This window comes from Microvirga splendida, assembly GCF_016427565.1.
GTDB classification, from domain to species: domain Bacteria; phylum Pseudomonadota; class Alphaproteobacteria; order Rhizobiales; family Beijerinckiaceae; genus Microvirga; species Microvirga splendida.
In genome coordinates this window covers 57672-115342 of the sequence record NZ_JAELXT010000009.1, presented here as the reverse complement: position 1 = coordinate 115342, position 57671 = coordinate 57672, and the positions used below count along the sequence as shown (strand labels likewise).

At 64.2% G+C, this 57671-nt stretch carries 49 protein-coding genes (1 of these 49 only partly in view); 30 read left to right on the top strand and 19 right to left on the bottom strand.

The window, feature by feature from the left end; translation table 11 throughout:
• Positions 1-16 precede the first annotated feature (16 nt).
• The 4 genes from JAO75_RS11340 to uraH all read right to left on the bottom strand — a co-directional run bounded on the left by JAO75_RS11340 (position 17) and on the right by uraH (position 2777).
• Complete coding sequence (locus JAO75_RS11340) at positions 17-454, bottom strand: c-type cytochrome (RefSeq protein WP_199049251.1); 438 nt, start codon at positions 452-454, stop codon at positions 17-19.
• A gap of 137 nt (positions 455-591) precedes the next feature.
• Complete coding sequence (locus JAO75_RS11335) at positions 592-909, bottom strand: rhodanese-like domain-containing protein (protein WP_199049250.1); 318 nt, start codon at positions 907-909, stop codon at positions 592-594.
• Between the two features lie 72 nt (positions 910-981).
• Positions 982-2421: an allantoinase PuuE gene (puuE, locus tag JAO75_RS11330; RefSeq protein WP_199049249.1), complete on the bottom strand. Its 1440-nt coding sequence runs from the start codon at positions 2419-2421 to the stop codon at positions 982-984.
• Between the two features lie 2 nt (positions 2422-2423).
• Positions 2424-2777, bottom strand: coding sequence for a hydroxyisourate hydrolase (uraH, locus tag JAO75_RS11325; RefSeq protein WP_199049248.1), 354 nt, complete (start codon positions 2775-2777; stop codon positions 2424-2426).
• 208 nt (positions 2778-2985) lie between these two features.
• Between uraH and JAO75_RS11320 the strand changes: the two genes are divergently transcribed.
• From JAO75_RS11320 to ligD, 7 genes are all read left to right on the top strand, one after another.
• The gene (locus JAO75_RS11320; protein ID WP_199049247.1) at positions 2986-4212 is read left to right on the top strand and encodes a urate hydroxylase PuuD; all 1227 of its coding nucleotides are present in this window, start codon (positions 2986-2988) and stop codon (positions 4210-4212) included.
• Positions 4213-4258: 46 nt separating this feature from the next.
• On the top strand, positions 4259-4693 hold the full coding sequence (locus JAO75_RS11315; protein ID WP_199049246.1) for a heme-binding protein: 435 nt from the start codon (positions 4259-4261) through the stop codon (positions 4691-4693).
• A gap of 168 nt (positions 4694-4861) precedes the next feature.
• Positions 4862-6448 carry a peptide ABC transporter substrate-binding protein gene (locus tag JAO75_RS11310; protein ID WP_199049245.1) on the top strand — a complete coding sequence of 529 codons (1587 nt, stop codon included), beginning with the start codon at positions 4862-4864 and terminating at the stop codon, positions 6446-6448.
• 105 nt (positions 6449-6553) lie between these two features.
• Complete coding sequence (locus tag JAO75_RS11305) at positions 6554-7474, top strand: ABC transporter permease subunit (RefSeq protein ID WP_199049244.1); 921 nt, start codon at positions 6554-6556, stop codon at positions 7472-7474.
• Between the two features lie 41 nt (positions 7475-7515).
• The gene (locus JAO75_RS11300; RefSeq protein ID WP_246742462.1) at positions 7516-8619 is read left to right on the top strand and encodes an ABC transporter permease subunit; all 1104 of its coding nucleotides are present in this window, start codon (positions 7516-7518) and stop codon (positions 8617-8619) included.
• 1 nt (position 8620) lies between these two features.
• Positions 8621-10255: an ABC transporter ATP-binding protein gene (locus JAO75_RS11295; protein WP_199049242.1), complete on the top strand. Its 1635-nt coding sequence runs from the start codon at positions 8621-8623 to the stop codon at positions 10253-10255.
• A gap of 98 nt (positions 10256-10353) precedes the next feature.
• Complete coding sequence (gene ligD, locus JAO75_RS11290) at positions 10354-11946, top strand: non-homologous end-joining DNA ligase (protein ID WP_199049241.1); 1593 nt, start codon at positions 10354-10356, stop codon at positions 11944-11946.
• 3 nt (positions 11947-11949) lie between these two features.
• Here ligD and JAO75_RS11285 read toward each other — a convergent pair whose 3' ends face one another.
• A complete protein-coding gene (locus JAO75_RS11285) occupies positions 11950-12585 on the bottom strand; it encodes a glutathione S-transferase family protein (protein ID WP_199049240.1) in 636 nt (211 codons plus the stop codon).
• 252 nt (positions 12586-12837) lie between these two features.
• On the opposite strand from JAO75_RS11285, the gene JAO75_RS11280 reads away from it, so the two are divergent.
• From JAO75_RS11280 to greA, 10 genes are all read left to right on the top strand, one after another.
• On the top strand, positions 12838-13662 hold the full coding sequence (locus tag JAO75_RS11280; protein WP_199049239.1) for a polyphosphate kinase 2 family protein: 825 nt from the start codon (positions 12838-12840) through the stop codon (positions 13660-13662).
• A 95-nt stretch (positions 13663-13757) separates the two neighbouring features.
• Positions 13758-14594, top strand: a complete 837-nt coding sequence (locus tag JAO75_RS11275) for a universal stress protein (protein ID WP_199049238.1) — start codon at positions 13758-13760, stop codon at positions 14592-14594.
• Between the two features lie 18 nt (positions 14595-14612).
• Positions 14613-15527, top strand: a complete 915-nt coding sequence (locus JAO75_RS11270; protein WP_199049237.1) for an SMP-30/gluconolactonase/LRE family protein — start codon at positions 14613-14615, stop codon at positions 15525-15527.
• Positions 15528-15582: 55 nt separating this feature from the next.
• On the top strand, positions 15583-16518 hold the full coding sequence (locus tag JAO75_RS11265) for a DMT family transporter (RefSeq protein ID WP_199049236.1): 936 nt from the start codon (positions 15583-15585) through the stop codon (positions 16516-16518).
• A 107-nt stretch (positions 16519-16625) separates the two neighbouring features.
• A complete protein-coding gene (locus JAO75_RS11260) occupies positions 16626-17816 on the top strand; it encodes a substrate-binding domain-containing protein (protein WP_199049235.1) in 1191 nt (396 codons plus the stop codon).
• Positions 17817-17824: 8 nt separating this feature from the next.
• Positions 17825-18604, top strand: a complete 780-nt coding sequence (locus JAO75_RS11255) for an ATP-binding cassette domain-containing protein (protein ID WP_199049234.1) — start codon at positions 17825-17827, stop codon at positions 18602-18604.
• Positions 18597-19322 (top strand): ATP-binding cassette domain-containing protein, encoded by a 726-nt coding sequence (locus tag JAO75_RS11250; RefSeq protein ID WP_199049233.1) that lies wholly within the window; start codon positions 18597-18599, stop codon positions 19320-19322. The genes JAO75_RS11255 and JAO75_RS11250 overlap by 8 nt, the downstream gene beginning before the upstream one ends.
• Complete coding sequence (locus JAO75_RS11245; RefSeq protein WP_199049232.1) at positions 19319-20341, top strand: branched-chain amino acid ABC transporter permease; 1023 nt, start codon at positions 19319-19321, stop codon at positions 20339-20341. Before JAO75_RS11250 ends, JAO75_RS11245 begins: the two co-directional genes overlap by 4 nt.
• Positions 20338-21456, top strand: coding sequence for a branched-chain amino acid ABC transporter permease (locus JAO75_RS11240; RefSeq protein WP_246742461.1), 1119 nt, complete (start codon positions 20338-20340; stop codon positions 21454-21456). The genes JAO75_RS11245 and JAO75_RS11240 overlap by 4 nt, the downstream gene beginning before the upstream one ends.
• 61 nt (positions 21457-21517) lie before the next feature.
• Positions 21518-21994, top strand: coding sequence for a transcription elongation factor GreA (gene greA / locus JAO75_RS11235; protein ID WP_199049231.1), 477 nt, complete (start codon positions 21518-21520; stop codon positions 21992-21994).
• 8 nt (positions 21995-22002) lie between these two features.
• On the opposite strand, the gene JAO75_RS11230 is transcribed toward greA, so the two are convergent.
• The 8 genes from JAO75_RS11230 to JAO75_RS11195 all read right to left on the bottom strand — a co-directional run bounded on the left by JAO75_RS11230 (position 22003) and on the right by JAO75_RS11195 (position 31684).
• A complete protein-coding gene (locus JAO75_RS11230; protein ID WP_199049230.1) occupies positions 22003-23739 on the bottom strand; it encodes a mechanosensitive ion channel family protein in 1737 nt (578 codons plus the stop codon).
• Between the two features lie 88 nt (positions 23740-23827).
• Positions 23828-24277 carry a RidA family protein gene (locus JAO75_RS11225; RefSeq protein ID WP_199049229.1) on the bottom strand — a complete coding sequence of 150 codons (450 nt, stop codon included), beginning with the start codon at positions 24275-24277 and terminating at the stop codon, positions 23828-23830.
• 14 nt (positions 24278-24291) lie between these two features.
• The gene (locus JAO75_RS11220) at positions 24292-25476 is read right to left on the bottom strand and encodes an acyl-CoA dehydrogenase family protein (protein ID WP_199049228.1); all 1185 of its coding nucleotides are present in this window, start codon (positions 25474-25476) and stop codon (positions 24292-24294) included.
• Between the two features lies 1 nt (position 25477).
• A complete protein-coding gene (locus JAO75_RS11215; RefSeq protein WP_210340228.1) occupies positions 25478-26311 on the bottom strand; it encodes an enoyl-CoA hydratase family protein in 834 nt (277 codons plus the stop codon).
• On the bottom strand, positions 26311-26820 hold the full coding sequence (locus JAO75_RS11210) for a MarR family winged helix-turn-helix transcriptional regulator (RefSeq protein WP_199049226.1): 510 nt from the start codon (positions 26818-26820) through the stop codon (positions 26311-26313). The genes JAO75_RS11215 and JAO75_RS11210 overlap by 1 nt, the downstream gene beginning before the upstream one ends.
• Before the next feature lies 1 nt (position 26821).
• Positions 26822-27589 carry an SDR family NAD(P)-dependent oxidoreductase gene (locus JAO75_RS11205; protein WP_199049225.1) on the bottom strand — a complete coding sequence of 256 codons (768 nt, stop codon included), beginning with the start codon at positions 27587-27589 and terminating at the stop codon, positions 26822-26824.
• 1 nt (position 27590) lies between these two features.
• The gene (locus JAO75_RS11200) at positions 27591-29945 is read right to left on the bottom strand and encodes a bifunctional salicylyl-CoA 5-hydroxylase/oxidoreductase (RefSeq protein ID WP_199049224.1); all 2355 of its coding nucleotides are present in this window, start codon (positions 29943-29945) and stop codon (positions 27591-27593) included.
• A gap of 89 nt (positions 29946-30034) precedes the next feature.
• Positions 30035-31684, bottom strand: a complete 1650-nt coding sequence (locus JAO75_RS11195) for a benzoate-CoA ligase family protein (protein WP_199049223.1) — start codon at positions 31682-31684, stop codon at positions 30035-30037.
• Between the two features lie 374 nt (positions 31685-32058).
• Between JAO75_RS11195 and JAO75_RS11190 the strand changes: the two genes are divergently transcribed.
• From JAO75_RS11190 to JAO75_RS11165, 6 genes are all read left to right on the top strand, one after another.
• Positions 32059-33234, top strand: coding sequence for an ABC transporter substrate-binding protein (locus JAO75_RS11190; RefSeq protein ID WP_199049221.1), 1176 nt, complete (start codon positions 32059-32061; stop codon positions 33232-33234).
• 143 nt (positions 33235-33377) lie between these two features.
• On the top strand, positions 33378-34298 hold the full coding sequence (locus JAO75_RS11185; RefSeq protein ID WP_199049219.1) for a branched-chain amino acid ABC transporter permease: 921 nt from the start codon (positions 33378-33380) through the stop codon (positions 34296-34298).
• 9 nt (positions 34299-34307) lie between these two features.
• Positions 34308-35339, top strand: coding sequence for a branched-chain amino acid ABC transporter permease (locus JAO75_RS11180; protein WP_199049217.1), 1032 nt, complete (start codon positions 34308-34310; stop codon positions 35337-35339).
• Entirely contained in the window at positions 35332-36087 is a 756-nt protein-coding gene (locus JAO75_RS11175; protein WP_199049215.1) for an ABC transporter ATP-binding protein, read from the top strand. The genes JAO75_RS11180 and JAO75_RS11175 overlap by 8 nt, the downstream gene beginning before the upstream one ends.
• Positions 36087-36785, top strand: a complete 699-nt coding sequence (locus tag JAO75_RS11170; RefSeq protein ID WP_199049214.1) for an ABC transporter ATP-binding protein — start codon at positions 36087-36089, stop codon at positions 36783-36785. Before JAO75_RS11175 ends, JAO75_RS11170 begins: the two co-directional genes overlap by 1 nt.
• A gap of 11 nt (positions 36786-36796) precedes the next feature.
• On the top strand, positions 36797-37618 hold the full coding sequence (locus tag JAO75_RS11165; RefSeq protein ID WP_199049212.1) for an alpha/beta hydrolase: 822 nt from the start codon (positions 36797-36799) through the stop codon (positions 37616-37618).
• 21 nt (positions 37619-37639) lie between these two features.
• Here JAO75_RS11165 and JAO75_RS11160 read toward each other — a convergent pair whose 3' ends face one another.
• Complete coding sequence (locus tag JAO75_RS11160) at positions 37640-38179, bottom strand: transglutaminase-like cysteine peptidase (RefSeq protein WP_199049210.1); 540 nt, start codon at positions 38177-38179, stop codon at positions 37640-37642.
• Positions 38180-38282: 103 nt separating this feature from the next.
• Between JAO75_RS11160 and JAO75_RS11155 the strand changes: the two genes are divergently transcribed.
• On the top strand, positions 38283-38876 hold the full coding sequence (locus tag JAO75_RS11155; protein ID WP_246742459.1) for a histidine phosphatase family protein: 594 nt from the start codon (positions 38283-38285) through the stop codon (positions 38874-38876).
• Positions 38877-38879: 3 nt separating this feature from the next.
• On the opposite strand, the gene JAO75_RS11150 is transcribed toward JAO75_RS11155, so the two are convergent.
• Positions 38880-39107 (bottom strand): hypothetical protein, encoded by a 228-nt coding sequence (locus JAO75_RS11150; RefSeq protein WP_199049209.1) that lies wholly within the window; start codon positions 39105-39107, stop codon positions 38880-38882.
• 84 nt (positions 39108-39191) lie between these two features.
• Positions 39192-42524, bottom strand: a complete 3333-nt coding sequence (gene mfd, locus JAO75_RS11145) for a transcription-repair coupling factor (protein WP_199049207.1) — start codon at positions 42522-42524, stop codon at positions 39192-39194.
• Positions 42525-42883: 359 nt separating this feature from the next.
• On the opposite strand from mfd, the gene JAO75_RS11140 reads away from it, so the two are divergent.
• Positions 42884-44041 (top strand): L,D-transpeptidase family protein, encoded by a 1158-nt coding sequence (locus JAO75_RS11140; RefSeq protein ID WP_343234598.1) that lies wholly within the window; start codon positions 42884-42886, stop codon positions 44039-44041.
• Between the two features lie 28 nt (positions 44042-44069).
• Here the strand turns inward: JAO75_RS11140 and JAO75_RS11135 are convergent, their stop codons facing one another.
• Positions 44070-44444: a hypothetical protein gene (locus JAO75_RS11135; RefSeq protein WP_199049203.1), complete on the bottom strand. Its 375-nt coding sequence runs from the start codon at positions 44442-44444 to the stop codon at positions 44070-44072.
• Between the two features lie 82 nt (positions 44445-44526).
• A complete protein-coding gene (locus JAO75_RS11130; RefSeq protein WP_199049201.1) occupies positions 44527-44727 on the bottom strand; it encodes a hypothetical protein in 201 nt (66 codons plus the stop codon).
• A gap of 366 nt (positions 44728-45093) precedes the next feature.
• On the opposite strand from JAO75_RS11130, the gene JAO75_RS11125 reads away from it, so the two are divergent.
• Together JAO75_RS11125 and JAO75_RS25185 are read left to right on the top strand one after the other, a co-directional pair.
• Positions 45094-46515 carry a protein adenylyltransferase SelO gene (locus tag JAO75_RS11125; RefSeq protein ID WP_199049199.1) on the top strand — a complete coding sequence of 474 codons (1422 nt, stop codon included), beginning with the start codon at positions 45094-45096 and terminating at the stop codon, positions 46513-46515.
• A gap of 256 nt (positions 46516-46771) precedes the next feature.
• Positions 46772-47725: a hypothetical protein gene (locus JAO75_RS25185; protein WP_199049197.1), complete on the top strand. Its 954-nt coding sequence runs from the start codon at positions 46772-46774 to the stop codon at positions 47723-47725.
• A gap of 155 nt (positions 47726-47880) precedes the next feature.
• Here JAO75_RS25185 and glgA read toward each other — a convergent pair whose 3' ends face one another.
• The gene (glgA, locus tag JAO75_RS11115; protein ID WP_199049195.1) at positions 47881-49407 is read right to left on the bottom strand and encodes a glycogen synthase GlgA; all 1527 of its coding nucleotides are present in this window, start codon (positions 49405-49407) and stop codon (positions 47881-47883) included.
• Between the two features lie 252 nt (positions 49408-49659).
• Here glgA and treZ point away from each other — a divergent pair, with 252 nt between their 5' ends.
• From treZ to glgB, 3 genes are all read left to right on the top strand, one after another.
• Complete coding sequence (gene treZ / locus JAO75_RS11110) at positions 49660-51480, top strand: malto-oligosyltrehalose trehalohydrolase (protein ID WP_199049193.1); 1821 nt, start codon at positions 49660-49662, stop codon at positions 51478-51480.
• On the top strand, positions 51477-56333 hold the full coding sequence (locus JAO75_RS11105; RefSeq protein WP_199049191.1) for a malto-oligosyltrehalose synthase: 4857 nt from the start codon (positions 51477-51479) through the stop codon (positions 56331-56333). Before treZ ends, JAO75_RS11105 begins: the two co-directional genes overlap by 4 nt.
• A gap of 151 nt (positions 56334-56484) precedes the next feature.
• Positions 56485-57671, top strand: the 5' portion of a protein-coding gene (glgB, locus tag JAO75_RS11100; RefSeq protein WP_199049189.1) for a 1,4-alpha-glucan branching protein GlgB. The gene runs 1060 nt beyond the window's last position; only the first 1187 of its 2247 coding nucleotides appear in the window; its start codon is at positions 56485-56487; its stop codon lies off the right edge, out of view.

The window sequence follows — 57671 nt, the reverse complement described above, 5'->3', positions numbered from 1 at the left end:
TCCGAATATCGACCGATCAGGAGGTCTTCTTGCGGAACTCGTTATGGCAGGCGCCGCAGTTCTGGAGCACCTTCGGCATCTCCGCCTTGAAGGAGGCCTCGTCCTTGATAGCCGTCATGGCGGTCTGGGCGTCCTGGCTCAACTTGTTGCCGAGAGACTCGAACTTCGCCTTGTTCTCCCAGATCGCCGGCAGGGCCTCGGTCTTGGGCGCGTCTTTCGAGCTCTCAGGGAAGAGAGTGACGAATTTCTTGCCGTTCTCGGAGAACACCTTCAGGCCGGCCTGCACCTTGGCGAGGTCGAAAGGCTCCTGACCGCGCATCATGGCGCCGATGGGCCGGGTCTGCGCGCCCATCTCCTTCATCAGCGCCTGACGCTGCTCGACCACATTGCTCTGGGCAATGGCAGCGGTCACTCCGAGCGCCAGAAGGCTGGCGACAAACATTGTACGCTTCATCTATGTGTTTCCCTCATGGGCGCGACGGACTGCGCTCCTACGAACCACCGTCGGCGGGCCGACATTAGCGCATATCTGCTCAAGCTTGAGCACTACACTTTAGAACACATCTATGTGATCGTTCGGTGAAAGGAGCCCTACTCCACCGGTTCACCCGCGGCAGCCCAGTCCTTGAACCCGCCCTTGTAGTGCTCCCGGATATCGCGGCCTGCCGCCTGAGCGGACTCGATGGCCCGGACGGACCGGACGCCTGCCGCGCAGGAAAAGACGATTCGCTTGCCCTCCGGCAGGCTGGACGGGTCGAAGGACGAGAGCGGGTGGGAGACCGAGCCGGGGATGTGGCCCGCAGCGAATTCATGCGGCTCGCGCACGTCGACCAGCAGAAGGGATCCTTCGCGCAGGCCCCGCTTGATGGCCTCGCGATCGAGATCGATAACCTGCGGCGCCTGGCTCATGACAAATCTCCTGGGTTCGAATGCCTCATCGCGGCATCACGGTAAGGGTGCAACCTGATCGGCTTCGCGCGATCAGGCCAGGGTTGAGAACACATCCGCCAGCGAGGGCAGCCGGTCTTTCAGCCGGAGAAGGGCGATCAGCTCGATCTGCACGACGGCGGTGTCGAACTCCTGCTCCGGGTCATGCTCGAGCCGCTCTTCGAAGGCCGTGAGGATCTCGTCCTTGGAGCGCCCCTTCACGGCCATGATGAACGGGAAGCCGAATTTCTCCTTGTAGAGATCGTTGAGGGCCAGGAATCGGTCGCGCTCCTCCTCCGTCAGACTGGTCAGCCCAGCCGAGGACTGCTCGTTGCGCGAATCGGCCGTGAGATCGGCGAGCTTGAGGCGCCCGGCGAGATCGGGGTGGGCGTTGATCAGCGCCAGCTTCTGCCCATGACTTGCCCCCGAGAGCACATGCACCATGGCGGCATGAAGCCCCTCGGCCGTATCCTGCCCGGTGGTGAGGCCGGCGTCAAAAGCGCGCTCCGCGATCCAGGGCGAATGCTCGAAGATGTCGCCGAAGGCCTCCACGAAGAGCGCGCGGCTCATGGTGCTGGGCTTCAGGCCTGCCGGCCGGTGATGGCGGATCCAGTGGCGGGCGATGTCGATCCGCTTGGCGACCCAGACATCGTCATGGGAAGCCACGTAGTCCAGGAAGCGCGCGAGCGCCGCGGCCCGCCCTGGCCGGCCGACCAGACGGCAATGGAGCCCGACCGACAGCATCTTCGGCGCGGTCCCGCCCTCCGCATAGAGTGTATCGAACGAATCCTTCAGATAGGCGAAGAACTGGTCGCCCGCATTGAAGCCCTGCGGGGTGGCAAAGCGCATGTCGTTGGCGTCCAGCGTATAGGGCACGATGAGCTGCTGCCTGTCCCCGTGCTGCTCCCAATAGGGCAGCTCGTCGGCGTAGGAATCCGCGCTGTAGAGGAAGCCGCCCTCCTCCGCCACGAGGCGGTTGGTGTGCTCCGAGGTGCGGCCCGTGTACCAGCCGAGCGGGCGCTCGCCCGTGACCTCGGTGTGGATGCGGATCGCCTCCTTCATATGCGCCCGCTCCTCCTCAGAGGAGAAGTCGCGGTAGTCGATCCACTTGAGCCCGTGGCTTGCGATCTCCCACCCGGCCTCCTTCATGGCAGCGACCGCCTCCGGGTTGCGCATGAGGGCTGTGGCGACGCCGTAGACCGTCACCGGTATGCTGCGTTCGGTGAACATGCGCCACAGGCGCCAGAACCCGGCGCGGGAGCCGTATTCGTAGATCGACTCCATGCTCATATGGCGCTGGCCAGGCCAGGCCTGCGCGCCGACGATCTCCGACAGGAAGGCCTCGGAAGCCCGGTCGCCGTGCAGGATGCTGTTCTCGCCGCCCTCTTCGTAGTTGATCACGAACTGCACGCAGATGCGGGCTCCGTTCGGCCAGCGCGGATGCGGCGGGTTGCGGCCATAGCCGACGAGGTCGCGGGGATAGGAGGCGGGCATGATCAGCTTCCTCGATAGGTGGAATAGCTCCAGGGGGAGGCGAGGAGCGGAACGTGGTAATGCCCGTCGGGCTCGGCGATGGTGAAGCGGATCGGCACGACATCCAGGAACGGCGGATCGGCCATGGCTGTGCCGAGCGCCTTGAAATAGGCCCCGATCTCGAAGACGAGCTCGTAGGTTCCGGTGCGGAACGCTTCACCGATCATCAGCGGCGCGTCCGTGCGCCCATCCGCATTGGTGACGGTGCGCAGGACGGAGCGGCGTCCCTCGCCCTCGATGGCGAACAGCTCGATGGCGACGCCGCGCGCGGGCTTGCCGTTGACGGTATCCAGAACGTGGGTGGACAGGCGGCCCATGAAACCTCGCGGATGGAGCAAAGGGGCAGATCGAGCCTGGAATTCTTTCGGGCCCGCGCCTCCCGCGTCAAGCCGCATCCCTCGATCCCGTTGCGGAAAGGCAGGGTTTCCCGGACAGGGTTCCTGTTGAAAAAGCCGTTCGCACGGCCTATCGCAAACCCTACCGCCGCCCTAGGCTAAGCATTCCATCATTCGTTCAAGTGACTGCATGATCGACCCGCAAATCTCCGAATGGATCAGCCAGATCATCCGCTGGGTCCATGTGATCACGGCCATCGCCTGGATCGGCTCGTCCTTCTACTTCATCCATCTCGACCTCAGCCTGAAGAGGCGGGAGGGCTTGGCCCAGGGCGTCGGCGGCGAGGCCTGGCAGGTCCATGGCGGCGGCTTCTACAACATGCGCAAATATCTCGTTGCGCCGCCCGAACTGCCGAAGGAGCTGACCTGGTTCAAGTGGGAGAGCTATTCCACCTGGATCAGCGGCTTCTTTCTCATCGTCTGGGTTTATTATCTCCAGGCCGATCTCTACACCATCGACCCGGCCGTGCGCGCCCTCGCCCCCTGGCAGGCCGCCGCCATCGGCATCGGCGGCCTTGGCCTGAGCTGGCTGGTCTATGAGGGTTTGTGCCGTTCCCCGCTCGGCAGGAACGGGGTCCTGCTCGGCGTCGTGCTCTTCGTTTATATTCTCCTGGCAGCCTTCGCCTTCACCCAGGTCTTCAACGGCCGCGCCGCCTTCCTGCACACGGGCGCGATGATCGCCACCTGGATGTCGGCCAGCGTGTTCTTCGTCATCATCCCGAACCAGAAGAAGGTGGTGGCCGCCCTCCTGGCCGGGCAGACGCCCGACCCGAAGCTCGGCAAGGAGGCCAAGCTCCGGTCGACCCATAACAACTACCTGACGCTGCCTGTCATCTTCCTGATGCTGTCGAACCACTACCCCCTGGCGTGGTCGTCGACATATTCGGTCGGCATCGTCGGCCTGATCGTGATCGCGGGCGCGGTGATCCGGCATTTCTTCAACTCGCAGCATGCCGACAAGGGCTCGCCCTGGTGGACCTGGGGCGTCGCCGCGCTCTGCATCTGGGGGGCGATCTGGCTCTCGATCATCGGAAAGCCCGGCAACGCCAACATGGCCGAGGCTCCGGCGAATGCGACGCCCGAGGTGGTCACGGCCTCCTTCGACGAGGCCGTGCTCGCGATCCAGTCCCGCTGCTCCATGTGCCATGCGGCGGAGCCCGTCTGGGACGGCATCCCCGTGGCTCCGAAAGGGGTTCGCCTCGACACGCCCGAGGAAATCGAACGCCATCGGGAGATGATCCGGGTCCAGAGCGTGCTCACCCATGCCATGCCGCCCAACAACATCACCGAGATGACCCTGGACGAACGCAGGGCCGTGGCGTCCTGGCTGGCGGCCCGGGAGACCGCCACCCGCTGACGATCCGCGTATTGCGCACCCGTAACCCTATCGACGGAGAAACCGAGTGACCGAACTCACCCTGGAAGCGGCCCAGACCATTGCCACCACGGCCCTGAAGACGGCGCGGGAGAAATCCTTCAAGCCTCTCGCGGTGGTGGTCTACGATGCCCGCGGCGCGCTCAAGGCCCTCCTCTCGGAGGACGGCACCAGCATCAAGCGGGCCGAGATCGCCATGGGCAAGGCTTACGGCGCCCTGGCGCTGGGCGTCGGCTCCCGCGCCCTGCACAAGATGGCAACCGACCGCCCCTACTTCATCGCTTCGGCCACCCACGCAGTCGGAGGGCAACTCGTCCCGGTTCCCGGCGGGGTCCTGATCAAGGACGCGCAAGGCCGGGTCCTGGGATCCGTCGGCGTCTCCGGCGACACCTCCGACAACGACGAGATCGCCGCGGCGGCCGGCATCGAAGCGGTCGGCCTGGTCTTCGACACGGGCGCCTGAGCGGTCTCCACAGCCCCAACCCTTTGTTATCCCAGGAATTCCTTAATTTTTTGGATAGTACTGGACATAAACAGTTGATTGATCAACAAATAGGACAAGGTTACTGCCTTACCGGTTCTGACCGAAACATTCAAAAACCCTGGAATAACCAGAAAGGGAACACGTCCAATGTCATCTTGGCTGAAACGCACGACGATTGCGGCCTTTGCCACCGTTGCCTTCACGGGCATGGCGGCAGCTCAGGTCGTCTACAACCGCGGCAACGATGCCGATCCTGAGACGCTCGATCCGCACAAGACCTCCACGACCTATGAGTCCCACATCCTTCGCGACATGCTGGAAGGGCTCATGGCCTACAACGCAGCCGGCAAGGTTGTCCCGGGCGTCGCCGAGAAGCACGAGATCAGCGACGACGGCATGACCTACCGTTTTACCCTTCGCCCGAACGCGAAGTGGTCCAACGGCGATCCGCTGAAGGCCTCGGATTTCGTCTTCTCCCTGCGCCGCATCATGGATCCGGCGACGGGCGCGAAGTACGCCAACATCCTGTACCCGATCAAGAATGCGGAAAAGATCAACAAGGGCCAGGGCAAGGTTGAAGACCTGGGCGTGAAGGCGGTCGACGATCGCACCCTTGAGATCACCCTCGAGCAGCCGACCCCCTACTTCCTCGAGTTGCTGACCCACCAGACCGGCCTGCCGGTCCATGCGGCCAGCATCCAGAAGCATGGCGCGGACTTCGTGAAGCCCGGCAACTACGTTTCCAACGGCCCCTATGTGCTGAAGGACTTCGTGCCCAACTCCCAGATCACGCTGGAGAAGAACGCCAACTTCCACGACGCCCAGAACGTCAAGATCGACCGGGTCGTCTTCCAGCCGCAGAAGGATCTCGCAGCCACGGCCCGCCGTTTCGAGGCTGGTGAGCTTCTCTCGACGAGCGACTTCCCCGCCGACCAGGCGAAAGCGCTCCGCGAGCGTCTCGGCAACCAGGTTCGCACCTCGCCGCGTCTCGGCCTCTACTACATCGCTCTCAACACCACGAAGGAAAACCTGAAGGACCCGCGGGTCCGCCAGGCCCTGTCGATGGTGATCGACCGCGAACTGATCTCCGAGCAGGTCTGGGGCGGCGCGATGCTTCCAGCCTATTCCATCGTTCCTCCGGGCATCGGCAACTACAAGGAGCCGGCAACCGTCGACTTCAAGGACATGTCGCCGATCGAGCGCGAGGACAAGGCCAAGGAACTGCTCAAGCAGGCCGGCTACGGCCCGGGTAAGCCGCTGAAGGTGCAACTGCGCTACAACACCACGGACAACAACAAGAACACCGTCGTTCAGGTTGCCGACGACTGGAAGCGCATCGGCGTGGAGACCTCGTTCATCAACACGGACGGAAAGACCCACTTCGCGGTCCTGCGCGACACGAACGACTACGAGGCCGCCCGCGCAGGCTGGATCGCCGACTACTCCGACCCGCAGAACTTCCTGTTCATTCTGGAGTCCGACAACAAGGGCTTCAATTACGCGAAGTACAACAACCCCGAGTACGACGCGCTGATGGATAAGGCCGCCAAGGAGCAGAACCTCGACAAGCGGGCCGATATCCTGAAGCAGGCCGAGGCCATCGCCTTGAAGGACATGCCGTACATCCCGGTGCTGTTCTACGGCAACAACAACCTCGTCTCGAACAAGCTTCAGGGCTGGGTTGACAACCCGACGGGCTTCCACCCGACCCGCTACATGTCGATCAAGCAGTAAGCCACTTGCGTCAGCGTCCCGGGGATGCTCATCCCCGGGACTTTTTTCCATAGGCCATGGAGATCGGATCCTCACAGGGTCCGTATCGATTTTGCGAGATCCAGCGTGTTATCTTTCATTCTGCGCCGTTTCCTCTCAGCCATTCCGACGCTGTTCCTGGTCGTCACGATCTCGTTCTTCCTCATCCGCATCGCGCCAGGCGGGCCGTTCGACCTCGAGCAGCCTCTGGAAGCTACGGTGATGGAGAACCTCAAGCGCATCTACAATCTCGACAAGCCACTGATCGAGCAGTACGGCATCTATCTCTGGCATCTGGCTCAAGGCGACTTCGGACCGTCGTTCTACCTCCGGGATTTCACCATCGGCGACCTCTTCGCCAGGGGCCTGCCCGTCTCGATAACGCTAGGCTCGCTGGCTCTTCTGACGGCCGTTCTCCTCGGCGGAACCCTCGGCTCCATCGCCGCCCTGCGCCAAAACAGTTGGATCGACTATGTTGTCTCCAGCTTTGGAACCATGGGTCTGACGATCCCCAACTTCGTGATCGCCCCGGTGTTCCAGATCGTCTTCGGGCTCATGCTGGCTCTTCTGCCGGTCGGTGGCTGGAATGACGGCTCGGTCCGCAACATCATTCTCCCCGTCATCGTGCTGGCCCTTCCCCAATTGGCCGTGGTTGCGCGCATGATCCGCGCCTCGATGATCGAGGCCCTGCGCTCCAACCATATCAGGACCCTACGCTCCCTCGGTCTTCCGACCTCGGTCGTGGTCCTCCACGCCCTGCGCGGCGCTTCATTGCCCATTGTGTCCTATCTCGGCCCGGCCGCGGCCGCGCTGCTCACAGGCTCCGTCGTGGTGGAAACGATCTTCGCCCTGCCGGGCGTGGGACGCTACTTCGTCGAAGGCGCCCTCAACCGCGACTATACCCTTGTGATGGGAACCGTCGTCCTGGTCGCAGTCTTCGTCATGTTCTTCAACCTGCTGGTCGATATTCTTTACGCCATCATCGATCCACGCGTCCGCTACGAGTGAGTGTACCTATGGCTCAAGGCGCCGTCATACCCACAGATACCATGGTCGGATCCGTCAAGGGGCGTTCGCTCTGGGCGGATGCCCGGGCTCGCCTCTTTCGCAACAAGGCGGCTGTGGTCAGCATCGGCTGGCTCATCCTCATGGCGCTGGCCTGCATCATCGGCCCTGAAATCACGGGACACCGGTACGATCAGATCTATACGGAGTATTCCCGCATTCCTGCGAGCCTGACGGCTTATCCGAAGCCGGAGCAGATCACGCCGGCCGTGGAGCGCATCGGCTCACGCCTGAGAGCGAAGCCGGAAGGGATCGCCGTCGAGGGGGACACCCTGCGCGCGACCTTCGTGGGGCAGCGCCCCATCGACGAGCGTTCGCTGGCATTCTTCAGCCGCTCCGACATGTTCGGCGAGGCACAGGTGACGGAACGTGGCGAGGAAGGACGGCGTCTCACGGTCGAGGTTCCCATCGAACGCCGTCACTTCTACTTCGGCACCGACACGAATGGCCGGGACCTCCTGACGAGAACCCTGTTTGCGGGACGCATCTCGCTCTCCATCGGTCTCCTCGCCACGTTCGTGGCCCTCGTCATCGGCGTTCTGTACGGTGCAACCTCGGGCTATCTCGGCGGGCGGATCGATGTGGCCATGATGCGCTTCGTCGACATCCTCTATTCGCTGCCTTTCATCTTCTTCGTCATCATGCTGGTGGTGTTCTTCGGCCGAAACTTCATTCTGATGTTTATTGCAGTCGGCGCCGTCACTTGGCTCGATATGGCCCGCATCGTGCGCGGCCAAACGCTCTCGATCAAGCGTCAGGAATTCGTCCAAGCCGCCGAGGCGCTGGGCGTTGGAACCAAAGGAATCATCCGCCGCCACGTGATTCCCAACACGCTCGGCCCGGTGGTCGTCTACATGACGCTCCTGGTTCCGAAGGTGATCCTTCTGGAGAGCTTCCTGTCGTTCCTTGGCCTGGGCGTCCAGGAGCCCATGACGAGCTGGGGCGTTCTGATCGCCGACGGCGCACGCAACATCCAGGGTGCGGCTTTCATGCTGATTTTCCCCTCGATCTTCCTCGTCTCCACGCTATTCGCCCTCAACTTCATCGGCGATGGGCTGCGCGACGCCCTCGACCCGAAGGATCGCTGACATGACCGAACCCGTTCTCTCGGTTCGCAACCTTCACGTCCGCTTCCGCACCGGCGACGGCATTCTCCACGCGGTGAAAGGCATTGATCTGGACGTCAACCGCGGCGAGACCGTTGCCATCGTTGGCGAGTCCGGTTCCGGCAAGAGCCAGACCATGATGTCTGTCATGGGCCTTCTGGCCTCCAATGGTTGGGCGGAAGGTTCGGTGAAGTACCGCGGTGACGAGCTCGTTGGCCTCTCGCCCGACAAGCTCAACCGCTACCGTGGCTCGAAGCTCACCATGATCTTCCAGGAGCCGATGACTTCGCTCGATCCGCTCTACCGGATCGGCGACCAACTGGCCCTGCCGCTCACCACCCATGGCGGCCTCAGCAAGCGCGATGCGCGCAAGCGCGCCATTGAGCTGCTGGAGCTCGTCCAGATCCCGGACCCTTCCCGCCGCATCGACGCCTATCCGCATGAGATGTCCGGCGGCCAGCGCCAGCGGGTGATGATCGCCATGGCGCTCGCCAACAACCCGGACGTGCTCATCGCCGACGAGCCGACAACGGCCCTCGACGTGACGGTGCAGGCCCGCATCCTCGAGCTGCTGGCCGATCTCCAGAAGCGCCTCGGCATGTCCATCGTGTTCATCACGCACGATCTCGGAGTAGTTCGCCGCTTTGCCGATCGCACCTATGTGATGAGGCGCGGCGAGGTGGTGGAAAGCGGCCGCACGTCCGACCTGTTCGCAGCCCCGAAGCATCCCTACACCCGGATGCTGATCGACGCCGAACCGACCGGGCGCAAGGCGCCGGTCGCGGCCGATGCACCCGTCGTGCTGGATGCGCAGAACATTTCGGTTCAGTTCACGCTGGAGAAGAGCTTCTTCGGCAAGACGACCCATGTGCTGCGGGCCGTGGACAACGTGAGCCTCAGGGTTCGCGCCGGCGAGACGGTGGGCGTGGTGGGCGAGTCCGGATCGGGCAAGTCGACGCTGGGCCGCGCCATCTTGCGCCTTCAGTCGGCCTCCGGCATCGTCCGCTTTGAGGACCGCAACCTCATGCCGCTGGATCGCGCCGGCATGCGCCCCCTGCGACGCCACCTCCAGCTGGTTTTCCAGGACCCCTTCGGATCCCTCTCCCCGCGCATGACCGCGGGCGAGATCGTGACCGAGGGCCTCCTCGTCCACGAGCCGAGCATCTCCCGCAAGGAGCGTGACCGTCGCGCAGCACAAGCCTTCGAGGAGGTGCAGCTCGACCCAGCCGGGCGCAACCGCTTCCCGCACGAGTTCTCGGGCGGCCAGCGCCAGCGCATCGCCATTGCCCGCGCCATGATCCTGCATCCCAAGCTGGTGGTTCTCGACGAGCCGACCTCGGCCCTGGACCGCTCGGTTCAGAAGGAGATCGTCGAGCTCCTGCGCAACCTGCAGAAGGCCCATGGCCTCGCCTATGTATTCATCAGCCACGACCTCGCCGTCGTGCGGGCGCTCTCGGACGAGATCATGGTCATGAAGAGCGGCAAGGTGGTGGAGCGCGGCACGGCCGAGGAGATCTTCGACACGCCGAGCGAGGAATACACCCGCGACCTGATCGCCGCCGCCTTCCTCTCTAAAGGCGACACGGCCGAAACAGCAGTCCAGCACCTGGCCTCCTAAGGGTTGGAACCGGACAGCATGGCGCGGATTTGATCTTTGTTCGTCGCATGCTCGTGCGGTGAACCGGTATCCACTTCACCGGATCATGCTCAGGCGCCATGGCAAAGCTCGCAACTTACCGCGCCAAGCGCGACTTCACGAAAACCTCGGAGCCGGCAGGCAAGGCCTCCCGGCGCCGGGGCGCTTCCTTCGTGGTGCAGAAGCACGATGCCTCCCGCCTGCACTATGATTTTCGGCTTGAGCTCGACGGCGTGCTGAAGAGCTGGGCTTTGGCCAAGGGCCCCAGCCTCGTCAAGGGCGAGAAGCGACTGGCCGTCGAGGTCGAGGATCATCCGCTGGAATACGGCGACTTCGAAGGCACCATCCCCGAAGGCCAGTATGGCGGCGGTACCGTCCTGCTGTGGGATCGCGGGACGTGGGAGCCGGAGGGGGATCCTCACGAGGCTTACGAGAAAGGCCGCCTCACCTTCCGCCTCGATGGCGAGAAGCTCGAAGGCACCTGGCATCTCGTCCGCATGGCGAAGCGCCCACGCGAGCGCCAGCCGTCGTGGCTGCTGATCAAGGCCGATGATGCCTATGCGAGAGCCGAGGACGACCCGGACATCCTCGAGGAGGCGCCGCTCTCGGTAAAGACCGGGCGCTCGCTTGATGAGATCGCACCCGCGCGCGCTGCCAAGAGCCCTCCGAACAAAAGCTCCTCGAAGCCGAAATCCGCGTTGAAGAAGGCCACGCCGGCGAAGACCGCAAAACCCGGAAAGCGGGTTCCGAGCCCCAAGGCCGAAAAGTCCGAGGACATCGCGGTGGCAGGCGTCCGCCTCACCCACCCAGAGCGCGTGCTGTGGGAGGATCAGGGGCTCACCAAGCAGGAGCTGGCGGAGTTCTATCTCGACATCGGCGATTGGCTCCTGCCGCACCTCGCCAATCGTCCCCTCACCCTCATCCGCTGCCCGGGAGGCACGCAGAAGAAGTGCTTCGTCCAGCGCCATTCCTGGGCCGGCATGAGCGACTTCATTCATCGCACCATGATCCCGGACAACGGCGGCGAGCAGGAGGCCCTGACCGTCACCGATATCCAGGGCGTGATCGCCCTCGTGCAGTCGGGCGTCCTGGAGATGCATGTCTGGGGCGCGACCCTGGCCGATCTCGAACGCCCCGACCGGCTCGTCTTCGACCTCGACCCGGGCGAAGGCGTGGAATGGCCGCGCGCGATCGAAGGCGCTCTTGCGGTTCGGGAGCGCCTGAAGGCGCTGCAGCTGGAAAGCTTCGTCAAGACCACGGGCGGCAAGGGTCTGCACGTGGTGGTTCCCCTGAAGCCTAAGGCCTCGTGGAAGGAGGCCCTCGCCTTCACGCGCGGGCTCGCAGAGGCCATAGCCGCCGACGAGCCGGACCGTTACACCACCACGTCGGTGAAGCAGGAGCGCGAGGGCCGCATCTTCATCGACTACCTGCGCAACAACCGCGAGGCCTCGGCGGTCGCGCCCTACTCCACCCGCTCCCGCCCCGGTGCGCCCGTGGCCACGCCGTTGGCCTGGGACGAGCTTTCACCCGATCTCAGGCCCAACGGCTTCACGGTCGAGAACCTGGGCAAACGTCTCCTCTCGCTCAGGAGGGATCCTTGGGCGAATCTTGGAAAGATCGATCAGGTTCTGCCGGAAGCAAAATCTTCGAAGCGCGCTGCGCGCAGGAAATAGCGTTTAGAAGACCGGGGCCTTGATGCCTTCCGCCTCGAGCGCCTGCTGCACCGCCGGCCGGGCCAGGACGCGCTCCGCCAGGGCGTTCAGGTTCGGCACGTTGCGCGGCGGGCGCGGCATGCCGCGGCCCCAACGGATCAGCATGAATAGGAAGAGATCGGCGGCGGAGAACCGGTCCCCGAGAACCCATGTCCGGTCGCCGAGCTGCTCGGAGATCACGTCGAACATGCGGGTGAGGCGCTCATTGGCCGCCTGCTTCACCGCCGGCGCGGCAGCCTCGTCGCTCACATGCTCGTTCGGGTAGAACCAGGCGCGGTATTCCGCCTGCGGGGTATTCGTCAGGTGGATCATCCACTTGTAGAACTCGGCCCGCTCCGCGGTTCCGACGGCCGGCGCAAGACCCGCCTGCGGGAACTTGTCGGCGAGGTGCAGGGCAACGGCGGCCGTCTCGAACAGCACGAGATCGCCATCGACGAGAACCGGGATGCGGCCATTGGGGTTGAGCCTGAGATACTCGGCGCTCTTCTGAAAATTCTGCCCCCGGTCCACGAGGCGCAGTTCGAACTCGGCTCCAATCTCGCGCAGCATCATGTGCGGCAGAAGGCTGGCATTGCCGGGATAGTAGTAGAGAGCGAGCATCGGGAGCCCCTGGGTGGTTTTATTGCTCCACCTTGGTAGATGGGGCCGGGAAAGCCGTAAAGGGCATCCTTGAGCATCGGACCCAAAAGTGGACTTGCACTTTTGGGATCCATCCGATGCTCCGCTCCTAAAGATCGCATCGTGTGGACCGGAAAACCGGGTCCACTTTTCCGCACGATGCGATAGCGACGATCCCAATCTTCCTTTCGGACCGTCACGCCCTATCGTCCTCAAGACAAGCGGGAGATGACGATGACGGATCTGGCCACGACCCTGATCGAGAAGCTGCGGGTGGAACCCGGCGGGAAGGTCCGCCTTCGGGACCGCGATCCGCGCGACAAGTCGCTCTTCGGAGACGAGCAGGAGACGAAGGCCAGGACGGCCGCTCTCGCCAAGGACATCGATACGCTCCAGGACCGGCTCTATGCCGAGGGCTCGCGGGCGCTCCTCGTGATCCTCCAGGGCACGGATACCTCGGGCAAGGACGGCACGATCCGGGGCGTCTTCAATGCTACGGGGCCCTTGGGTGTCGCGGTCCATGCCTTCGGCCCGCCCACGAAGCTCGAACTGGAGCATGACTATTTCTGGCGCGTTCACGCCGTCTGCCCCCGGCGCGGCACCATCGGCATCTTCAACCGCTCCCATTACGAGGATGTCCTGATCGGGAAGGTCAGGAAGTTCGCGCCCGAGCCGGTGATCGAGCAGCGCTACGAGCAGATCAACGCCTTCGAGAAGATGCTGGTCGAGAACGGCACCACGATCCTCAAGTTCATGCTCCACATCTCGAAGGACGAGCAGAAGGAGCGCCTGCAGGCCCGCCTCGACGATCCCGCGAAGAACTGGAAGTTCAATGCCGGCGACCTGGACGACAGGGAGCATTGGGACGACTACCAGGAGGCCTACGAGACCATGCTTCACCGCTGCTCGACCCCATGGGCGCCCTGGCACGTCATCCCGGCCGACCGGAAATGGGTCCGCAACGCCGCCATCGCGAACATCGTCAAGGCAACCCTGGAAGACATGAACCCCCAATATCCGAAGGTCTCCTGGGATCCCAAGGGCTTCACGGTACGCTAGGGAACGCGCCGAAAGGCCCGGAATAGTTCATTCGCCCTTTGTCGAATGCCCTGCTGCTCTTGTCGACGGGGCGTTTAAGCGCGACAATAATCCTCATGAAAAGCATTCTTGTCCCGATTGAAGACCACGGCATCATCGAGCCCCAGCTGGAAGCGGCCCTGCAACTCGGACGGATGTTCGACGGCTACATCGAGGGGCTGGCGATCACCCCCGACTACCCGGTCGTGCTTCCGGTGGACATCGCCATCGGCGTGCCCTCCCCGATCACCCCGGAGAACCGCCTGGAAATGGCGCGCACCTGCCGCGAGCGCTTCGAGGCCTTCATGACCGCCAAGCAGATTTCACGATCTGCCGCCGGCGTCTCGGGCCTGAGTTCCGGCTGGCGTCAGGACGGCCTGATGGAAGACGCCTTCCTGGGAGCCTATGGACGGGTCTTCGACGTGATCGTCGTGGGACGCCCGGACGGATCGAACGGCCAGACCCGCCTCTCCACCGTGGAGGCCGCCCTGTTCGAGACCGGACGTCCGGTGCTGATCGCGCCGCCGACACCGCCGCGCAGCTTCGGCGAGACCGCCGTCATCGCCTGGAACCGGAGCACGGAAACGGCCCGGGCCGTGCTGGGATCCATGCCCCTGCTCCGGAAGGCCCGGCGCATCGTGGTCCTCGAACTGGAGGAATGGGGCGTTCCCGGGCCGTCAGGCTCGGAACTCGCCCGCCACCTGCGCATGCACGATCTCCCGGCAGAGGCCGTCACCACGCCCGACCCGTCGAACAGGCCCGGCGAGACGATCCTGAGGGAGGCCGAGGCCTTCGGCTGCGACCTGCTCGTGAAGGGCGCCTATACCCAGAGCCGCTTGCGGCAGATGTTCTTCGGCGGTGCCACCAGCCATATCCTGAGCAACGCGGCCATGCCGGTCCTGATGGCGCACTGACGGAAGCAGCAGGTTTTCATGTTCAGGGATGTCGCCGTCGTCCTCGACGATCGCTTCCAGCGCCTGCATATCGGATCGGCTCGGCTGGAAAAGCTGGCCGAGGGATGCCGCTGGGCGGAAGGACCGGCGTACTTTCCGGCCGGGCGCTACCTGATCTGGAGCGACGTGCCCAACGACCGCATGATGCGCTTCGACGAAACCTCCGGCGCCGTCAGCGTCTTTCGCCATCCATCCGGCTATTCCAACGGCAACACGGTGGACCGGCAGGGCCGCCTCGTGACCTGCGAGCACGGCAACCGGCGCGTGACCCGCACGGAGCATGACGGGTCGATCACGGTGGTGGCCAGCCACCACCAGGGCCAGCGCTTCAACAGCCCCAACGACGTGGTGGTGAAATCCGACGGGTCGATCTGGTTCACGGATCCGGCCTATGGAATCGATTCCGATTACGAGGGGCACAAGGCCGAGAGCGAGATCGGCGATTGCCACGTCTACCGTATCGACCCCGCGACGGGGGACGTGCGCATCGTGGCTGGCGATTTCGTCCGTCCGAACGGGCTGGCCTTCTCGCCCGACGAGCGGCGCCTCTATGTGGCCGATACCGGCGCCACGCATGTGAAGGACGGCCCGCGTCACATCCGCGTCTTCGACGTGGACGACAGCGGCAATCTTTCGGGTGGCGACGTCTTCGCCACCTGCACCCAGGGCCTGTTCGACGGCTTCCGGCTGGACGATGCGGGGCGGGTCTGGGCGAGCGCCGGCGACGGCGTGCATTGCTACGAGAGCGACGGCACCCTCATCGGCAAGATCCTGGTTCCGGAGGTGGTCGCCAACGTGGTGTTCGGCGGGCCGAAGCGCAACCGCCTCTACATCTGCGCCACAACCTCGCTCTACGCCATCATGCTGCCGGTGAACGGGGCGAAAACCTTCTGAAAGATGCCCCCGCGGCGCTTGTGAATTGCGGCCGCTTCGCCCATGAATGCGGCCCATGTCCCAGCCCGCTTCCTCCCCAGTCAACAAGGTCCGGTCAGGCGTCCTCGTCGGCATCGGCCTGATGCTGCTCGGCGTCTTCATGTTCGCCATGAACGACGTCATGGGAAAATGGCTCGTCGCCACCTATTCCGTCGGGCAGGTGCTGCTCCTGCGCAGCGTCGCGGCCCTGGCGGTCCTCCTGCCGGTCATGCTCCGGCAGAAGGTTCCGTTCGAAATCCCGCCGCAACCGGGACTGCACGCGCTGCGCGTCACCCTCTCGACCCTTGAGGTCGCCTGCTTCTACTGGGCCGTCACCTATCTGCCGCTCGCCGACGTGATGACCTACTACCTGGCCGGGCCGATTTATGTGGCGGCCTTCGCGGCGTTCTGGCTCGGGGAGAAGATCGACAAGCCGCGCATGCTCGCCATCGCCTGCGGCTTCGTCGGCGTGCTGATCGCCCTGCGCCCGTCGAGCGCCACCCTGTCCCTGCCCGCGCTCATAGCGCTTGCGGGAAGCCTGTTCTACTCGCTGCTCATGATCACGACCCGCAAGCTGCGGGAGACCCACGATGCCACCCTGGTGCTCGGCCAGATTCTCGGAACCCTGATCTTCGGGCTCATCGCTGCGCCGCTCGCCTGGGTCACGCCCACGCCACTGGATCTCGCAGGCCTCTTCCTGCTCGGCATCGTGTCCATGACCGCTCATATGTGCGTCAACCGTTCCCTGAAGATCGCCCCGGCCTCCGTGGTCGCCCCCTACCAATACACTCTCATCGTCTGGGCGATCGTGCTGGGCTACCTATTCTTCGGCGATGTGGTGGGGTTCTGGACGCTCGTTGGCGCGGCCGTGATCTGCGGCGCGGGGCTGGCTCTCCTTCTGCTCGAGCGCGAGGCCGCCCGCCGGGGACGCGAGGCGAAGGACATCGAGACGCCGGTGCTGCCGGAGGCCTGAGCCCTGCCTGTCGCATCATCCTTTCTGACTAAGGATGGCGCGCGGCCCGCGCTTGACATGCTGCACTGCAAAGCCATCAATGGCGCAATAACAGAATGGGGAGACCGATGCGCCTGGGACTTAAAATCGCTGCCGCTGCGGCAGGAATTGTCTTTGCATCTTCAGCTTTTGCTCAAGACATCAAAATCGCTCTGATCGCCGGCAAGACCGGCCCGCTCGAGGCCTACGCCAAGCAGACCGAGGCCGGCTTCATGATGGGCCTGGAGTACCTGACCAAGGGCACCATGGCCATCAACGGCCGCAAGATCAACGTCATCGTCAAGGACGACCAGCTCAAGGCCGACCTCGCCAAGACGCTGCTGGAGCAGGCCTACAACGACGACGATGTCGACCTCGCCGTCGGCACCACCTCGTCCGCCGCGGCGCTGGCCATGCTCCCGGTCGCCGAGGAGAACGGCAAGATCCTGATCGTGGAGCCTGCGGTCGCCGATGCGATCACCGGCGAGAAGTGGAACCGCTTCATCTTCCGCACCTCCCGCAACTCGACCCAGGACGCCTATGGCGCGGCGGCCGCCGTGCCTGAAAAAGGCGAGGTGTCCATCGCGACGCTCGCGCAGGATTACGCCTTCGGCAAGGACGGCGTTGCGGCCCTGAAGAACGCGCTCGCGGAAATCCGCCCGAACGCCAAGGTCGTGTTCGAGGAATATGCTCCGCAGAACGCCACCGACTTCACCGCGTCCGCGCAGCGCATCTTCGACGCGCTCAAGGACAAGCCGGGCAAGAAGATCATCAACATCATCTGGGCCGGCCAGCACCCGCTGCCGAAGATCGCCGACCTGAAGCCCGAGCGCTTCGGCATCGAGATCGCGCCCGGCGGCAACATCCTGCCCGCCATGCAGATCTACAAGAACTACCCCGGCATGGAAGGCGCGATCTACTACTACCATGCCTTCCCGAAGAACCCGATGAACGACTGGCTCGTGGCCGAGCACCAGAAGCGCTACAACTCGCCGCCGGACTTCTTCACCGCCGGCGGCTTCGCTGCGGCTTCCGCCGCTGTCACGGCCATCCAAAAGGCCGGCGGCACCGACACCGAGAAGCTGATTTCGGCCATGGAAGGCATGACCTTCGAGACGCCGAAGGGCCCGATGACCTTCCGCAAGGAAGACCACCAGGCCCTGCAGGACATGTATCACTTCAAGGTCAAGGCCAACGGCAAGGACGCGAACGACCTGCTCGATCTCGTCGCCACCATCCCGGCCGACAAGATGCCGATTCCGGTTCGGAACAAGCGTTAAAAAGACCAGTGACCCTATCGACAACAACGACGCCCGCGCTTGAAACGCGCGGGCTTACGATTCGCTTCGGCGGCCATGTGGCCGTCGACGACGTGTCGTGCCGCTTCACCCCCGGCACGCTCACGGCCATCGTCGGCCCAAACGGTGCCGGCAAGACCACCTATTTCAACCTGATCTCCGGACAGCTGCGGGCCTCATCGGGTCAGGTCATCGTCGGCGGCGAGGACATCACGGGCCTTGCTCCCTCCGCCCGCACGCAGCGCGGGCTCGGACGCGCGTTCCAGCTCACCAACCTGTTTCCGCAATTGAGCGCGCTGGAAAACGTGCGCCTTGCGGTGCAGAGCCGCGCCGACGCAGGCTGGTCCCTGTTCAAGGTTTGGAACACACGCCGCGACCTGATCGAGCAGGCCGAGGCCGTGCTGGAGCGGGTGCGCCTTGCGGACAAGCGTCACATCGCACCGAAGGCGCTCTCGCACGGCGACCAGCGCAAGCTTGAGGTCGCGCTTCTGATCGCCATGGAGCCCAAGGTCTTCATGTTCGACGAGCCGACCGCCGGCATGAGCGTGGACGAAGTTCCAACCATCCTCGAGCTCATTCACGACATCAAGCAGCGCGGCGATGCCACCGTGCTTCTCGTGGAGCACAAGATGGACGTGGTGCGCTCGCTCTCCGACCGCATCATCGTGCTGCACAACGGCGCCCTCGTGGCCGACGGCGATCCCGCCGAGGTCATCGCCTCGCCGGTGGTGCAGGAAGCCTATCTCGGCGTGGAGGTCGCCCGTGACTGAGCCTCTCCTGCAGCTCTCCGGCGTGCACACGCATATCGGCCCCTATCACATTCTTCACGGCGTGGACTTCGCCGTCCCGGCCGGCGAACTGACCATGCTGCTCGGCCGCAACGGCGCGGGCAAGACGACGACGCTTCGCACCATCATGGGCCTGTGGCAGGCTTCTTCCGGCCGCATTCGCTTCGACGGCAGCGACATCACAGCCCAGTCAACGCCAGACATCGCCCGCGCCGGCATCGCCTATGTGCCGGAATCCATGGGCATCTTCACCGATCTGACCGTGCGCGAAAACATCGTGCTCGCCGCCCGCAGCGGCCCCGTGGACAAGAACCGCCTCGACTGGATCCTGGGGCTGTTTCCCGCGCTCAAGCGTTTCTGGAACCTGCCCGCCGGCAATCTCTCGGGCGGGCAGAAGCAGATGCTGGCCATCGCCCGCGCCATCGCGGAGCCGCGCCGCCTGCTGCTCATCGACGAGCCGACCAAGGGTCTGGCTCCCGTGATGGTGCGCAGCATGATCGAGGCCTTCAAGGCCCTCAAAGCCTCGGGCGAGACGATCCTGCTCGTGGAACAGAATTTCTATGCCGCCTCGGCGCTCGGCGACAACGTGGTGGTCATGGATGACGGACGCATCGTGCATGCCGGTGCCATGAGCGACCTCGTGGCGGATGCGACCCTGCAGCAGCGCCTGCTCGGCCTCTCCCTGGATGCCCACCAATGAGTGACATGGCTGTCGAATCCACGGCTCCGGCCGAACTTCCCCGCGCCAAGACGGACTGGCTGCCGCTCCTGCTCGTCCCGGCTCTCGGCCTTCTGGCGCTGCCCTTCGTCGGCAGTCCTTCGACCTGGGTGACGCTCACAGTCGCGGGCCTGGCCATGGGCATGATGATCTTCCTCATGGCGTCCGGGCTCACCCTGGTGTTCGGCCTCATGGACATCATCAATTTCGGCCACGGGGTCTTCATCTCGCTCGGCGCCTACGCCACCCTTCTCGTGCTGGGCCCCCTGGCCGGTTGGGCGCTGGAGGATTCCATCGGGTTGAACCTGGCCCTCCTGGGATTGTGCATCCTGGTCGCCATGGGCGTCACGGCCCTGGCCGGCGCCGTCTTTGAGCGCGTCATCGTCCGCCCGGTCTATGGCAGCCACCTGAAGCAGATCCTGGTCACCATGGGCGGCCTCATCGTCACCGAGCAGCTGATCCACGCCATCTGGGGCGCGTCGCCGATCCCGATCCCGCTGCCGCAATCCCTGCGCGGCGCCTTCGTGTTCGGCGACATCGTCATGGAGCGTTACCGGGTCGTGGCGGTCGTCATCGGCCTTACGGTGTTCATCGGCATGCAGCTGCTGCTCAACCGCACCCGCATCGGTCTGCTCATCCGCGCCGGCGTCGAGAACCCGGAGATGGTCGAGGCCCTGGGCTACCGGATCCGGCGCCTCTTCGTGAGCGTGTTCATCGCGGGCTCGGCGCTCGCCGGCCTCGGGGGCGTCATGTGGGCGTTCTACCGCCAGACGCTCACGGCCGGCATGGGCATGGAGGTGATGGTGCTGGTGTTCATCGTCATCATCATCGGCGGCCTCGGCTCCGTCGGCGGCTGCTTCGTGGGCTCCATCCTTGTGGCGCTCGTGGCCAACTATGTCGGCTTCATCGAGCCCAAGCTGGCGCTGATCTCCAACATCCTCGTCATGGCCCTCGTCCTGATCTGGCGTCCCCAGGGCCTGTTTCCGGTAGCACGCCGATGAGCTCATCTCCCGCCCTGCCCCTCGCCTTCGACGAGACCCGCCGCCACGGCGGTCTCCTGAGCGGCCTGCTCTCGTCTGACCTGCCCCGGTCCCGGGCCCTGAGCTTCATCCTGCTCGCGATCTTCGTGCTTCTCGCCGCGACGCCGTTCCTGTTCTCGGGGAGCCAGCCGGTCGGCACGGCGGCGAAGATCTGCGTGTTCATCGTGCTGGTCGCGAGCTACGACCTGCTGCTCGGCTATTCCGGCATCGTCTCCTTCGCCCACACCATGTTCTTCGGCATCGGCGGCTACGGCATCGCCATCGCGCTCGAACGCGTGGGCCCCACCTGGAGTTCGGCCGCTATCGGGCTGGCGGCGGCCCTCGCCCTCTCGGCTGTGCTGGCGATTGCCATCGGCCTGCTGTCGCTGCGGGTGCGCGCCATCTTCTTCTCCATGATCACCCTGGCGGTCGCCTCCGCGGCGGCCGTTCTGGCCTCGCAGCTGTCCGACATCACCGGCGGCGAGGACGGGCTGTCGTTCCAGCTGCCGCCGGCGCTTCGTCCGGCCTTCCGGCTGTTCTCGGAGCAGGTCCTCGGCATCACGGTCAACGGGCGACTGCTGGCATACTATCTCGTCTTCTTCGTCTCGCTCGTGGTCTTCCTCCTGCTCCTGCGCATCGTGAACTCGCCCTTCGGCCGCGTGCTGCAGGCGATCCGCGAGAACGAGTTCCGGGCCGAGGCGCTGGGCTACCGCGTCGTCGCCTACCGGACGGCCGCCTCCGTCATCTCGGCCCTGGCGGCGACGATTGCGGGCGCGCTCATGGCCCTGTGGCTGCGCTACAACGGGCCGGACACCACCCTGTCCTTCTCGATCATGATCGACATCCTGCTCATGGTCGTGATCGGCGGGATGGGCACCATGTACGGCGCCGTGATCGGCGCGGCCGTGTTCGTGCTGGCCCAGAGCTACCTGCAGGTGCTGATGGGGGCCGGAAGCGCGGCGCTCGCGGGAATCCCGCTCCTGCCCAACCTGATCCATCCGGACCGCTGGCTCCTGTGGCTGGGCGCCCTGTTCATCATCAGCGTCTATGCCTTTCCCGGCGGCATCGTCGGTCGCCTGAGGCAAGGCAAAGCTTAAGAGTGAGCCGGGAAACTTAAGCCACGCTCGAACCGTTTCCCTTCCAGGCGGAGGAAGCGCCATGAGCCGTGCCTTTGTTCGTGAAGCCGAGGGAGGGGAAGCCTTCGAGGACCTCCCCGACCGGACCATCAGTCCTCACCATCTCGTCACGCCGGCGGGCCTGGCCCGCATGGATTCCGAGATCGAGTCGCTGGAGAAGCGCCTCGCGGAGGCGCAGCTCAGGGACGACAAGGCCGAAGTCGCCCGCCTGTCCCGCGACCTGCGCTACTGGTCGGCCCGCAGGGTTTCGGCGGAGGTTGTGCCCCCACCCACGGACACGTCCCATGTCCGCTTCGGTGCCGAAGTGACCTTCGAGCGTGAGGACGGGCGCCGGCAGACCTACCGCATCGTTGGTGAGGACGAGGCCGACCCGGCCAAGGGCAGCCTCTCCTACGTCTCGCCCCTCGCGCAGGCCCTGATGGGCAAGGAGGTGGGGGATACCGTCACCGTCGGCCAGGGGAAGGCGGAGATCGTCTCGATCAGCATCCGAGACCCCTGAGCCTCAGCTCATGCGGGATCCTTGAGCGGCACGACGTTGTCCGGGGCACTTGAGGCTGCCTCGGTGGCAGGCGCAGAGGCCAGCATCCTGTCGCGCAGCATGAGGTCGAGTTCCTGCTGGATCTCCAGGAAGTCGCCCCATTTCGACGTGGTGATCAGAGCGCAGATCTCGACCTTCGGCTTCTCCTCATGCCCCTCCCGCAATCGCGCCTGGACGGAGCCGGCCTCGATCTTCGGGTGCTCCGTCACGAGGGCGGCGATGGCCTCGATCTCGTGCCGGATCGCGGCCGTATCCGTGGCGTGCAGCGCTATGACCCGGTCGTAAGGCATCCGGTCCCGGTTGGTCAGGTTGATGATGTTCATGTTCACGAAGGTGGCGTTCGGGATCGTGATCAGGGTCCGGTCGAGCCCCCTGACCCGGGTCGAGCGGATCCCGATTTCCTCGACCCGGCCCTCGAGATTGCCGAACCGGCACAGGTCGCCCACCCGGACCGGCCGGTCGGCATAAAGGATCAAGCCGCCGATGAAGTTCTCCAGCGTGGGCTTGGCCGCCAGAGCAACCGCCAGGCCGCCGACCCCGAGGCCCGCCAGCAGACCGGCCAGGGGAATCCCGAGATGCGAGGCCCCGTAGATGAGAAGCGCAACGGCGACGGCAATGCCCGTGATGCGCACGGCAGCCCGCGCCAGATGGGCGTCGATGCTCTTGGTGGCGGACAGGTAGAGCCTTCCGGCCAGGGTGTTGGAGAAGACGAGGACGGCCCAGATCATGGCGACATAGGCGATCCCCTGAGCCATCTCCTCGGCAATGCCGTTGACCCAGCCCGTCAGGTTGATCTGGTTGTCGCCCATGTAGCGCACGAACAGGGCCGCCACCGCGACTGCGCCGGGCACGATCACACCCGCCAGCACCTGAACCGTTCCGCTTGGGGACGAGGCGGCATTGCGCGCCAGGGACCGCACGCCGAAGACGGCTCCAACAGCCAGGGCCATCACGAGCGCGAAGGCGATCCACTGCCAGACAGCCTGCCCCTCGATCTCGGTCCTGAAGGATGCCGGAAGGGCCTCGATCGCCCCGAACCATTTCGGCGGCAGCAGATAGCCAGGGGACTGGCTGTAGAATTCATAGAAATCGACCGGCGCGCCGCTCAGCTTCGGCTCGGCGCGGATCGCTTCGTAGAAGCCTTCGAGCCGCAGGACCGTTGCAGTCGAGAAAAGGTACTCCCCCGCCCTCGGACCATCCGCCACGCGCACGATTCGCAGGTCCGTTCCAGGCACATTCCAGCTTGCCGGCGGCTTTCCCGCGACTTCGTCGGCGCCCGGCACGGCACTCAAGTCCGGCAGCGGGAGCCGGTCGAGAACCTCCTTGAGGAGAATGACGGATTCGAGCCGCCGATGCTCCAGCTCGACCGGTGGGATGTCCCGCAGGTCGAGATTCTGGGAGGCCCTGGCCATCACGGCCTCGGCCTGTGCCACCTTCCTGGCGACGCTCTCGCTCCAGGACAGGCCTGGCTCCGATTTGCTCTCCCGATAGGCCTCCATGATCAGGGCCGTCGCCCGGGAAGCGTCGGCCCGGAAACCCTCCAGGGTGGCCCGTGGGCTCGATGTCTGTGCTGGCGACAGGAAGCCGGGGCCATCGAGGGCCTGAGGGGTTCCCAAAACCTGCAGGGCGATAAACAGGGCCAGCAGAACCGCGCCGGCCAGCGGCACAGCCATCTCGCGCAGTGCTCGACGGAGGGAAATCATCATGAGGCCTTCCCGGTCATGGGATCCAGGGCCCGCCATCCTAGTCCATCAGGCAGGACCTTCCAACCGACGGCCTGGAAGGCCAAGGCGGTCAGGTGGTTGCCCGCCGGGGAACGACGGCGGTCGCCTCGACTTCGATCCGGGCGGCCTTCTCCACGAGCCTCACGACTTGGACGAGCGCCATGGCCGGATAATGGGTGCCGAACACGTCTCGATAAGCGCGGCCGAGCTCGCGCAGATTGGCAAGATACTCCTCGATGTCGACCACATACCAGGTCAGCCGCACCAGGTGCCGGGGCTCGGCGCCTCCCTCGGCCAGGATGGCGCGGATGTTTTCAAAAATCTGGCGAGCCTGCGCGACGAAACCGTCGGCGAAAACTCCGTTCTCGTCCCAGCCGACGATGCCACCGGTGACCACAAGGCTGCCCTCGGCCATCATGCCGTTGGCATAGCCCTTCGGTGTGGGCCAGTGCTTCGGGTTGAGAACTTCGGGACCATCGTCGGCAACGGACAAGGGAGCCCCCCCAACAGCAGCTGTCATCGGCATCCTCCCTCTCAAAAGTTGGATCGTTGTGCGTGCATCTTCAGGAGCTCCCGCGCAATCACGATCTTCTGCACTTCCGTCGCCCCCTCGTAGATCCGCAAAGCTCTGATCTCACGATACAGTTCCTCGACCTTCACACCCTTGGTCACGCCGAGACCGCCGAAGATCTGCACGGCTTTGTCGATCACGCGCTGCGCCTCTTCCGTGGCATGCATCTTCGCCATGGCGGCCTCACGGGTGACGCGCTCGGCACCCTGGTCCTTGGTCCAGGCTGCGCGGTACACGAGGAGCGCAGCACTGTCGACGCCGGTCGCCATGTCGGCCAGGGCCGCCTGGGTCAACTGCAGATCGCCCAGGGGCGCTCCGAACAGATTGCGGGACGATGCATGCCGCAGCGCCTCGTCCAGGGCGCGGCGGGCCAGCCCGAGGGCCGCGGCTCCAACGGTCGAACGGAAGACGTCGAGGGTGGCCATGGCCACCTTGAAGCCCTCGCCCGGTCCGCCCACCCGCTGCGAGAGCGGCACCCGGCATCCCTCGAACCGGAGGGTCGCGAGAGGATGAGGCGCGATGACGTCGATCCGGTTCTCGATCGTCAGGCCTGGCGTCTGCGCCTCAACCACATAGGCAGACAGGCCCTTCGCGCCCGGAGCCTCCCCGGAGCGCGCGAACACCACATAGTGGTCTGCAATCCCGCCATTCGATATCCAGGTTTTGACGCCGTCGAGGCGCACATGATCCGGTCCGTCCGGCACAGCCGTCGTGCTCATGGCGGCCACATCCGAACCGGCCTCCGGTTCCGAGAGCGCGAAGGCTGCGATGGCTTCGCCGCGGGCAACCGGCGGCAGGTATCGTTCCTTCAAGGCCTCGGAGCCGAACAGGGTGATCGGACCCGTGCCGAGCCCCTGCATGGCGAAGGCAAAATCCGCCAGGCCATCCTGGTAGGCGAGTGTCTCGCGGGCGAGGCACAGGGTCCGGACATCGAAGGTCGGGGACAGGCCGCCATAGGTCTGCGGCACAACGGCCCTGAGCCATCCGGCTTCGCCGAGGCGGCGTACGAGATCGCGGCAGGATGCGTCTACGTCATGATGATCCACAACGGAGCGGACTTCCCGTGCAGCCCAGTCGCGCAGAGTTTGGGCGAACTGCCGGTGATGGGCCTCGAAGAAAGGCCAGGAGAGAAAGCTCGTGTCGGTCACGTCAATCTCCCTTGAAGACCGGCTTTTCCTTCGCGGCGAAAGCGCGATAGGCGCGGGCGAAATCCTCCGTGGTCATGCACAGGGCCTGCGCCACGGCCTCGGCCTCGATAGCCTCTTCCACCGACATGGCCCATTCCATGGCGAGCATGCGCTTGGTCATGGTGTTGGCATAGGTCGGTCCCGTGCCGATCGTCCGTGCCAGTTCGCTGGCTGCGCCCAGGAGTTCACCGGCATCGACAACACGACTGAAGAAGCCCCACCGCTCGCCCTCCTCCGCGCTCATGAAGCGGCCGGTGTAAAGCAGTTCCGAGGCCCGGCCCTGCCCGATGATGCGAGGCAGGATCGCACAGGCACCCATGTCGCAGCCGGCGAGGCCGACCTTGTTGAACAGGAACGCCACCTTTGCGCCCGGCGCCGCGAGACGGATATCGGAGGCCATTGCGACGATGGCGCCCGCGCCGGCGCAGATGCCCTCGACGGCCGCAATGATCGGTTGAGGCGCAGCCCGCATGGCCTTCACCAGTTCGCCGGTCATTCGCGTGAAGGCGGTGAGGCCCTTCGTGTCCATCTCGACCAGCGGGCCGATGATCTCGAAGACATCGCCACCGGACGAGAAGTTTCCGCCCGCGCCGGTCACGACGATGGCTTTGACCTCCTCGTCCCTTGCACAGGCATGGAAGAAATCCGTCAGCTCACGATAGCTCTCGAAGGTGAGCGGGTTCTTCTTCTCCGGGCGGTTGAGCGTGACCGTCGCAACGGGTCCGTCGACAGTGAGACGAAAATGGCGCGGCTCAAATGTTCTGAGCGGCAGGGTCACGGAATTGGCAACCTGCATCACTGGCTTTCTCCTTGAATCGCGCGCCGTGCCGACAGCTTGGTTTTTCCGAGAAGCCGCATGAGTTCGCTCCGATCCTTCTCCGTCAGATCTCCGAACAGCTCGGCAATCCAGTGCTCATGCTCGGCCGCCATGGTGCGAAACTCGGCACGGCCGCTCTCCGTCAGGCTGATCACCGATGATCTGCGATCCGTTGGAGACGCAGAGCGTATGATGTGGCCGGAGGCAACGAGCCGGTCGACAAGACCCGTCAGATTTCCGTTCGAGACCATCATGCGCTTCGAAAGATCGGACAGGGTCATCCCGCTCGGCGCCTTGTCGAGTTGCGCCATCAGGTCGAAACGCGGCAGCGTGACGTCGAACCGCTCGCGCAGGCGGCCGCGCACCTCGCCTTCGATGAGCGTGGTGCAGGTGAGAAGGCGCAGCCAGAGGCGCAGCTCCTCCCGGTGATCCTCCGGCATCTCGACGGCCTTGGTTTCGGCGTCGAGCGGAATTGCCTGATCGTCCATCTCAGATTTCCCCTCCGGCCACCACAATGGCCTGCCCCGTGACGGACCGCGCCTCCTCGCTGCAGAGCCAGAGCACCGCAGCCGCCACTTCCGCGGGGTCGATCAATCGGCCCTGCGGGTTGTGCTTCACGAGTTCGCCCAGCGCTTCGTCACGGGTCCTGCCGGTCTTCGCCATGATCTTCTCGAGGCTCTCTGCCACGAGATCCGTATCCGTAAAACCCGGACAGACGGCGTTCACGGTCACGCCGGTTCTGGCGGTCTCGAGCGCCAGCGCGCGAACGAAGCCGACGACCGCGTGCTTGGCGGCACAATAGGCGCTCACATAGGGATAGCCTTTCAGGCCTGCCGTCGAGGCCACGGCGACGATGCGCCCAAAGCCTCGCTCGGTCATGGAGCCCAGCACCGCCTGAGTGACGTTCGTAACGCCAAGCAGGTTCACGTCCAGCATCTGCCGAAAAACATCCGGACCCGATTTCAGGAAGGGCGCAGAAACTGCGCCGCCGGCATTGGCGATCATAAGATCGATTGGACCGTAGCGTGAGACGGTTTCCTGCACGGCGGCCTGAACCCGCTGCGGGTCGGAAACGTCCGCCACGGCGGCGGCATGGGCATCGCCCTGCATGATGGCTTGATCGAGCGTTCCGGGGCTGCGCCCGACGATGGTCACGGTCGCTCCTGCCCTGACGAGGGACGATGCGATCGCTCGGCCGATCCCGCGGCCGCCGCCCGTGACCAGTGCATGCCGGCCTTTGAGAGTTGTCATGGTCATCTCATTCCGCCGCGAGAGGCTTCTCACCGGCCTCCATCTTCGACTCGGCTCGGGTCTTCGGCTTGGCCTTGATCTTCAGATCCTCCAGGTCCTGCCGATCACGCACGGAGTTGCGGAAGATCTGATCCCGTCCGGCGTAGTACTGCGGCGGGCAATGGATGTCGGCGGCTCCATACCAGGCCGCAGCCTTCAGGGTGAAGAACGGGTCGACGAGGTGCGGCCGGCCGAGAGCAACCAGATCGGCGCGGCCTGCGGCGAGGATCGTGTTCATCTGATCGGCCGTCGTGATGTTGCCGACGCACAGGGTGGCGACACGCGCCTCGTTGCGCACCTGATCGGAGAACGGCGTCTGGAACATGCGCCCGTAAATCGGCCGTGCCTCGCGCACGGTCTGTCCGGTCGAGACATCGACGAGATCGACCCCATGCTCGGCAAAGGCACGGGCGACCTCGACCGCGTCCTCGCCCGTGACACCGCCCTCGGCCCAGTCGGTGGCGGATATACGCACCGACATGGGCTTGTGCGATGGCCAGACCTCGCGCATGGCGTCGAACACCTCCAGCGGATAGCGCAATCTGTTCTCGAGCGAGCCGCCATACTCGTCCGTGCGCCGGTTCGTAAGCGGCGAGATGAAGCTCGCCAGCAGGTATCCGTGAGCGCAGTGGAGTTCGAGCATGTCGAATCCGGCGCGCTCGCCCCGAATGGCAGCCTCGACGAACTGCGCCTTGATGGCGTCGAGTTCCGCCCGCGTCACCTCGCGCGGCACCTGACTGTCCGGGAAGTAGGGAATGGGCGATGCGGAGCAGATGTCCCAGGCGCCCTCCTCCAGGGGCCGGTCGATGCCCTCCCACATGAGCTTGGTGGCGCCCTTGCGGCCTGCATGCCCGAGCTGCAGGCAGATCTTCGACGCCGAATTCGCGTGAACGAAATCGACGATGCGTTTCCAGGCGGCCTCCTGCTCGTCGTTCCACAAGCCGGTGCAGCCGAGCGTGATGCGCGACTCCGGCGAGACGCACGTCATCTCCGTGAATACGAGGCCCGCGCCGCCCGTGGCGCGGGAGCCGTAGTGGACGAGATGGAAGTCGTTCGGCACGCCGTCCTTCGCCGAATACATATCCATCGGCGACACCACCACCCGGTTGGCGACATTCATCTCCCGCAGCCGGAACGGCTGGAACATGGGAACCGTGGGGCTCTCGACCGCAACGTCGAAGCCCTGCCGACGGACCTGTCTCGCAAAGGTCCGATCAACGGCCGCGACGAAATCGGGCGCCCGCAGGCGCAGGTTGTCATAGGTGATCGCCTTGGCGCGGGTCATGACGCCGAAGGCGAACTGCACCGGATCGAAATCCCAGAAGCGGGCTACATGCTCGAACCAGACCAGCGACACGTCGGCTGCATGCTGGGTTTTCTCGACTTCCTCGCGCCGTCCCGTCTCATAGAGCGCCAAGGCACCCTCGACGCTGGGATCGCGGCGAAGGGCTTCATAGAGGGCGATGGCATCCTCCATGGCGAGCTTGGTGCCCGAACCGATGGAGAAATGCGCCGAGGCCTTGGCGTCGCCGAGCAGCACCTTGTTGCCCATGACCCAGCGCTTGTTGCGGATCATCGGGAAGTTGCGCCAGATCGAACGATTGGTGAGGATGCGGTGCCCGCCGAGGAACCAGCCGAAGATCTGCTCCATGAGGGCGGCGGACTCCGCCTCGCTCTTGTCCTTCAGCCCGGCCCGCTCGAAGGTCTCGGGATCCGTCTCGAACACCCAGGTCGAGCGGTTCGCCTCATACTGATAGGCATGGGCGATGAAGGGCCCCCACTCGGTCTCCTGGAAGATGAAGGTGAAGGCATCGAGCGGTTTGGTCGAACCCATCCAGGTGAACTTGTTGGGCCTCAGGTCGACTTCGGGCTGGAAGTGATCCGCGTAGCGCTCCCGGAAACGGCTGTTGATGCCGTCGGCCACTACGACGAGGTCCGCATCGGCGAACAGGCTCTCGTCATCGACATCCGCTTCGTAGCGCAGGGTGACGCCGAGTTCCTCCGCCCGGTCCTGCAGGATCAGGAGCAGCGTGCGGCGCGAACATCCGCAGAAGCCGTTGCCCCCGATCCGGTGCTCGGTTCCCCGGAAATGGATGGCGATGTCGTCCCAATAGGCGAACTCGCGGACGATCCGCTGATAGCTCGGCAGGTCGTACTTCTCGAAATTGTCGAGGGTCGCATCGGAGAAAACGACCCCGAAGCCGAACGTCTCGTCGGCCCGGTTGCGCTCATAGACCGTGATGTCGGCCTCCGGCCTGAGCTTCTTCAGCAGAATTGCGAAATAGAGCCCCGCAGGGCCGCCGCCGATGATCGCCGTCTTCATGGGGTTCTATCCGAGTTGCGGATTTATTTTAAGCTTAAAACAATTGGCGAGCAACCTGAAAGCCGGTCGCCAAGCTTCCGACCTCGTCGTCATGCACTCATCGCCTCCTGCGGATTCGGTGCATCCTGGGCAATGCGGCGCAATTCGAAACGCTGGAGCTTGCCGGTCTGGGTCCGGGGCAACGCCTCCACGAACTCGATCAGGCGCGGATATTTATACGGGGCGATTTCCTGCTTCACGTGGTCCTGCAGCGCCTTCGTCAGCTCGGCGCTTGGGACATGGTCCGGACGAAGAACCACGTAAGCCTTGACCACCGTGCCACGGCCATCGTCCGGTGCCCCGACGACGCCGCATTCGGCCACAGCCGGATGGGTGAGGAGCGCCGCCTCGACCTCGGGTCCCGCGATGTTGTAGCCCGCGGAGATGATCATGTCGTCGGAGCGCGCCTGGTACCAGTAATAGCCGTCCTCATCCATGAGATAGGTGTCGCCGGTGACGTTCCAGCCGTCCTGAACGTATTTGCCCTGCCGCTCGTCGGCGAGATAGCGACATCCGGTCGGCCCGCGGACGGCCAGACGGCCGACGCTGCCGGGCGGCAGGTCGCGGCCTTCTTCGTCGATGACCTTCGCCTCGTATCCGGGAACGGGCTTGCCGGTCGCACCGGGGCGGATCTCCTCCTCCCTGGCAGCGATGAAGATGTGCAGCATCTCCGTCGCGCCGATCCCATCCATCAGCCGGATGGTCGTTGCATCCCTCCAGGCCTCGAAGGTGCCCTTCGGCAGGGGTTCGCCAGCGGAGACGCATTTGCGCAAGGACGAGATGTCGTAGCCCTCCAGCTTCGACAGCATGGCGCGATAGGCGGTCGGCGCCGTGAAGCAGATCGTGGCCCTGTACTGCATGATCGCCGGCAGAAGATCGTCAGGGCCGGCCTTCTCCAGCAGCACGGTCGAGGCGCCGACCCGCATCGGAAACAGCACGATGCCGCCGAGACCGAACGTGAAGGCGAGCGGCGGCGAGCCGATGAAGCGGTCGCTCGACTCGGGCCGCAGCACGTTGCGGGAGTAGGCATCGCAGATCGCCAGCATGTCGCAATGAAAATGCATGGTGCCCTTCGGCTCGCCGGTCGTGCCGGAGGTGAAGCCGATCAGGCACACATCGTCCGCTGCCGTGTCGACGGCCTCGAACTCGGATGAAGCTTCCGCAATCAGCGCCTCGAGGCTGTCCGACTTGCCCGAGCCCCAATACACCACGTGCTGCAGATCCGGCGCCATGGCCTTGGCGCGCTCCATCTCCTCGGACAAGCGATGATCGCACAGAGCAATGGTGATCCGGGCCTTGTTCAGCGGATAGGCGATCTCCCTTGCACGCAGCAGAGGCATGGTGGCGACGACCACACCACCTGCCTTCAGCACCGCCAGATAGGCAGCCACCATCATGGGGTTGTTGGCGGATCGAAGGAGGACCCGGTTTCCGGGCACGAAACCAAGCCGCTGAACCAGCACGTTGCAGATGCGGTTCACCCGCTCCTGAAGCTCGCGATAAGTGAGAGTCTCGGCCGGGCTGATCAGGCAAGGCTGGTCGCCCCTGCCCTCCTCGACCCAACGGTCCAGGAATGCCGCGGCGCAGTTCAGGCGTTCGGGATATTGCAGTTCGGGACGGGTGAAGATGAACGCCGGCCATTGATCCCGGGGCGGAAGGTTGTCTCTCGCGAAGGTATCCACATGCGCCGTGTCCGCCATCGTCCGCTCCTTCGTTCCATTGTGGAGCAGGAAAGCCATGCCGCGCGGACCTGGAGAGACTAGGCAACGATGCACCAGGGACCAAACGGCCCCTCAGCAACCCTTGTCCCGCTCCTCGCGCAGCTGCCATCCCACCGGCCTTCCCATGCGAAACAATCCACTTGAAGAAGACGAAATTTATTTTAAACTTAAAACAATCCTTGGCAATCCCCATTTCAGGGATGCCCGTCGAGGGCTCCAACAAAGGGAGTGTTCGGCACAGGTGTTTTGCGGCAGAGTAGCGCCGCCCCTTCCGTCGAGGCGCCTCACGTCCCGCCGGGAACAATCACGCAGCACGAAAACGTGCGCAGGGAACAGCCACTCGGGAGTTCACGATGAAACTGACAGTCAAAACCCTTGGCCTCGCGGCCGCCTTCGGCATCGCCGCTGTGCCCGCTATGGCGCAGGAGAAGGTGAAGGTGGGCCTGCTGCTGACCCTCTCGGGCCCGTCAGCGGTGCTGGGCCAGCATGCGCGGGACGGCTTCCAGCTCGCCTTGAAGGACCTGGGCAACAAGCTCGGTGGGCGCGATGTCGAAGTGATCGTCGTCGACGACGAGTTGAAGCCCGATGTTGCAGTGCAGAAGGCCAAAGGCCTCGTCGAGCGCGACAAAGTCGACTTCGTCGTCGGACCGATCTTCTCCAACGTCGCCGTCGCGACGCACAAGCCGATCACCGACTCGAAGACCTTCTACATCAGCCCCAATGCCGGCCCGTCGAACCTCGCCGGCAAGAGCTGCGATCCGTATTTCTTCGCAACCTCCTACCAGAACGACCAGAACCACGAGGTTCTGGGCAAGGTCGCCGAGAACCGCGGCTACAAGAAGGTTTATCTGCTGGCGCCGAACTACCAGGCCGGCAAGGATGCGCTCGCGGGCTTCAAGCGGCACTATAAGGGTGAGATCGTCGAGGAATCCTACGTTCCGCTCAACACCCTCGACTTCCAGTCGGAGCTGGCCAAGATCGCCTCGATGCAACCGGATGCGATCTTCACCTTCATGCCGGGCGGCATGGGCGTGAACCTCGTCAAGCAGTACCGTGCGGCGGGCCTCGCCGACCGCATTCCGTTCCTCTCCGCCTTCACGGTCGATGAATCGACCCTGCCGGCGCAGCAGGACGCGGCACTCGGCATGTTCGGCGGCTCCAACTGGGCTCCGAACCTCGACACGCCGCAGAACAAGAAGTTCGTGCAGGACTACGTTGCAGCCTACAACTCCGTGCCGGCTTCCTACGCCATGCACGGCTACGATGCAGCGCTCCTCATCGACAGCGCTCTCAAGGCGACGGGCGGCAAGACCGACGACAAGGAGGCCGTGCGCGCGGCCCTCAAGAAGGCGGAATTCAAGTCCCTGCGCGGCGACTTCAAGTTCGGCGCGAACAACTTCCCCGTTCAGGACTTCTACCTCGTGAAGGTCGGCAAGCGCCAGGACGGAAAGTTCCAGACCGAGATCGTCGAGAAGGTGTTCGACGATTACGCGGATGCTTATGCCAAGGAATGCACGGCGACGAACTGAGCCGCGTTCCGACAGTTGCCCGCCCCGTTCAGGCCTGCGCCTGATACGGAGCGGGTCTTTATTCCGAGAACGCCGCCGGCATTCTCGCCGAGGCCGACGAGCCAAGGCTCGCCCGGTGAACGTCCGCCGCCAGTGAAGCGCCGATGACCGCGACCCTCCTTCTGATCCAGACCTTGAACGGCCTTCAGTTCGGTCTCATCCTGTTCCTGATCGCCGCCGGGCTGACGCTGGTCTTCGGCGTCATGGACTTCATCAATCTGGCGCATGGCGTCCAGTACATGATCGGCGCTTACCTGATCGCGGCCTTCAGCGCCTGGACGGGCGGCTTCGGCTGGGGGCTTGCGCTCGCCCTTCCGACCGCGCTGGCCTTCGGCCTTCTTCTGGAAGTACTCATCTTCCGGCACCTCTACGAGAGGGACCACCTCGATCAGGTGCTCGCCACCTTCGGCGTGATCCTGTTCCTGAACCAGGGCGTGAAGTTCGTCTGGGGTGCGGCTCCCCTCAGCGTGCCGGTGCCGGAGATCCTGTCGGGTTCCGTCGAGATCGCCGACGGGCTGCTCTATCCGGTCTATCGCCTCGCCATCATCGCGGCGGGCCTCCTCGTCGCCGCCCTGCTCTACGTGCTCGTCAACTACACCCGGGTTGGCATGCTGGTGCGCGCCGGCGCCACGAACCCGCAGATGGTGTCGGCGCTCGGCGTCAACATCAAGCGACTGTTCATGATCGTCTTCGGCTTCGGAGCCATGCTCGCGGGCTTTGCCGGCGCGATGGTCGCGCCCATCCTCTCCGTGCAGCCGGGCATGGGCGACAACATCCTCATCCTCGCCTTCGTGGTGATCGTGATCGGCGGCATCGGGTCGATCCGCGGGGCCTTTCTGGCGGCGCTCCTGATCGGTCTCGTCGACACCATCGGCCGCTCCTTCGCGCCGAACCTGCTGAGGCTCGTTCTCGATCCATCGGCGGCGAGCCAGACCGGCAGGGCCATCGCGCCGATGCTGATCTACATCTTCATGGCGGCGGTGCTGTTCTTCCGCCCCGCCGGCCTGTTTCCGGTGAAAAGGTAAGGCGCGGCCATGACGGAACTCACCGGAACGCAGACCGCTCCAGCGCCCTCCCCGGGCATGCGGATCGACATCATCCCCGTCATCCTGTTCGCCGCTTTTGCCGCGGCCCCCCTCCTGGCCTCCGCCTCGGGTGCGGAGGGGTATGTCCTGTCGCTCCTCACCCGTGTCATGATCTTCGGCCTCGCGGCCCTGTCGCTCGATCTCATCCTGGGCTATGGCGCGCTCGTGAGCTTCGGGCATGCGGCCTTTCTCGGCATCGGGGCCTATGCCGTCGGCATCCTGGCGAGCCATGGGGTGGAGGACGCGTTGATCCAGATCCCGGTGGCGCTCGCGGCCTCAGCCCTCTTCGCGCTGGTGACGGGCGCGATCTCGCTGCGGACGAAGGGGGTCTATTTCATCATGATCACCCTCGCCTTCGCGCAGATGCTGTTCTTCCTCGCCACCTCCCTCGCCCCCTATGGCGGCGATGACGGCATGACGCTCCCGACCCGCAGCCTCGTTGCGGGCGCCGGGTTCCTGGAGAACGACTACGCCTTCTATGCTGCAACGCTCCTTTGCCTCACCGGGGGCTATCTGCTGTCGCGAGCCATCGTCACCTCGCGCTTCGGGCGCGTGCTGCGCGGCACGAAGGAGAACGCCGTGCGCATGGAAGCCATCGGCTTCCAGCCCTTCCGCTTTCAGCTTGCAGCCTACGTCATCAGCGGCATGATGGCGGGGCTCGCAGGCTGCCTCATGGCCAACCAGGCGGAGTTCATCAGTCCGGCCTTCATGACCTGGCAGCGCTCGGGCGAGCTGATCTTCATGGTGGTGCTCGGCGGGCTCGGCTCCCTGCATGGTGCGATCATCGGAGCCGCCGCCTTCCTGCTCCTCGAGGAGTTCCTGCCGGAACTCCTCCATGCCGGGAGCTTCTTCCTCAACGACGACGTCCGGTGGCGGCTGACGGAAAACTGGCAGATGGTCTTCGGCCCCATCCTCATCCTGATCGTGCTGTTCGCCCGCGGCGGCATCATGGGCATCTTGCGGAGGGGTTCCCATGGCTGAGCCCCTGCTCGAACTCCGCAACCTGCGGAAGGCCTATGGCGCGCTCACTGTTACGGACGACGTGAGCCTTTCCGTCAGGCCCGGCGAACTGCACGCCGTCATCGGCCCGAACGGCGCAGGCAAGACGACGCTGATCCATCAGATCTCCGGCATGCTGTCTTCGGATTCGGGGCAGATCCTGTTCGATGGGGAGAACGTCACCCATCTCTCCATGCCTCAGCGGGTACGGCGAGGGCTCGCGCGCTCGTTCCAGATCACTTCGATCCTGCCAGGCTTCTCGGCGCTTGAGAATGTAGCGCTCGCCGTCCAGGCGCGACACGGATCCAGCTTCCGCCTGTTCGGCAATGCCGCGCAGGAGCGGGCACTGAACGAGCCCGCCATGCAGCACCTGAACACGGTCGGGCTCGGTGGCCGCGCCAGCATCCCTGCGGGCCTTCTCTCCCACGGCGAGAAGCGGCAGCTCGAACTCGCCATCGCGCTGGCGACGGAGCCGAAGCTTCTCCTGCTCGACGAGCCTCTGGCGGGCACCGGCCATGACGAATCCCTGCGGGTCGTGGAAACGCTGCGGCGCCTGAAGGGCCGCATCACCATCGTGCTCATCGAGCACGACATGGATGCGGTATTCTCGCTCGCCGACCGGGTCAGCGTCCTCGTCTATGGCCGCGTGATCGCAACCGACACGCCGGAGAATGTCAGGATGAACGAGGACGTGCGCACCGCCTATCTCGGCGAGGAGGAAACGGTCTGATGCTGTCCGTCCGTCAGCTCCAAGCCTCCTACGGCGCGGCCCAGGTCCTCTTCGATATCTCTCTCGATGTCGGGGCGGGCGAAGTCGTGACGCTGCTCGGCCGCAACGGCATGGGCAAGACCACCACCGTGCGCTCCATCATGGGCCTCCTGCGCCCGCGCGCTGGCGAAGTGCGCTTCGACGGCGCCCTCGTGACCGGATCCGCTCCCTACCGCATCGCCCAGACCGGCATCGGCCTCGTGCCGGAGGGACGTCAGATCTTCCCGAGCTTAACGGTCGAGGAGAATCTCGTCGCCACGGCCTCCAACCGAACGGGCCTGGGCCGCTGGACGCTCGATGCCGTGTACGACCTGTTCCCGCGCCTGAAGGAGCGCCGCAGCAATCTCGGAACGCAGCTCTCCGGAGGCGAGCAGCAGATGCTCGCCATCGGCCGCGCGCTGATGACGAACCCGAAGCTGCTCATCCTGGACGAGGCGACGGAAGGTCTGGCGCCGCTGATCCGCGCCGAGATCTGGACCTGCCTGAAGCGTCTCAAGGGCGAGCGTCAGTCGATCCTGGTGATCGACAAGAACGTGGGCGCGCTGGCCACTTTTGCCGACCGGCACGTGATCGTCGAGAAGGGCCGCTCGGTCTGGACGGGAACCAGCGACGAACTCATGACGGATACCAGCCTCAAGGACCGGTATCTGCACGTCTAAGGACAAGCGCCATGGCATCCGAAGACCTCGACCTCGAGGCCGAATACAACAACCGGGCGCGGGTGCCGGACCATCCCACCCACATTGCCGGCTGGCAGCGGGATGCGGCAGCGTATCGGGAGACGGCACGCTGCGAACTCGGTCTTTCCTATGGCCCCGGCGAGCGGCACCGGCTCGATCTGTTCCTCCCGCAGGACGGCGATACCGGCAGGCCTGTCGTCCTTTTCATCCATGGCGGCTACTGGCAGGGGCTCGACAAGTCCTTCTTCAGCCATTTGGCGCGCGGTGCCAATGAACGCGGACTGACGGTGGCGGTGACGAACTACACGCTCGCTCCCGCGGCGACATTGGGCGAGATCGTCTCCGAGATCGAAGATGCTTCGGACTTCCTCGTGCGGCGCACAGCGCGCCCGCTGGTCGCAACCGGTCACTCGGCCGGCGGACATCTTGCTGCCTGTCTCATGGCCCGCCCTGACCCACAAACCATGTCCGTCCGGGCAGCCATGCCGATCTCAGGCTTGTTCGATCTTCCGCCCCTCGTGCCGACCTCGATCAACAGGGCACTCGGGCTCACCCTCGAGGAGGCGCACCGCCTGAGCCCCCTCGAATGGGCGCCGCCGAGCAGCGGGCATCTGGTCGCCGTCGTCGGCGGTGCGGAAAGCAGCGAGTTCCTGCGCCAGTCCCGCGCCATTGCGGACGAATGGGGCAAGGCTGGCGTGACGACGCGCTACCATGAGGTGCCGGGCGCCCACCATTTCGATGTGATCGCGGGGCTTGCGGATCCTGCGGACCCGCTCGTCGACATTCTGGTCGGCCTATCCGCAGAGGCCTGACGCCTCACCCGGGACTGTGGCTCAGCCGCGCTTTTTCCGGAAAGCAACCTGCGCAACCGGCAGATCCGCTACAGGCTCGCTGGTCTTCTCGCCCGAAGCCGAGATCCATGCGCGGCCTGATTGCCTTGCATAAAATACATGGCCTGTTCCTTCAGGGCTGAGGATCGACGAAGTGAGGTTGTCGAGGACGTAACGCCCCTGGGCGGTCGAGACCAGAAGCACCGCATGCGCCTCCCCCTGCGCCGTGGCACCGACAGCAATCGAGAGCGCGGATGAAGGCCAGCCGCGTTCGATCAGCATCTTGCGCTTGAGCAGCGCGAAGTCCTCGCAATCGCCCTTGCCGCTGGTCGGGAGCGCCCACACGTCCTCGCGGCCATACTGCTCCAGATCCGAGACTTCACGGATGGTGTTGTTCACATGGCTGTTGATCTGCTGCAGCTGCGCCATCCGCTCGGCCGTCAGCACGAAGGAGCGACCGGGTTTCGCCTGTGCAGGTGCAACCGACAGGATCATCAGGCCGGCAGCCAAGCCGAGCACCGCTCTTTGTGCGATGGAAATCATTGAAACTGCCCCTTGTGCCACTTGCCGGCTTTCGCCGGAGCTGTAGATCCGCTCCGGTTCTGCTTTGTCTTGGCAGATTGTAGGCCCGCATTATGAGACAACAATGAGGCAGCTTGGCCGTATGATGGAAAGGCGCTCCATGCCCTTGGCGGTGGCTCTGATCATTATCGCGATGGCGGGGTGGATGCACCCTGTTCAGGCGTCGGAAGAAGCTTGGCAGGCCTTGCGGCAGGGAGGCACGGTGGCGCTGTTTCGGCACGCCCGTGCACCGGGAACGGGCGACCCGGCCAATTTTCAGCTGGACGATTGCTCGACGCAGCGCAATCTCTCCGAGGAGGGCCGACAGCAGGCGCAGCGTATCGGAGATGCATTTAGAAGCCGGCAGGTGCCTGTCGAGCGCGTGCTTTCAAGCCGCTGGTGCCGCGCTCTGGACACGGCGCGTCTTGCTTTCGGTGCCCTAGCCCAGCCGGCTCCGCCGCTGGATTCGTTCTTTTCAGGGCGCGAGCAGGAGCCTTCCCAGACGGCGGCTGCACGCCGGATCATAGAAGGCTGGGACTCGACCGGCGTTCTCGTGCTCGTGACCCATCAGGTCAACATCACGGCCCTGACCGGGGTCTTTCCGAGCGAGGGCGAAGCGCTCGTGCTCAGGCCACGAGCGTCTTCAGGGTTCGATGTTATCGGGCGAATAAAGTTTTAGGATCTAGTCCTCGGCCCTGAGCTGATCGACCACGCCCTGGCTCATGTAGGGATGGCCCGCCTCGTTCAGAGCCCGGTCCATGGCCTCGATCGCAACGAGGATCTTGGTGATTTCCTCAGCCATCTCGACGGACGGGAGCGGCGCCTCCGACAATTGCCGGGCCATCTCCCTGCGACGCTTCACGAGGCTCTCCCGTGCTGCATTCAATTCCTTGATTTCCTCCGAAGTCATCGGCTCCTCACGTTGAAAGTCGCTTTCAGGGATAAGTCTTACAGGCGCGATCCGTTCGTGGCGAAGCCGACCGGCATCGCTGCCTCACTGTTCGAGCCGCGACAGAAGGTCAAGGATGTGCTGCTCCCTTTCCCCGGCCTGATCCTCGGCGACGGCGAGGATCAGACGGTCGCCGCTCCAGCGAAGCGTCCCTTGCGATTCCGCAATCGCATCTTGGAGGGGAAGCTTCTCGACAGCTCCCGGCCTGAAGCTCAGGGCAATCGCCTGAGGGCCGGCATCGATGCGGGCAATCCCCAGGCGCTGACAGATCTGCCGCATGCTCGTGAGGCGCAGAAGATTTCCTAAAGGCTCCGGCACCGGCCCGAAACGATCCTCAATTTCCTCCTCGAGATCCTCAATCGCTTCGGAGCCTTCCACGCGCGCAAGACGGGCGTAGAGATTGATCCGCACCTCGGGTTCGTGCACGTATTCGGCCGGAACGGTGCCCGACAGGCCGATGTGGAGATCAGGGGTCCAATCGTCCGCATAGCTCTCTCCGCGCAGGGCGCGCTTGAGCAGGTGCTGGTACAAGTCCGCCCCGATGAGCTTGATGTGCCCCGCCTGCTCCTCGCCGAGGAGGGAGCCGGCCCCGCGCTGATCGAGATCCTGGGCGCTGATGGCGAAGCCGGCGCCGAGCCGGTCGAGAGCCTCGAGCGTGCGCAGGCGCTTTTCCGTCGCTTTCGGCACCTTCTGTCCTGGTTCCGTCAGCAGATAGGTGGTGCCGCGAATGCGGCCGCGTCCCACGCGACCGCGAAGCTGGTGGAGCTGCGACAGGCCGAAGCGGTCGGCCCGCCACACCAGCATGGTGTTGGCGCGAGGAACATCGAGACCGCTTTCGATGATGTTGGTGGCAAGCAGGATATCGCCTTCGCCATCAGCGAACCGCACCATCACGTCGTCCGTCTCGGCCGGCGGCATCTGGCCATGCGCCACGAGAACCTTCAGCTCGGGCACGATCTTTGCAAGCTGTTCGCGCATCGGCTCCATGTCCTCCACACGGGAGCAGACCACGAAGCTTTGTCCGCGGCGCCGGCGTTCGCGCATGAGGGCCTGGCGAAGAGTCGCGGGGTCGAACTCCGTCAGGAATGTGCGGATCGGCTGACGACGGGCCGGCGGCGTCGCGATGATGCTCAGCTCCTGCAAGCCCACCAGGGCCGATTGCAGCGTGCGCGGAATGGGCGTTGCGGTCAGCGTCAGCACGTGCCCGCGTGAGGCCATCGCCCGCAGCTTCGATTTATGGGCGGCACCGAACCTCTGTTCCTCGTCGATGATGACAAGGCCAAGATCCTTGAACGTCACGCCCTTGGCAGCCAGGGCATGCGTGCCGATGACGATCCGCACCGATCCGTCGGCCAATCCCTTCTTCACAGCCCGTGCCTCCGATGCCGTCACGAGGCGCGACAGGTGTGCGACCTCGATACCGAGCCCTGCAAATCGCTTCTGGAAGCTGCGCACATGCTGGCGCGCCAGAACCGTTGTCGGCGCGATCACGGCAACTTGCTGGCCCGACAAGGCCACGGCAGCTGCCGCACGCAGGGCGATTTCCGTCTTGCCGAAACCGACATCCCCGCAAATGAGCCGGTCCATGGGATGGCCTGAGGCCAGATCGTCGAGAACATCCTCGATGGCCCGCAGCTGATCCGGCGTCTCCGAGAAGGGAAAGCGCGCGACAAACCGTTCGTACTCACGCACTGGAGGCACGAGCGGCTTCAGCTTCACGGCCTCGCGGGCTTCGACCAGCCTGCCCAGGCGCTCGGCGGTTTCGCGTATCTGCGTCTCGATCCCAGCCAGCTTTGCGATCCAGGCATCGCTCTTCAGCTTGTCGAGATGCAGCATCTCCGACATGCCGCCGTAACGCCACACACGGCCCATATCCGTTGCAGGGATCATGAGGGTCGTGTCATCCGCATAGATGAGCCGAACGGTATCGCTCGTTCCCTCGTCGCCTGTGCCGACGATTTCGGTCCCTTCCAGACGTCCGAGCCCGTGATCGACGTGGATGATTGCATCGCCGATCTGGAACTGCATGTCAGTGAACTGATGGGCCGTCGACCTGACCTCCTGCTCAGCCCCGCTCGACGCGCGGCTCCCCAGAACATCGGCGGCCGTCACGACAGCGATACCATGGCGCTCGTCGATGAACCCGCTCCTGATATCGGCCTGAAGGGCGAACGCCCCCTTCGGTGGCCCCGCAACGGCGTCGCTCCAGCGCTCGATGGTTGTCGGGCTGAGTGGCAGGGACTGAACCCGGCGCCGCATGCGGTTCAAATCGTCCTTGGTGGCAGCCGCCAGCACGATCTTCCGATCTTTGCCCTGCTGCGCCTCGATGAAGCTAGCGAGGGCGCGGGCCGGTTTTCCTGCAGCGGCAAAACGCGGCACCGCGTTACGCTGCGCCTCCTCTTCGGAGGCTGCATGAATGATTGTCAGACAGCGTTCACCCAGGATTTCCTGCCATTCCTCATCGGCGATGAACAGCCGCTCGGGAGACACCGCAGATCCTCTGCCGCTTCCATCGCCGCGCAGGGACGTGCGGCTCTCGTAAGCATCGGCAATCTGCTCCATCATCAGCCGGCGCCGTTCCTCAGCCCCAGCAGCAATCACGACGGGAACACCCGGCCAATAGTCGAAAATCGTTTCGAGGGGTGCATAGTGCTCCGGCAGCCGGTGCTCCATTCCGTCGAGGTGCTCCGGCACTGAGCCGTCGGCTGCTCTCTTGAGCAGGATCTCGGAAGCGGGATCCAGGGAAAGGGTTTCAACCTCCGCTTCGGTCCGCTGCGAAACGGGATCGTAGGAGCGGATGGCGGCGATGATCTGTCCATCGTGCTCGATGCGGTAGGGCAAGGGGCTGCTCGCGGGAAAGATGTCGATCACCTGTCCGCGGATAGCCGCCTCGCCCGGCTCGTCCACGCGCTCGTCGAGGATGTACCCCGCACGCAGGAGGTAGGATTCCAGTTCATCCTGCGAGAAGGCATCGCCCGTCGTGAGATGGAAGCAGGCCTGCTTCCAGATGCTTCGCGGCGGCACGCGCTGAATGACGGCGGCGCTGCTCGTGACCAGCAGCCGTGGCCCTTTCGACGGCTCATTCATGCGTCGCAGCACGGACATGCGCCGCCCCATTGCCTCCCGTGACGGCGAGGTGTTGTCAAAGGGAAGACAGTCCCAGGGCGGCAGAAGATGAACATCGAGGTCCGGAACCAGGCCCCTCAGGACTCGAGCCATCTGCTCGGCCCGGTTCTCGCCTTCCGCCACATAGATGAGTTTCCCCTGATCCGCATCGGCAGCCTGCTCGATGAGGCGAACCGCATGGAGGCCGATGGATGACGGCAAGGTGAGATCGATCCGCCGGATGTCCTGGGAGGGGGCGGGCTTCACGCGCATGGAGGAACTCGTCGGGCGAGAGGGCTGAGGCGAAGACAACGCTCGGGCCCTAGAGCCAGTTGCAGAACGCTTCGCCCTGCCGGGGCAGCATTTTGTAAACCATCCTCGGCCATAGTCCTGCAATGACCTATCGGAATGCGACACGCCTCACCGTCAGCCTGAGCCTGTTCCTTCTTTCCTGCTCGACACTGGGCAGCCTGAACGACGCATGGGCGGCCTCTGAACAGGTGCCCGCGACCGTTCCGGCGCGTCAGCCGGCAAGCCCTCCTGCGCCGTCGATTGAGCCTGAGCTGCGACAGAAAGCTGCAGCTCCGACCATCATCAAATCCAGCTCGCAGGCATCGCCAGCAAAGATCCCGGTGGCGACGATCTCGCAGGATTCCCGTCCGACCATGGACGCCGGCACCTTCATCAATACGATGCGGGCTGCCTGGACCTACAAGCGCATCTCGGAGGCCGGAGGCTGGCCCTCGCTTCCTGACGGCACCACCCTGAAAGCCGGCGACAAGGGACCGCTCGTTCCGGTTCTCCGGCAGCGTCTCATCGCCGAAGGAGATCTTGCTCGCGAACTGGCGAGCGGCACGACCTTCGACGCCGCTCTCACCACCGCAGTCAAACAGTTCCAGGCGCGACATGGACTGCCGGAATCCGGCGCCGTGCGGGCAAGGACACTGGAGGCGCTCAACGTCTCGGCGGCAACGCGCCATCGCCAGCTCACCGCATCGGCACAACGGCTGGCAAGCTCCACGTTCTCATTCGGGGACAGATACGTGGTGGTCAACATTCCCTCGGCCGCCGTGGAGGCTGTCGAGCAGGGTCAGGTCGCGCGGCGCTACGTGGCCATCGTCGGCAAGACGGACAGGCCCTCGCCTAGTGTCGAAACCCGCGTCACGGCCGTCAATCTCAATCCCACTTGGACGGTGCCGGTCTCCCTGATCAAGAAGGACATCATTCCGCATGTTCGGAAGGATCCGGACTATCTGCAGAAGATGAAGATCCGCATCCTGGATGCGAAGGGACAGGAGGTCGATCCGAAGGCGATCGACTGGACGACGCAGAATGCCGTCAACTACACGCTGCGGCAGGATCCAGGCGCGATCAACTCGCTGGGCCAGATTCGCATCGACATGCCGAACAAGCATGCGGTCTACATGCACGACACGCCCAAGAAGCAGCTTTTCGCGCAGGACATCCGCTTTCATTCCTCGGGCTGCGTTCGTGTCGCCGATGTGGGTGATTTCGCCGAATGGTTGCTGCGTGGAACCAGCGGACCGTCAGGCCCCTGGACGAGAGCCGGGATCGATACGGCCATCGCCGGCACGGCGCGTCAGGACATTCGGCTCGACAAGCCCGTTCCAGTGGCGTGGGTTTACCTGACCGGGTACGCAACGGCCGACGGCATGGTTCACTTCCGAAGCGACGTTTATGGGCTCGACATGCAGAGGAATGAGTCCGTCCCCGAGCCGGAGGCTGTCGACGTGCCGGCCACCGCATCCATCAAGCCAAAGCGCCTCTGAGACGATCGAGGCCTGGCGCGCCTCTCTCTTACGAACTTTTCCTGCGCAGCAGCCGCCCGGATGACGGCACAGGCATGCGGGCCCTGCGCCATTCGAACACCACATCCTGAAGCATGTCGATGGCGGCCATGGCTTGGGCCCGTGAAGCTGCGATCGAGGCAGGATCGCGCAGGGCGAAGCGATCCGTGTCCTGGGCCAGCCGTCTGCAGCGTTCCTCCACCAGACGCCTCGCCTCCTGCAGGCGCGGATGCGATGCTCCGGAGCCGGCCATCTCGTCGCAGAAGCGCAAGACGTCGCGCGCAAGGTTCTCGCCCGAATACAGGCCGGAATAATTGTTGATCATGCTGCGGATGTAGCCGAGCGAATAGCGGATTTCCTGTCTTAAGAGCGTGTCGCGGCTCATCGCGCTTCCCCGAACATGGAGTTGCATTCCTGCCTGCATCGGCGATGAGGTGGGTTATGCCCCACCGATCTCTAAAAAGACGTTAGCCCGGCTGTCCGACCTGCCGCTCGGAGGAATCATTGACTGGAATCAGCAGGGGCTGGGTGCTGCGCTCCGTCACCGTCATCTGTGAATACAAAATCTTCTCGAGGATCGGCCCGGCAACGATCCCGGCGACGAACGCGAACGCAGCGACAATCAAGCCTACCCGGCCGCAAAGGCTCAGCACATCTCTCAATGCCATGGATCCGCCTCCCGATTGCTTCGTTGGATGAAAGCTTAGGAGACGCTGCCGCTGTCGCCAATAGACTAAAGCATGAGATCGTCCGAACGCCGGGTGAAGGTGCTTGAGCAACCTGCCCGAACGCCCGGTAACCAAAGCGATTTCAGAGTCGAGTTTCTTACGAAATTTTTTTCGATCCAGCGCCGGAATGCGCCTCCGTCATTCACATTTGAAATGTTGTAGCAATTCTGATCCTTTTATGTTCGGCCCATTGATTCTGGCCAAAAGGCCACCTGAGCGGTGCAGCCCGCGTATGGTCGCCACGGCCGAACGGCTGAACAATTCAGCCTCGTTCGACTTGATCATGGGTTGAACCGGATTGCCTGGATGTCCTACTCGCCTGCCTTTTCCGCTTCGAAGCACCACGAGGAACTTGGGCCCTCCTTCTACGATGCCGTCGAGCCGGCACGCTTTCCGCAGCACATCCTGCGCTATCGCAATCAGCGCTGGGCAGGCCGTGTGGGTCTCGATGCTCTGAGCGATCAGGAATGGATCGACCATTTCGGCCGCTTCAAACCCTTGCCCGGAAGCTTCGAGCAGCCGCTGGCCCTGCGCTATCACGGCCACCAGTTCAGAACCTACAATCCGCATCTCGGCGACGGGCGCGGCTTCCTTTTCGCTCAACTCAAGGATGCCGAGGATGGAAGGCTTCTCGACCTCGGAACCAAGGGAAGCGGCCAGACCCCGTGGTCGCGCCATGCGGATGGCAGGCTCACGCTCAAGGGCGGTGTGCGGGAAATCCTGGCAACCGAAATGCTGGAGGCCCTCGGCGTCGAAACCTCCAAAACCTTCAGCCTGATCGAAACGGGCGAGGAGCTCGAGAGAGGCGACGAGCCGTCCCCGACACGGTCGTCCGTCCTTGTTCGCCTCAGCCATTCCCACATTCGCATCGGGACGTTCCAACGATTCCTCTACCTGAACGAGGTCGACAACATCCGCAGGCTGCTCGACCACACGGTTCGAGCCTACTTGCCCGAGACCTGGCGCGACGAGGAGCCCGCGCGAGCGGCTGCGTTTCTCGAGCAGGTCAGCCGGCGCGTCGCCCGCATGGGCGCACAGTGGATGGCCGCAGGGTTCGTGCATGGTGTGCTCAACACCGACAACATCAATGTCACGGGAGAAAGCTTCGACTACGGACCGTGGCGCTTTCTGCCTCACTACGATCCAGGCTTCACGGCAGCCTATTTCGACGAGACCGGCCTCTATGCCTTCGGACGGCAACCGGATGCGCTGCTTTGGAACCTCTATCGCCTGGCGGAGTGCCTGCTCCCCCTGGCCTCTCAGGATCTGCTGGAGCAGGCGCTCGCCTCCTTCGAACCCGCACTCCACCGGGAGTTCGCGCACGCCATCCTGCGCCGCCTCGGGCTCCAGTCCAAAGGCTACGAGCAGGACGGGGCTTTGGCGAAGGATCTATGGACCTTCCTTCACGAGACCCGCGCTCCATTCGAGCAGACGTTCTTTGACTGGTATGGCGGCGTCCTGAGCAGCGAACGCGCGCAGAGGAGCCGTTCAGCAAGCTTTTATGTGCACGAGTCCTTCCAGGCTTTCCGGACAAGGCTCGATGGTTTCCTGCCGTCTCCCGACATCAACCACGAGCATCCCTATTTCGAGCGTCCCACGCCCTGCACCATGCTGGTCGACGAGGTGGAGACGATCTGGAACCCGATTGCCGCTGAGGACGATTGGTCCCTCTTTGCGGCCAAGCTCGACAGCATCCGAACCATGGCCGAGGCTTACCGGGTTCGATAGATTGCTGAAGATCGTCCTATGATCTAGCACTCAGCAACAATAGCCACGCTTTACCTAGCGAACAACTCAGCAATAACGCCCGCAAGCAGAGCCATAAAAACCTAATATAGCCTACGCCGCAGGAAAGTTCCCCTGAAAAAGAGATTAGATTTTTGTCAGATCTCAGGAACGTTATCCATATACATGCGTCTATTAGCCAAGCAGGCTGCTCTAAGGCAGCTAAACATCACAATTGGCTAATTATGTAGGTGAACACATGAAGCGCTCGCACGCTCTTGCTTTGTCTGGCGCAGCCCTCTTCCTCGCTGTCGGCTCCCCTGCCCTTGCCCAGAACATCGGGCCTGGGCCGCAGTGCATCCCGGCTGTTGCCAATCCATCCATGTACACCAACTGCCGCCTTCACGTCGTACAAGGTCAGGAAGTCTGCCGTTGCGCCGTGCGTCCCCAGGCCCTCCGCAGAATGGATCGCCTCAACGACCGGGATCAGAGCGACTTTTCCACCGGAGCGATCAACCGGAATCCGGCAATCGCTCCGGGCGCTGGAAACCCTGTGGTTGGCATCCCCGGCAGCGTCAATGACGGGCGAGGCCCCAGCCGTGGCGGTGCTGTTGCAGATCGCGGCAACTCGGGCACGGGTGAAACCGGCGGCACGGGTGGAACTGGCGGCACCGGCAGCAACGGTGGTACCGGCAGCAATGGCGATGATGGCAGCACCGGTGGAAACGGCGGGACTGGCAGCAACGGCGGCACCGGCGGGACGGGCGGCACCGGTGGAACCGGCGGCAATGGTGGAACCGGCGGTAACGGTGGCACCGGCGGTAACGGTGGCACCGGCGGAAATGGTGGTACCGGAGGCAACGGCGGCACCGGCAACGGTGGCGGCACGGGTGGTGTCGGCGGCGGCAATGGCAATAACGGCCATGGCAATGACCCCGACGGCAATGACTCGTCGAACCCGGGCAACTCCAACAACGGCGACGGCACCGATGCGGACGGTCCGGCAGGCAACGGGAACGCTGGAGGAAACGGAAATGGCGGCGGCCGTGGCAACAACGGTCACGGCAACGACCCCGACGGCAACGACTCGTCCAACCCCGGCAACTCGAACAACGGTGACGGCACCGATGCGGACGGTCCGGCAGGTGGCGGCAACAGCAATGCCGGTGGCAACGGCAACGGCAAGGGTGGCGGCCGCGGCGGCAAGGACTAACCCGGCCTGATCTGGCGTTAACACAACAGAAGCCCGTGGCTGCAACCGCAGCCACGGGCTTCTGCTTTCCGGGCCTGGAAAGGGTGACTGTTCGGGCGCTGCCTTACCACATGGACGACAGATGGAGGGAACCGCGCAGGCGGAGCTGGAGCGGTCTAGGCCAAAGCCGCCTGGCAGGCGCGCTCATAGACCTCCTGATAGCGGGAGGCAGAACGGTCCCAGCCATGAGGCCTGTTCATCGCGGCGCGACGCATGGTCGTGAGACGGGATCTCGAGCGGAATGTCTCAAGTCCTCGTCTGATCGCATCTTTGAACCGGTTCAACGAGGGCTCCCCGAAGAGAAAGCCCGTGACGCCGTCCTCGATCGTGTCGGCCAGCCCACCGGTCTTGTGGGCTATCGGCAGCGAGCCGAAACGTTGCGCATACATCTGGCTGAGGCCGCAGGGCTCGAACCGGGACGGCATGAGCAGGAAGTCGCTGCCCGCATACATGCGACGGGCATCGCCCTCGTCATAGCCGATCTTCACCCCGACGGAGCCGGGATGACGGCTGGACAGGGCTCTCAGCTCGGCCTCGAAACGGGGTTCTCCCTGGCCGATGACGGCAATCTGCCCACCTTGAGACACGATGGTTTCCGCCGCCGAGATGGCAAGGTCCACGCCCTTCTGGTGCACGAGGCGCGACACCACTGCGAAGAGCGGGCCGGAGGACAGCTCGAGTCCGAAATTCCTGCGCACATTGTTGGCATTGGCACGCTTGCCTCGGAAGTTCTCGGCCGAGAAGCGGCTGACCAGGTAGGGGTCCGTGCTGGGATCCCAGCTTGCATCGATGCCGTTGATGATGCCGTCGAGACATCCCTCCTCGGCGCGGGTCCTCAGGAGACCGTCGAGACCGCAGCCGAATTCGGGCTGGGTGATTTCCTGGGCATAGGTGGAGCTGACCGTCGTGATGTGGGACGAGTAGTAGATGCCCGCCTTCAGGAACGAGAGCTTGCCGTGGAACTCGACGCCGTTGATCTGAAAGGCAGCATCGGGAATGCCCAGATGGGACAAGCGGCCGCGATCGAAATTCCCCTGATAGGCGAGATTGTGAATCGTCAGGATTGTCGGAATGCGCTGCCCGCGCCACGCGAGATAGGCTGACGCGAGTCCCGACGGCCAGTCATTGAGGTGCAGGAGATCGGCGCGCCAGAGAGGGTCGCCGTTTCCGCAGGCGATGTCGGCCGCCGCAAGGCCCAGGCGGGCGAAACGGATATCGTTGTCGCTCCAGTCGGCGCCGAAGCTGTCGACATACGGCGAGCCTTCGCGGTCGTAGAGTTCCGGACACAGGAGCACGTAAACCGTCAGGCCGTCCTGCGTGGTGCCGCGTCCGAGGCCGCAGGCCGGGATGCCGAATGAAGCCGGCAGCCGGGCGATCTCCTCCACGTCGCCGATCTGCGACAGAACCTGACGGTAGCCGGGGATAAGGATCCGAACGTCGTAGTGGTGGCGCAATGCGCGCGGCAATGCCGCCGACACCTCACCAAGGCCTCCGGCCTTGATGTAATCGGCAATCTCGGATGTGACGAAAAGGATCGACTGACGGCGCTTGATGGAAACGGACGCCTGGGAGCCGCTCAGAAGTTCGGCATGCGCCAGGGCAGAGACACCCGAAACGGAGTCCAGTTGCGATGAATCCAGCATGTTAGCTCAGAGGCGCGATCCCCATCGACTCCCCCGCGCCATAGGCAGTCGGGCTTTTAACTCACTGACCCTTAGGATGGTTCCGCAGAAATTTCAGAAAATTTCTGACTAACCCTTTCGGCCAGCTTGGCTGCAATGTCGTGACGGTCCATCGCCTGCGGAGCGAGCTTGGCAGTATTTTTTCTCGCCCGCCGGAACATTGCCCTGCAATGCTCGTTCGCAAGTGCCTCCCCTTGCTTTTCCGGAGTTCCGATGCGGCGCGTTCACTCCATGCCCTATGGGGCTGAGATAACCCCCGATGGCATTCGCTTTGCCCTTTGGGCTCCCACTGCCCGCGACGTTCGGCTTGTGCTGGATGATGCCGAGATCCCGGTGACGGCGGATGATGAAGGATGGTGTCGCGTCGTCTCGCATGATGCCCGTCCGGGCAGCCGTTACGGCTACAGGATCGACGGCAATCTCGTGGTGCCCGATCCCGCTTCCCGGTTCCAGCCGGACGACGTCCACAACATGAGCCTCGTGGTCGACCCGGGTGCATATCGATGGTCCGACACCTCATGGATGGGACGGCCATGGGAAGAAACTGTCCTCTATGAGGTCCATGTCGGAACGGTGACGCCGGAGGGCACCTATGCCGGGCTTATGGCCAAGCTCGAAAACCTGCGCGATCTCGGCATCACGGCCATCGAACTCATGCCGCTCGGCGAATTTCCGGGACGGCGAAACTGGGGCTATGACGGCGTCCTGCCCTACGCCCCCGATGCCGCCTATGGCAGCCCGGACGACCTGAAGCGGCTCGTCGAGCGTGCGCACGCGCTCGGCATCATGGTTTTCCTCGACGTGGTCTACAACCACTTCGGCCCCTCGGGAAATTATCTCCACGCTTATGCCAAGACCTTCTTCACGGAGCGCCATCCGACGCCCTGGGGGGCCGGCATCAATGTGGATGGAGAAGGCGGCCGCATCGTGCGCGACTTCTTCTTCCACAATGCGCTCTACTGGCTGGAAGAGTTTCACATCGACGGTCTGCGCTTCGATGCCGTGCACGCCATCGTCGACGACAGCAATCCCCATTTCATCGAGGAACTGGCAAACAGAATCCGCCAGTCCATTCCCGACCGTCACATTCATCTGGTGCTCGAGAACGAGGCCAACCAGGCGCGCTGGCTCGGACGCGATGCGGACGGGAAACCGCCGCTCCACACGGCACAATGGGCGGACGATATCCATAACTCGTGGCATGCCCTGCTGACCGGCGAAAACGAAGGTTATTATGAGGATTATGCCAACAGGCCGCTCGAGCATCTGGCGCGCTCGCTCGCGGAAGGTTTTGCGTACCAGGGCGATCCGTCCCCGCATAAGGATGGCGTCGTCCGCGGCGAGCCCTCAGGGCATCTTCCTCCCACCGCTTTCGTGTCCTTCCTCCAGAACCACGATCAGATCGGCAACCGCGCCTTCGGCGAACGGCTGTCGCATCTGATCCCGCCCGAGCGTTTGTCGCTCGCGCAGGGCATCTTCCTTCTGTCGCCGCATATCCCGCTCATGTTCATGGGCGAAGAATGGGCCGCCTCGACGCCGTTCCAGTTCTTCGTCGACTTCGAGAGCGAGCCGGACCTTGCAAAGGCCGTGCGCGACGGGCGCCGCGGCGAGTTCAAGCGCTTCAAGGCCTTCACCGACCCGGAAATGTCCCAGCGCATCCCCGATCCGACGGATCGCGCGACATTTGAGCGATCCAGGATCGACTGGTCGGAGGTCGAGCAATCGCCCTACCGGGAGGTTCTCTCGCAGACCCGCCGCCTGCTCGATCTCAGGCAAGCGGAGATCGTGCCTCTGCTGAAGAGTGCCTATCGCGGCTCCACCTATTCAATCTCTCAGGAAAAGACCCTCGACGTGACCTGGACCTTCTCCGCCGGAACGCTTCGGCTGCTCGCCAATTTCGGCGATGTCGCCGTCAACGGGACCATGGATGACAACGCTCGCGTGCTCTGGTCGAGCCCAGGCCTCGCCCCCGCGGGCCAGAGCGTTCGGCTTGCTCCCTGGTCCGCCATCGTCATGAAGGGCCTGCCCGCATGAGCAAGCTGAACGCTCTGATGGAGCGGATGGCCGCGCTCGTCGGCATTTCCCCTGATTATACCGACGCCTTCGGCAAGAGAGTCCAGACAAGTTCCAAAACCCGGGAGGCCCTGCTCGCCGCCCTTGGGCTCGACGTCACATCCGCCAAGGGAGCCCAAGAAAGCCTGGAGCGCCTGGAGCGGTTGAAGGAAGGCCCGGTGCCGGCGGTCATCCCCGTGGAAGCCGGCACGCCTGCGAAGATCAGGCTTCGTGCCCCTGCTGGGGCAACGGGCTGGAGGCTGACAGAGGAAGGCGGAGCAACCCACGAGGGGCGACTGACCAAGAGCAGCCGCACTCTCGATCTGCCGCCGCTCCCCATGGGCTATCACAGACTTGGATTGGGTACTCAGGAGGCAACCATCATCGCCGCGCCGGACCGGTGCTGGGAGCCCGAGGCCCTGAAAGGAGACGCAAGGCTCTGGGGACTGACCGCGCAGGTCTATTCCCTGCGCTCGGAGCGCGACCTCGGCATCGGCGACTATTCGGACGTGGCGCTCACGGCCGAGGGCGTCGGACGCTTCGGCGGTGCTTTCCTGGGCCTCAGCCCCGTTCACGCGCTCTTTGCGGCAGATCGCTCGAAGATCTCGCCCTATTCCCCGTCCTCGCGCCTGTTCCTCGAGCCCCTCTATGTCGATCCGACCGCCGTGGAGGGTTTTGCCGAGAGCGGCGCACAGCGGCTTCTCGAAGCCTCCGACGTGCAGCAGCGTCTCGCAAAACTGCGGGCTGCCTCGCTCATCGATTATGCTGAGGCCTGGGCCATCAAGCGCCCTATCCTGGATGCCCTCTGGTCCTGGTTCCAGGCCTCGGGAGACCATGCCGCCTTCGACGCTTTCCGCCAGGAGGGCGGCGAAGCGCTGGAGGCGCACGCCACCTTCGAGGCGCTCTCCGAGCACTTGCGCGCTCAGGGTCTCCATTGGTCCGGCGAGTGGCCCGAGGCCTTCCGGTCCGTTCATTCCGATGAGGTCAGGCGCTTCCGGTCGCAGGAGGCGGAGCGTGTCGCCTTCCATGCGTGGCTGCAATGGCTCGCCGACCGTCAACTGGGGCAGGCCGCCTCGCGGGCCCATGCCGCCGGACTTCCCATCGGCCTCTATCGCGACCTTGCCGTGGGGTCCGATGGCGGTGGGTCCGAGATCTGGTCGACGCCGGAGCGTTATGCGCCCAACTTGTCCATCGGCGCCCCGCCTGACCCGCTCGGGCCCCAGGGGCAGGATTGGGGCCTGCCGCCCTTCAACCCGCTCACCCTGGAGGAGCAGGGCCTCGCAGCCTTCCGCGATCTCGTCACCGCCAACATGCGCCACGCCGGCGCCATCCGCATCGACCACGCCTTTCAGATTCAGCGCCTGTTCCTGATCCCGTCCGGAGCCCCGGCCTCGCAGGGCGCTTACGTGGATTACCCGTTCGAGGCGATGCTGGCGGTGCTGCGCATCGAGAGCCACCGCGCGGGCTGCCTTGTGATTGCGGAGGATCTCGGCACGGCACCGGAAGGATTTTCCGACGCGATCATGGACTCGGGCGTTCTCAGCTACCGGGTCCTGCCCTTCGAGCGCGATGGATCCGCGTTCAAGAAGCCGGACCAATACCCCCGCTCGGCACTCGCCGTCATCACCACCCACGATCTGCCGACCCTCGCCGGCTGGTGGCGCGGCCTCGATGTCGACCTGCGCCAGACCCTCGGCGTCTTCGACCCGAAGACCTCCGACCGGGAGCGCGCCGCGCGCAAGGAGGACAAAGTCCAATTCGCCCAAGCGCTCGCGGCGCAAGGGCTCCTGCCCTCGCCTCAGGTGCCGGAAGAGCCTCCCCTGGAAGCAACCATCCGTTACCTCGCCCGCACCTCCTCCGTGCTCACGGCCGTGCAGATCGAAGATGCGTCCGGCGAACTGAACCAGCCCAACTTGCCCGGCATGGATGTGGGCCATCCCAATTGGCGTCGACGGTTGTCGAACACGGTCGAGGAGATCGCCGCGCCGGGCAGCCTGCTGGCGAAGCTGGCGGTCGTCCTTGCCGAAGAAGGCCGGGACGTGCGGGGCCGCCGGAACACCCTCGCGGCCCCGCCGCCGCGCGCCACCTACCGCCTGCAGTTTCACAAGGACTTCACCTTCGACGATGCGGTTAAGATCGTGCCGTTTCTCGCAAAGCTCGGCATCAGCCATGTCTATTCCTCGCCCATTCAGGCCGCTGCTCCCGGCTCCACTCACGGCTATGACATCGTCGATCATTCCGTGATCAATCCGGAGCTCGGCGGGGAGGAAGCGTTCCGACGCTTCTCCGACACCTTGAATGAGCAAGGCCTCAAGCTGCTGCTCGACATCGTGCCGAACCACATGGGCGTCGGCGGCCAATCCAACGGCTGGTGGCTCTCCGTTCTGGAATGGGGACGTCTCTCTCCCGTGGCGGAAGCTTTCGATATCGATTGGAACCGCCCCGGCGCCGACGGCAAGCTCATCATCCCGTCGCTGAGCGGCCTCTACGGCGAGGTCCTCGAAAGAGGCGAGCTGCAGCTGAAGTTCGATCCCGAGGAGGGGTCTTTCAGCGTGTGGCATTGGGAGCATCGCTTCCCGGTCTGCCCGACGACCTATCCGGCAATCCTCGACTTGGCGCTCGCGAACCTGGGCAATCCGGCCAAAGCCGCCCCCCTGCGAAACCTGAACGGTCGCTTGTGGTCGCTGGGCGAGCAGGCGGAGAGAGACGACTCCACCTCCCTCGCGGAGGAAGCGGAAGGCCTGAAACGCGAACTGGGCGAGGTCATTGCTGCTGCTCCGGACCTCCGCAAAGCCATCGACAAAGCTCTCGGTGTGATCAACGGCACTGCGGGCCATCCGGAAAGCTTCGATGCCCTGCACCGCCTCCTCGAAGCGCAGGCCTACCGCCTCTCCTTCTGGCGCGTGGCATCGAGCGACATCAACTATCGCCGCTTCTTCGACATCAACACCCTGGCCGGCATCCGGGTCGAGATCCCGCACATCTTCGAGGAATCCCACGAGCTGATCCTCCGGCTCGTGGACGAGGGTCGTGTCCATGGCCTCAGGATCGACCACATCGACGGGCTTGCCGACCCCGAGGGTTATGCCCACGCCCTCCAGGAGAAGGTCGGCCCCGGCTTCTTCGTCGCGGTCGAGAAGATTCTCGAACCCGGCGAGGAACTGCGCAAATGGCCCGTCGCCGGCACGTCCGGTTACGACGTGCTCAACGTGATCGACGGCGTGCTGGTCGACACGCAGTCAGGGGAAGCCTTCGAGCGGATCTACCGCGAGGCCTCCGGGCTCCAGGGATCCTATGAGGATCTCCTCAGGCAGGCCAAGGTCGAGATCACCGAGAAGAACTTCGCCAGCGAACTCGGCGTCCTGGTCTCCGACGTCAAGACCATCGCCGACGCCAGCCGCATTACGCGCGACTACACGTCCTTTGCCCTGCGCCAGGCTCTGGTGGAGATCATCGCGACCATCCCGGTCTATCGCAGCTACCTGAGGGACGGCACGCCTGTCGACGAGGACGTGCGCCTCATCGAAGAGAGTGTCGAGGCGGCCAAGACCTCCAGCGCCCTTCCCGACAGGAGCGTGCACGACTTCATCGCCTCGGCCCTTCTCGGCCGGGCTCAAGCCGGCGATCCTGACGACGTCCGCCGCTTCCGTCGCCGGTTCCAGCAGCTCACCGGGCCCGTCATGGCCAAGAGCCTGGAGGATACGCTCTTCTATCGGTATGGCCGCCTGATCGCCCTGAACGAAGTGGGTGGCGACCCCGGCCATTTCGGCCTGCCACCGGATGTCTTCCATCGGTTGAACGAGGATCGCGCCCGGAACTGGCCTCATGCCATGATCGCCACCGCCACCCACGACACCAAGCGTGGCGAAGATGCACGAGCCCGGGTTCTTGCCCTTTCAGAAATGCCCGACGAGTGGTCGAAGGCTCTCGAACTCTGGCGGGAGGTGGCCTCACCCCACCTGTCCGACGTCGATGGCATGCCTGCGCCCGATGTGAACGATCAGGTCATCCTGCTTCAGGCCCTCCTCGGCGCCTGGCCGCTGGAGCTGCTGGAGAAGCCCGATCGCAGGAAGCTCGCCTCGTTCCAGGAACGGATGGAGGGCTACCTCACCAAGGCGTTGCGGGAGGCCAAGCGGCACACGAGCTGGGTCGATCCGAACGAAGCCTATGAGGCGGCTGCTCTCGGGCTTCTGCGAGCCGTGCTCGATCCGAAAAGCCCATTCAGCGAACGTTTCGGCACTCTGGCCCGGCGCCTCTCCTCATTGGGCATGCTGAACGGCCTGTCCCGCACGGTGCTCAAGATGACGCTGCCGGGCGTGCCCGACATCTACCAGGGCACGGAGTTCTGGGATTTCTCGCTGGTCGATCCGGACAACCGGCGCCCCGTGGATTACGCCGCCCGCATCAAGGCTCTGGACCAGCGTCAGCCTCTCGAAGCCTTGATGAGGAACTGGATCGATGGGCGCATCAAGCAGCAGGTCACTGCCGCACTGTTGCGCGACAGAGCCCAGTCGCCGGAGCTTTATGCCGAGGGCAACTATCGGGCCCTGGAAACCCAGGGGGCTCACGCGCACCGCCTCATTGGCTATGTCAGGCGGCATGGAACGGACGCCCTTGCCGTCGTCGTTCCGCGTCTCTGGGCCGGTTTGACAGAGGGTAGCGAACCATCGGTCGATGCCGCGATCTGGGGCGATACGAGCGTTGAGCTGACCCGGGGCCGCTGGATAAACGTGATAACAGGCGATGAGATCGGCATCGACCGGAACCGGGTGAAAGTCTCGGACCTGATGGGCGAAATTCCCTTCGCCGTCCTCAAACGGATGCCCAATAGATAAAGACCTGCGGTCTTTATTGGCGCCCTTGCTTCTGGTCCGGGTCCCGGCTCGCCCCATAATGAGGGTCTCCTGAAAGGCAACGCCAGCCGAGACCCAAAATAGGGCATCCTGGCACTGCTGCAGGGATTCCGTCATGAAGGGGGATAGCAGGATGGATGAGCACCGTGGTGCATCGCAGAGCGCAGGAACGCGCCCCGCCGAACCGCACTCGGTTGCCGAGATCGTCAGCTCGGGCGATCCCTTCTCCATTCTCGGCCCTCATGAGATCTCGCCCGGCCGATGGGAGATCCGCGCGATCCTGCCTGAAGCCGATACCGTGGCGGTTGTGGACCGCGATGGGGAGACGGTTCTCGCCCCCATGGAGCGGAGGCTTCCCGAAGGCCTGTTCGTCGGCACATTGAGCGCCTCGCAGCGTCCCGATTACAGGCTGCGGATCGAGCGGCAGGGCTACACCGAAGTTCGGCACGATCCCTACAGCTTCGGCACGTTTCTCTCACCTGACGATGTGATGCGGATCAGCGATCCGGCGAGCGACGCAGTCTATACGAAGCTCGGCGCCCATTACCTCGACCTCGGCGGGATCGAGGGCTTTCTCTTCACGGTCTGGGCTCCCAACGCGCGCCGCATCAGCGTCGTCGGAGACTTCAATTCCTGGGATGGCCGCTGCCATCCCATGCGGCAGCGGCACGAAGGTGGGATCTGGGAACTGTTCATTCCGGATGTGAAGCCGGAACAGCGCTACAAGTTCGAGATCGCCGGCCCCCACGGCAACCTTCTTGCCCTCAAGGCGGATCCGATCGCCTTTGCAGCGGAACAACCGCCGGCAACGGCCTCCATTCTCAAGAAGGGACCGCAATTCGAGTGGCAGGACGCGAACTGGATGGCAGCGCGGTCCGCGAAGAACCACCGCAAGGAGCCGATGTCGATCTACGAGTGCCATCTCGGCTCCTGGGCGCGGGTTCCCGAGGAAGGCAATCGTTACCTCACCTATCGGGAATTGGCCGTGCGGCTCATTCCCTATGTGAAGAACCTCGGCTTCACCCATATCGAACTGCTGCCGATCACCGAATATCCGTTCGACGGATCATGGGGCTACCAGACCATCTCCCTCTATGCGCCCACAAGCCGCTTCGGCACGCCGGAGGACTTCGCCGCGTTCGTGGAAGCGGCCCATGCTGCCGGGATCGGGATCATCCTGGACTGGGTGCCGGCGCATTTCCCCAACGACCCGCACGGGCTCTCCGATTTCGACGGCACGCATCTCTACGAGCACGCGGACCCACGCCTCGGATTCCACCAGGATTGGGGCACCTACATCTACAATTTCGAGCGCCAGGA

What these genes read in the sequence shown, in the direction of transcription:
- JAO75_RS11340 (WP_199049251.1), bottom strand. Translation starts at nt 454, where the DNA reads ATGAAGCGTACAATGTTTGTCGCCAGCCTTCTGGCGCTCGGAGTGACC.
- JAO75_RS11335 (WP_199049250.1), bottom strand. Translation starts at nt 909, where the DNA reads ATGAGCCAGGCGCCGCAGGTTATCGATCTCGATCGCGAGGCCATCAAG.
- puuE (WP_199049249.1), bottom strand. Translation starts at nt 2,421, where the DNA reads ATGCCCGCCTCCTATCCCCGCGACCTCGTCGGCTATGGCCGCAACCCG.
- uraH (WP_199049248.1), bottom strand. Translation starts at nt 2,777, where the DNA reads ATGGGCCGCCTGTCCACCCACGTTCTGGATACCGTCAACGGCAAGCCC.
- JAO75_RS11320 (WP_199049247.1), top strand. Translation starts at nt 2,986, where the DNA reads ATGATCGACCCGCAAATCTCCGAATGGATCAGCCAGATCATCCGCTGG.
- JAO75_RS11310 (WP_199049245.1), top strand. Translation starts at nt 4,862, where the DNA reads ATGTCATCTTGGCTGAAACGCACGACGATTGCGGCCTTTGCCACCGTT.
- JAO75_RS11300 (WP_246742462.1), top strand. Translation starts at nt 7,516, where the DNA reads ATGGTCGGATCCGTCAAGGGGCGTTCGCTCTGGGCGGATGCCCGGGCT.
- JAO75_RS11295 (WP_199049242.1), top strand. Translation starts at nt 8,621, where the DNA reads ATGACCGAACCCGTTCTCTCGGTTCGCAACCTTCACGTCCGCTTCCGC.
- ligD (WP_199049241.1), top strand. Translation starts at nt 10,354, where the DNA reads ATGGCAAAGCTCGCAACTTACCGCGCCAAGCGCGACTTCACGAAAACC.
- JAO75_RS11285 (WP_199049240.1), bottom strand. Translation starts at nt 12,585, where the DNA reads ATGCTCGCTCTCTACTACTATCCCGGCAATGCCAGCCTTCTGCCGCAC.
- JAO75_RS11280 (WP_199049239.1), top strand. Translation starts at nt 12,838, where the DNA reads ATGACGGATCTGGCCACGACCCTGATCGAGAAGCTGCGGGTGGAACCC.
- JAO75_RS11275 (WP_199049238.1), top strand. Translation starts at nt 13,758, where the DNA reads ATGAAAAGCATTCTTGTCCCGATTGAAGACCACGGCATCATCGAGCCC.
- JAO75_RS11270 (WP_199049237.1), top strand. Translation starts at nt 14,613, where the DNA reads ATGTTCAGGGATGTCGCCGTCGTCCTCGACGATCGCTTCCAGCGCCTG.
- JAO75_RS11265 (WP_199049236.1), top strand. Translation starts at nt 15,583, where the DNA reads ATGTCCCAGCCCGCTTCCTCCCCAGTCAACAAGGTCCGGTCAGGCGTC.
- JAO75_RS11260 (WP_199049235.1), top strand. Translation starts at nt 16,626, where the DNA reads ATGCGCCTGGGACTTAAAATCGCTGCCGCTGCGGCAGGAATTGTCTTT.
- JAO75_RS11245 (WP_199049232.1), top strand. Translation starts at nt 19,319, where the DNA reads ATGAGTGACATGGCTGTCGAATCCACGGCTCCGGCCGAACTTCCCCGC.
- JAO75_RS11240 (WP_246742461.1), top strand. Translation starts at nt 20,338, where the DNA reads ATGAGCTCATCTCCCGCCCTGCCCCTCGCCTTCGACGAGACCCGCCGC.
- greA (WP_199049231.1), top strand. Translation starts at nt 21,518, where the DNA reads ATGAGCCGTGCCTTTGTTCGTGAAGCCGAGGGAGGGGAAGCCTTCGAG.
- JAO75_RS11230 (WP_199049230.1), bottom strand. Translation starts at nt 23,739, where the DNA reads ATGATGATTTCCCTCCGTCGAGCACTGCGCGAGATGGCTGTGCCGCTG.
- JAO75_RS11225 (WP_199049229.1), bottom strand. Translation starts at nt 24,277, where the DNA reads ATGACAGCTGCTGTTGGGGGGGCTCCCTTGTCCGTTGCCGACGATGGT.
- JAO75_RS11215 (WP_210340228.1), bottom strand. Translation starts at nt 26,311, where the DNA reads ATGCAGGTTGCCAATTCCGTGACCCTGCCGCTCAGAACATTTGAGCCG.
- JAO75_RS11210 (WP_199049226.1), bottom strand. Translation starts at nt 26,820, where the DNA reads ATGGACGATCAGGCAATTCCGCTCGACGCCGAAACCAAGGCCGTCGAG.
- JAO75_RS11205 (WP_199049225.1), bottom strand. Translation starts at nt 27,589, where the DNA reads ATGACCATGACAACTCTCAAAGGCCGGCATGCACTGGTCACGGGCGGC.
- JAO75_RS11200 (WP_199049224.1), bottom strand. Translation starts at nt 29,945, where the DNA reads ATGAAGACGGCGATCATCGGCGGCGGCCCTGCGGGGCTCTATTTCGCA.
- JAO75_RS11195 (WP_199049223.1), bottom strand. Translation starts at nt 31,684, where the DNA reads ATGGCGGACACGGCGCATGTGGATACCTTCGCGAGAGACAACCTTCCG.
- JAO75_RS11190 (WP_199049221.1), top strand. Translation starts at nt 32,059, where the DNA reads ATGAAACTGACAGTCAAAACCCTTGGCCTCGCGGCCGCCTTCGGCATC.
- JAO75_RS11185 (WP_199049219.1), top strand. Translation starts at nt 33,378, where the DNA reads ATGACCGCGACCCTCCTTCTGATCCAGACCTTGAACGGCCTTCAGTTC.
- JAO75_RS11180 (WP_199049217.1), top strand. Translation starts at nt 34,308, where the DNA reads ATGACGGAACTCACCGGAACGCAGACCGCTCCAGCGCCCTCCCCGGGC.
- JAO75_RS11175 (WP_199049215.1), top strand. Translation starts at nt 35,332, where the DNA reads ATGGCTGAGCCCCTGCTCGAACTCCGCAACCTGCGGAAGGCCTATGGC.
- JAO75_RS11170 (WP_199049214.1), top strand. Translation starts at nt 36,087, where the DNA reads ATGCTGTCCGTCCGTCAGCTCCAAGCCTCCTACGGCGCGGCCCAGGTC.
- JAO75_RS11165 (WP_199049212.1), top strand. Translation starts at nt 36,797, where the DNA reads ATGGCATCCGAAGACCTCGACCTCGAGGCCGAATACAACAACCGGGCG.
- JAO75_RS11160 (WP_199049210.1), bottom strand. Translation starts at nt 38,179, where the DNA reads ATGATTTCCATCGCACAAAGAGCGGTGCTCGGCTTGGCTGCCGGCCTG.
- JAO75_RS11155 (WP_246742459.1), top strand. Translation starts at nt 38,283, where the DNA reads ATGAGGCAGCTTGGCCGTATGATGGAAAGGCGCTCCATGCCCTTGGCG.
- JAO75_RS11150 (WP_199049209.1), bottom strand. Translation starts at nt 39,107, where the DNA reads ATGACTTCGGAGGAAATCAAGGAATTGAATGCAGCACGGGAGAGCCTC.
- mfd (WP_199049207.1), bottom strand. Translation starts at nt 42,524, where the DNA reads ATGCGCGTGAAGCCCGCCCCCTCCCAGGACATCCGGCGGATCGATCTC.
- JAO75_RS11135 (WP_199049203.1), bottom strand. Translation starts at nt 44,444, where the DNA reads ATGAGCCGCGACACGCTCTTAAGACAGGAAATCCGCTATTCGCTCGGC.
- JAO75_RS11130 (WP_199049201.1), bottom strand. Translation starts at nt 44,727, where the DNA reads ATGGCATTGAGAGATGTGCTGAGCCTTTGCGGCCGGGTAGGCTTGATT.
- JAO75_RS11125 (WP_199049199.1), top strand. Translation starts at nt 45,094, where the DNA reads ATGTCCTACTCGCCTGCCTTTTCCGCTTCGAAGCACCACGAGGAACTT.
- JAO75_RS25185 (WP_199049197.1), top strand. Translation starts at nt 46,772, where the DNA reads ATGAAGCGCTCGCACGCTCTTGCTTTGTCTGGCGCAGCCCTCTTCCTC.
- glgA (WP_199049195.1), bottom strand. Translation starts at nt 49,407, where the DNA reads ATGCTGGATTCATCGCAACTGGACTCCGTTTCGGGTGTCTCTGCCCTG.
- treZ (WP_199049193.1), top strand. Translation starts at nt 49,660, where the DNA reads ATGCGGCGCGTTCACTCCATGCCCTATGGGGCTGAGATAACCCCCGAT.
- JAO75_RS11105 (WP_199049191.1), top strand. Translation starts at nt 51,477, where the DNA reads ATGAGCAAGCTGAACGCTCTGATGGAGCGGATGGCCGCGCTCGTCGGC.